Origin of the sequence: Gracilibacillus lacisalsi DSM 19029 (assembly GCF_000377765.1) — a bacterium.
In the GTDB taxonomy this organism is placed as follows: Bacteria; Bacillota; Bacilli; order Bacillales; family Amphibacillaceae; genus Gracilibacillus; species Gracilibacillus lacisalsi.
On sequence record NZ_KB898662.1, the window covers coordinates 461371 to 513256 of the forward strand.

51 protein-coding genes (1 of these 51 cut by a window edge) are annotated in these 51886 nt (G+C 39.1%); all 51 read right to left on the reverse strand.

Annotated features, from left to right (window positions below):
* Nucleotides 1-1634: the 5' portion of a glycosyltransferase gene (locus D569_RS22370; protein ID WP_018930752.1), read on the reverse strand. It extends 1006 nt beyond the left edge of the window; the window shows 1634 of its 2640 coding nt (coding positions 1-1634); it begins with the start codon at nt 1632-1634; the stop codon falls past the left edge of the window.
* Entirely contained in the window at nt 1615-4143 is a 2529-nt protein-coding gene (locus D569_RS0102155; RefSeq protein WP_018930753.1) for a glycosyltransferase, read from the reverse strand. Before D569_RS0102155 ends, D569_RS22370 begins: the two co-directional genes overlap by 20 nt.
* 22 nt (nt 4144-4165) lie before the next feature.
* Nucleotides 4166-5746 carry an ABC transporter ATP-binding protein gene (locus D569_RS0102160; protein WP_018930754.1) on the reverse strand — a complete coding sequence of 527 codons (1581 nt, stop codon included), beginning with the start codon at nt 5744-5746 and terminating at the stop codon, nt 4166-4168.
* Nucleotides 5747-5766: 20 nt separating this feature from the next.
* Nucleotides 5767-6561 carry an ABC transporter permease gene (locus D569_RS0102165; RefSeq protein WP_018930755.1) on the reverse strand — a complete coding sequence of 265 codons (795 nt, stop codon included), beginning with the start codon at nt 6559-6561 and terminating at the stop codon, nt 5767-5769.
* A 23-nt stretch (nt 6562-6584) separates the two neighbouring features.
* Complete coding sequence (locus D569_RS0102170) at nt 6585-7367, reverse strand: glycosyltransferase family 2 protein (RefSeq protein ID WP_018930756.1); 783 nt, start codon at nt 7365-7367, stop codon at nt 6585-6587.
* Nucleotides 7368-7377: 10 nt separating this feature from the next.
* The gene (locus D569_RS0102175) at nt 7378-8508 is read right to left on the reverse strand and encodes a glycosyltransferase (RefSeq protein WP_018930757.1); all 1131 of its coding nucleotides are present in this window, start codon (nt 8506-8508) and stop codon (nt 7378-7380) included.
* 95 nt (nt 8509-8603) lie between these two features.
* Entirely contained in the window at nt 8604-9713 is a 1110-nt protein-coding gene (locus tag D569_RS0102180; protein WP_018930758.1) for a glycosyltransferase, read from the reverse strand.
* A gap of 423 nt (nt 9714-10136) precedes the next feature.
* Entirely contained in the window at nt 10137-13220 is a 3084-nt protein-coding gene (locus D569_RS0102185) for an efflux RND transporter permease subunit (RefSeq protein WP_018930759.1), read from the reverse strand.
* A gap of 2 nt (nt 13221-13222) precedes the next feature.
* On the reverse strand, nt 13223-14083 hold the full coding sequence (locus D569_RS0102190; protein ID WP_018930760.1) for an efflux RND transporter periplasmic adaptor subunit: 861 nt from the start codon (nt 14081-14083) through the stop codon (nt 13223-13225).
* Nucleotides 14084-14104: 21 nt separating this feature from the next.
* Complete coding sequence (locus D569_RS0102195) at nt 14105-14947, reverse strand: TetR/AcrR family transcriptional regulator (RefSeq protein ID WP_018930761.1); 843 nt, start codon at nt 14945-14947, stop codon at nt 14105-14107.
* 226 nt (nt 14948-15173) lie between these two features.
* Complete coding sequence (locus D569_RS0102200) at nt 15174-15497, reverse strand: hypothetical protein (RefSeq protein WP_018930762.1); 324 nt, start codon at nt 15495-15497, stop codon at nt 15174-15176.
* Between the two features lie 175 nt (nt 15498-15672).
* Nucleotides 15673-16089, reverse strand: a complete 417-nt coding sequence (gene fabZ / locus D569_RS0102205; RefSeq protein ID WP_018930763.1) for a 3-hydroxyacyl-ACP dehydratase FabZ — start codon at nt 16087-16089, stop codon at nt 15673-15675.
* A gap of 541 nt (nt 16090-16630) precedes the next feature.
* Nucleotides 16631-16924 (reverse strand): DNA-directed RNA polymerase subunit beta, encoded by a 294-nt coding sequence (locus tag D569_RS0102210; RefSeq protein ID WP_018930764.1) that lies wholly within the window; start codon nt 16922-16924, stop codon nt 16631-16633.
* Between the two features lie 28 nt (nt 16925-16952).
* The gene (locus D569_RS0102215; RefSeq protein ID WP_018930765.1) at nt 16953-17783 is read right to left on the reverse strand and encodes a flagellar hook-basal body protein; all 831 of its coding nucleotides are present in this window, start codon (nt 17781-17783) and stop codon (nt 16953-16955) included.
* A gap of 18 nt (nt 17784-17801) precedes the next feature.
* A complete protein-coding gene (locus D569_RS0102220; protein ID WP_018930766.1) occupies nt 17802-18626 on the reverse strand; it encodes a flagellar hook-basal body protein in 825 nt (274 codons plus the stop codon).
* Between the two features lie 154 nt (nt 18627-18780).
* On the reverse strand, nt 18781-19779 hold the full coding sequence (mreB, locus tag D569_RS0102225; protein WP_018930767.1) for a rod shape-determining protein: 999 nt from the start codon (nt 19777-19779) through the stop codon (nt 18781-18783).
* 291 nt (nt 19780-20070) lie between these two features.
* Nucleotides 20071-20361 (reverse strand): sporulation transcriptional regulator SpoIIID, encoded by a 291-nt coding sequence (spoIIID, locus tag D569_RS0102230; RefSeq protein WP_018930768.1) that lies wholly within the window; start codon nt 20359-20361, stop codon nt 20071-20073.
* 311 nt (nt 20362-20672) lie between these two features.
* Nucleotides 20673-21710: an AimR family lysis-lysogeny pheromone receptor gene (locus D569_RS0102235; RefSeq protein ID WP_018930769.1), complete on the reverse strand. Its 1038-nt coding sequence runs from the start codon at nt 21708-21710 to the stop codon at nt 20673-20675.
* 199 nt (nt 21711-21909) lie between these two features.
* Entirely contained in the window at nt 21910-22800 is an 891-nt protein-coding gene (gene spoIIQ / locus D569_RS0102240) for a stage II sporulation protein SpoIIQ (protein ID WP_018930770.1), read from the reverse strand.
* A gap of 58 nt (nt 22801-22858) precedes the next feature.
* A complete protein-coding gene (spoIID, locus tag D569_RS0102245) occupies nt 22859-23917 on the reverse strand; it encodes a stage II sporulation protein D (protein ID WP_018930771.1) in 1059 nt (352 codons plus the stop codon).
* A 193-nt stretch (nt 23918-24110) separates the two neighbouring features.
* Nucleotides 24111-25415 carry a UDP-N-acetylglucosamine 1-carboxyvinyltransferase gene (gene murA / locus D569_RS0102250; RefSeq protein WP_018930772.1) on the reverse strand — a complete coding sequence of 435 codons (1305 nt, stop codon included), beginning with the start codon at nt 25413-25415 and terminating at the stop codon, nt 24111-24113.
* Between the two features lie 35 nt (nt 25416-25450).
* Nucleotides 25451-26170: a YwmB family TATA-box binding protein gene (locus D569_RS0102255; RefSeq protein WP_018930773.1), complete on the reverse strand. Its 720-nt coding sequence runs from the start codon at nt 26168-26170 to the stop codon at nt 25451-25453.
* 74 nt (nt 26171-26244) lie between these two features.
* Nucleotides 26245-26478, reverse strand: coding sequence for a DUF1146 family protein (locus D569_RS0102260; protein WP_018930774.1), 234 nt, complete (start codon nt 26476-26478; stop codon nt 26245-26247).
* Nucleotides 26479-26928: 450 nt separating this feature from the next.
* On the reverse strand, nt 26929-27327 hold the full coding sequence (locus D569_RS0102265) for a F0F1 ATP synthase subunit epsilon (RefSeq protein WP_018930775.1): 399 nt from the start codon (nt 27325-27327) through the stop codon (nt 26929-26931).
* A gap of 40 nt (nt 27328-27367) precedes the next feature.
* Nucleotides 27368-28771, reverse strand: coding sequence for a F0F1 ATP synthase subunit beta (gene atpD, locus D569_RS0102270; RefSeq protein ID WP_018930776.1), 1404 nt, complete (start codon nt 28769-28771; stop codon nt 27368-27370).
* 42 nt (nt 28772-28813) lie between these two features.
* Nucleotides 28814-29677: an ATP synthase F1 subunit gamma gene (gene atpG / locus D569_RS0102275; protein ID WP_018930777.1), complete on the reverse strand. Its 864-nt coding sequence runs from the start codon at nt 29675-29677 to the stop codon at nt 28814-28816.
* A 214-nt stretch (nt 29678-29891) separates the two neighbouring features.
* A complete protein-coding gene (gene atpA / locus D569_RS0102280; RefSeq protein WP_018930778.1) occupies nt 29892-31400 on the reverse strand; it encodes a F0F1 ATP synthase subunit alpha in 1509 nt (502 codons plus the stop codon).
* 21 nt (nt 31401-31421) lie between these two features.
* Nucleotides 31422-31964, reverse strand: coding sequence for a F0F1 ATP synthase subunit delta (locus D569_RS0102285; RefSeq protein WP_018930779.1), 543 nt, complete (start codon nt 31962-31964; stop codon nt 31422-31424).
* The gene (gene atpF / locus D569_RS0102290; protein WP_018930780.1) at nt 31961-32488 is read right to left on the reverse strand and encodes a F0F1 ATP synthase subunit B; all 528 of its coding nucleotides are present in this window, start codon (nt 32486-32488) and stop codon (nt 31961-31963) included. Before atpF ends, D569_RS0102285 begins: the two co-directional genes overlap by 4 nt.
* 167 nt (nt 32489-32655) lie before the next feature.
* Nucleotides 32656-32862 (reverse strand): F0F1 ATP synthase subunit C, encoded by a 207-nt coding sequence (atpE, locus tag D569_RS0102295; protein ID WP_018930781.1) that lies wholly within the window; start codon nt 32860-32862, stop codon nt 32656-32658.
* 48 nt (nt 32863-32910) lie between these two features.
* Entirely contained in the window at nt 32911-33633 is a 723-nt protein-coding gene (atpB, locus tag D569_RS0102300; protein ID WP_026287191.1) for a F0F1 ATP synthase subunit A, read from the reverse strand.
* Between the two features lie 5 nt (nt 33634-33638).
* Nucleotides 33639-34025, reverse strand: a complete 387-nt coding sequence (locus D569_RS0102305; protein WP_018930783.1) for an ATP synthase subunit I — start codon at nt 34023-34025, stop codon at nt 33639-33641.
* A 2-nt stretch (nt 34026-34027) separates the two neighbouring features.
* Nucleotides 34028-34249, reverse strand: a complete 222-nt coding sequence (locus D569_RS0102310) for an AtpZ/AtpI family protein (RefSeq protein ID WP_018930784.1) — start codon at nt 34247-34249, stop codon at nt 34028-34030.
* A 356-nt stretch (nt 34250-34605) separates the two neighbouring features.
* Entirely contained in the window at nt 34606-36693 is a 2088-nt protein-coding gene (locus D569_RS0102315) for a S8 family serine peptidase (RefSeq protein WP_018930785.1), read from the reverse strand.
* Between the two features lie 317 nt (nt 36694-37010).
* Complete coding sequence (upp, locus tag D569_RS0102320) at nt 37011-37640, reverse strand: uracil phosphoribosyltransferase (RefSeq protein ID WP_018930786.1); 630 nt, start codon at nt 37638-37640, stop codon at nt 37011-37013.
* Nucleotides 37641-37927: 287 nt separating this feature from the next.
* Nucleotides 37928-39163, reverse strand: coding sequence for a serine hydroxymethyltransferase (locus tag D569_RS0102325; RefSeq protein ID WP_018930787.1), 1236 nt, complete (start codon nt 39161-39163; stop codon nt 37928-37930).
* A gap of 174 nt (nt 39164-39337) precedes the next feature.
* Nucleotides 39338-39883, reverse strand: coding sequence for a TIGR01440 family protein (locus D569_RS0102330; protein WP_018930788.1), 546 nt, complete (start codon nt 39881-39883; stop codon nt 39338-39340).
* Between the two features lie 19 nt (nt 39884-39902).
* Nucleotides 39903-40343: a ribose 5-phosphate isomerase B gene (gene rpiB, locus D569_RS0102335; protein WP_018930789.1), complete on the reverse strand. Its 441-nt coding sequence runs from the start codon at nt 40341-40343 to the stop codon at nt 39903-39905.
* Nucleotides 40344-40378: 35 nt separating this feature from the next.
* Nucleotides 40379-41680 carry a methyl-accepting chemotaxis protein gene (locus tag D569_RS0102340; RefSeq protein WP_018930790.1) on the reverse strand — a complete coding sequence of 434 codons (1302 nt, stop codon included), beginning with the start codon at nt 41678-41680 and terminating at the stop codon, nt 40379-40381.
* A 28-nt stretch (nt 41681-41708) separates the two neighbouring features.
* Entirely contained in the window at nt 41709-42269 is a 561-nt protein-coding gene (locus D569_RS0102345) for a low molecular weight protein arginine phosphatase (RefSeq protein ID WP_018930791.1), read from the reverse strand.
* A 37-nt stretch (nt 42270-42306) separates the two neighbouring features.
* Nucleotides 42307-42708, reverse strand: coding sequence for a hypothetical protein (locus D569_RS0102350; RefSeq protein WP_018930792.1), 402 nt, complete (start codon nt 42706-42708; stop codon nt 42307-42309).
* Nucleotides 42709-42747: 39 nt separating this feature from the next.
* On the reverse strand, nt 42748-43296 hold the full coding sequence (locus D569_RS0102355; RefSeq protein ID WP_018930793.1) for a manganese efflux pump MntP: 549 nt from the start codon (nt 43294-43296) through the stop codon (nt 42748-42750).
* Nucleotides 43297-43382: 86 nt separating this feature from the next.
* Nucleotides 43383-44402: an L-threonylcarbamoyladenylate synthase gene (locus D569_RS0102360; RefSeq protein WP_018930794.1), complete on the reverse strand. Its 1020-nt coding sequence runs from the start codon at nt 44400-44402 to the stop codon at nt 43383-43385.
* Between the two features lie 199 nt (nt 44403-44601).
* A complete protein-coding gene (locus tag D569_RS0102365) occupies nt 44602-45036 on the reverse strand; it encodes a hypothetical protein (RefSeq protein ID WP_018930795.1) in 435 nt (144 codons plus the stop codon).
* 60 nt (nt 45037-45096) lie between these two features.
* Nucleotides 45097-45690: a stage II sporulation protein R gene (spoIIR, locus tag D569_RS0102370; protein WP_018930796.1), complete on the reverse strand. Its 594-nt coding sequence runs from the start codon at nt 45688-45690 to the stop codon at nt 45097-45099.
* Nucleotides 45691-45805: 115 nt separating this feature from the next.
* The gene (gene map, locus D569_RS0102375; protein ID WP_018930797.1) at nt 45806-46546 is read right to left on the reverse strand and encodes a type I methionyl aminopeptidase; all 741 of its coding nucleotides are present in this window, start codon (nt 46544-46546) and stop codon (nt 45806-45808) included.
* Between the two features lie 82 nt (nt 46547-46628).
* A complete protein-coding gene (gene prmC / locus D569_RS0102380; RefSeq protein WP_156822869.1) occupies nt 46629-47483 on the reverse strand; it encodes a peptide chain release factor N(5)-glutamine methyltransferase in 855 nt (284 codons plus the stop codon).
* A 1-nt stretch (nt 47484) separates the two neighbouring features.
* Entirely contained in the window at nt 47485-48555 is a 1071-nt protein-coding gene (gene prfA / locus D569_RS0102385) for a peptide chain release factor 1 (protein ID WP_018930799.1), read from the reverse strand.
* Nucleotides 48556-48625: 70 nt separating this feature from the next.
* On the reverse strand, nt 48626-49237 hold the full coding sequence (locus D569_RS0102390; protein WP_018930800.1) for a thymidine kinase: 612 nt from the start codon (nt 49235-49237) through the stop codon (nt 48626-48628).
* Nucleotides 49238-49428: 191 nt separating this feature from the next.
* A complete protein-coding gene (locus tag D569_RS0102395) occupies nt 49429-49674 on the reverse strand; it encodes a type B 50S ribosomal protein L31 (RefSeq protein ID WP_018930801.1) in 246 nt (81 codons plus the stop codon).
* Between the two features lie 134 nt (nt 49675-49808).
* A complete protein-coding gene (gene rho, locus D569_RS0102400) occupies nt 49809-51095 on the reverse strand; it encodes a transcription termination factor Rho (RefSeq protein ID WP_018930802.1) in 1287 nt (428 codons plus the stop codon).
* Nucleotides 51096-51886: the final 791 nt, after the last annotated feature.

The window sequence follows — 51886 nt, forward strand, 5'->3', positions numbered from 1 at the left end:
TCTTTCTGTGCTTTTATTTCTTCGATATTGGACATGTTGGTACCACCGAGTAGTCTGAATTCCGAGACAATGATCACATCAAAATGACGTCTGCCATGAGCTGATTTTTCTTCTCGGACTGGCCACATCGGTTCTGGTACTGCAAAAGGTCTTTCCGTCATCGGGAATGGGTAATATACATCTTCATGTGTTTGATGATAGGTTGTATAAGCATCCAAGTATTCTTTTCTCACGCCCATAAAGTATCCATGATAACCAAAAACACGGTTAGCAGTTAATGAACCACTTGATTGACGTTGAAAAGCACATGGCCCAGTTGGTAAATCGACTACAGCATCTTTCCCAAACACTTTGATGAGTCTTTTTTTGAACTCACCATCTGCACCAAATCGGACACTATCCCAATAGCCAATCTTCTCAAGGACTTCTTCTCTTCTAAACATTAATGAAGACATATTCGCAAATAAATATTCCCCTGGCTTACCACGTCTATGGAAATGTAAATCTTCTGTTACCCTTGCTTGTTGTGACGTATTCGCCATCACAGCCGGATTTTCTAACAGATGTTCGACTTGAATCTGAATCTTCGCAGGATGTGACCAATCGTCTGCATCATTAATCGTGACAAATGCTCCACTTGCTTGTTGCAGTGCTTTATTTCTTGCGATATATGCACCAGCATTCACATTGTTCTGCAACAACTTTATTCGGTGATCCTTATGGGCATACTGTTCCACTACTTCAGTCGTATTATCCGTACTGCAATCATCGACAACCAATATTTCAAGGTTTGTCCATGTTTGATTGGTCATAGCATCTAACGCTGTTTGAACCGTTTCAGCTGCATTGTAAACGGGGATAATTACGGTTACGACAGGCCCCTGTTCTTGTCGGTCTAATCGGTCCGTTACTTCGATTGCATCATACAATGTCCTACCCTCATTCTGTGTCACAGGTGTAAGCTGATGAAGGGCAAATGCTTTATTGATCCACTCTATTTTCTCGTCATTCGTTGTTTCGGCTGAAGCCATAGCTAAGCAAAGGTCTGCGTGATGTTGTTGTTTCATTTGTGCTAAAAGAAGCTGCTTTGCTTGATCATGCTCAGCCAAATGTACGAACAATTCTGCTTCTAAAATAGCTACTTTCCTTGACCAATCCGGTGATAGTGTATGCTGCTTTAACACGCTTAGATAGGAAAGAGCTTGAGTTGCTGCAGAAGTAGTATATTGATTTGCATACCATACAACAAGTTCTAGTGCTGCATTTTTCCTATCATATCGATTGTTTGTTTTCTCCACTATTTGCTTCCATTCCGTAATGACTGTGTCGTAAAAACCATATTCATATAAAGAGCGTTTTAATTTTTTGATTTTCTGTTTCGATTTTTTCTGCATTTGTTTTTTATCAAAGACTTGTTTGATCGTCTTTTTTCTCGTTGCAATTGCTTTAGCGTTTTTCGCCCAAGTAAAACCGGATCTAATCACTTTATTCTTATCAATACGGTTAAAGGTCGTTAACGTCTTATCGTATGTTAGCTTATTTTCAATATATCGTTGTTTTTCCTGTGCTAACTTCGCTTCTACTTCTTGTAGTTTTTGTTCGACATCGATTTGATTATGATCGTTTTGGGTCATGAAGATCTGGCTCCAATCTTGCAAAATGCATCTGATAACCAAATTGCTCTTCGACAAATTGCTGAGCTTTTGCGACTTGCCTATTGTATAATTCGTCGTCTTGCATTAATTGTTTTACTTTATTTTGCACTTGTGCTGGTTCCGCATAAATCGCTGCATCTTGAAATAGATTCTGGTAACTTGGTGGGATAATAACTGGTACACCAGCTGCCATCGCTTCAAAGATTACCCTACCGAATGCTTCAACCCAGCCTGGATGTGTATAATAAACAAATACATCTAATTCTTTGAGGAATGTTTGTGGTTCCACTTCCCCAAATTCATAAACCTTCCAATTAGCAGGAATTTGTCCAAGTACTTTCTTTGGTACTTGCGCTCCTCCTAACACATGTATTTCGAATTCATTAGATTCCGGATATATCGTTAATAGATCCTCTTTTGTATGTGGCCACTTCACATATTGTGCGCGTGAATGACGACCAATTTTAATAGGTCCTTGTTTAGCCGGTCGTTCTTGTCTTTTCCATTCCGCTACATTAATAATATTTAACCAGTCAGAAGAAGCAAGATTAATAGATGCTAAATCTTCTTTATGATGTGTTTCTAATGCCTCTCTAACAGACGGACCGATCGGATACCATGTTCCTTTATCACCGAAATACTCTTTCAACCTATTGACAGTAGTAGGAATATCGTATAACGCTTGTTCATCTATCGTATAATCTCGCTTCGGTGGTTGATTGACAATCACCTTGATTGATTTTGCCTCTACATCTGGTAAGTGCTTTTGCCAATCCTGTAAAACTGGTGGATGGCGAACAATTAATACATCACAGCTAACTTTTTCACCATACACTAACATTTGCACTTGTTTACCATCGATTTGTTCACGTACTTTTGGGTTAAGTGTTGTGACAGAGTTTAAATCATATCTGTACATCTGGACAAGACCAGTTGTTAAGCCTAATTCTTTTTGGGCCTTAATTTCCTCGATATTAGATGCATTAGTACCACCAAGCAATCTAAATTCTGATGCTATTATCACATCGAAATGTCTTCTTTTATTTTTCACACGTTCCGGTAGCATCGGCTCTGGAACTGGAAAAGGTCTTTGTTCCATAGGATATGGATAATATACATCTTCCGCATGCTCATGGTGATATAATTGTGATTCTAGGTAATCCTTCCTTGCTCCCATAAAATAGCCCGGGAATCCGAAGGCAGAGCTTGCGGTTAAAGATGTTTCTGTTTGTCTTTGGAAAGATAATGGCGCTGTTTTTAATTCTACAACACTTTTCTCACCGAACACATTCTTTACTCGACGAACAAATTCAGAGTCCCCGCCAAATCGTACGCTATCCCAGTAACCAATTGCTTTCATCACCGGTTCTCTCCGGAACATAAAGGATGACATATTAGAAAAAACATACTGTCCAAATTTCCCTCTGCGATAGAATGTCATATCTGTCGTTGCTCGTACTTGTTGCGAGAAATTAGCGATGGTAGACGTATGTTTGATTAAATGATTCACTTGTGTCGCAATCTTCTCTGGGTGTGACCAGTCGTCTGCATCATTGACGGTTACAAACTCCCCAGTAGCAAGTTGTAAAGCAGCGTTCCGTGACACATAGGCACCCGAATTCTGCGTGTTTTGCATAAGTTTAATACGGTTATCCTTCTTCAAATAGTTCTCAACCACTTCTAAGGTATGATCTGTACTACAGTCATCGACCACCATGATCTCAAGGTTTTGCCAAGACTGTGTTGTTAAAGCACGCAACGTTGTTAAGATCGTATCTTCCGCATTGTAGGTTGGTACAATGATCGTTACTTTCGGCTGATTGGTCTGATTGGTCCAGTTATCGTTAGCCAGTGTTGTGATCGAATCATATGTTGTAGCTGCTCTGTTTTCATTAAAGTTGATCGGTGTATTTTGATAACTTGCATAGATGGAATTGATCCATTTCAACTTCTCTTCATGGTCATCCGCTACGTTGGCTAATGCTAGATAAAGATCTTCATGTTGTTCCTGCTTCAGAGCTTTTAACAAAATATTTTTCGCCTGCTCTTTTTTCTCTAATGTTACTAATGCTTCTGCAGCCATGATCGCATACTTACGATTTAAAACACGATCCTTCTCACCATTGGAAAGCTCACGAATAATCATAAGGCTTTGTTTTGCATGTTCTTTATCATACTTATTGGCATGCCAAAGACTTAGCTCACGGCCAGATAATTTTTGTAAAAAACGGTCTTCGGTATGTTGATAAAGGTTAGATAGATCTTCTAACCCTTTGTCAGTAAAACCCATACTGTATAATTTATTTCTGATTCGATCCACTTTTTGTAATTGGGATCTTTTCTTGCCAGGTTTAATGACCTTTTTTAACAATGCTTTTTGTTTATCTGTTAGCAGACTGCTTAAAAACTCTTTTTGTTTAGTATTCATTTTTTTATAAAGAATCCAGTCTACTGTCGCAAAAACTTTATTTTTTACTTTTCTTATCATTTCTAACACACCCATACTTAGGTTATTGTTTCACTACTTGTTTCTTCTTTTTCTTTGCTTTCGCTTTAGCCTTCGGTTTACTTCGGTTTGTTGCTTCACGATATGCGGCTACGACTTCTTCTGAAGCGCCATCTTGTCTCACTTGACCTTTTTCAATCCAGATGGCTCTCGTACAAACCGTCTCAACAAATTTCATACTGTGTGACACGATAATAACTGCCTTTGCTTGTTCCATCATTTCTTGTATCTTCTCACTTGCTTTCTGTTTAAATGCGACATCACCTGTTGATAAAGCCTCATCAATAATAAAGATGTCTGGCTTTAGGATCGCGGCGATACTAAACCCTAACCTTGCTCTCATTCCACTGGAGTATTGTTTAATTGGCTTATAAATTTTATTTCCTAATTCCGAAAATTCAATGATGTCATCTACATGTTTGTCAACTACAGCTTTTGATAAACCTAATAGCATTCCATTTAAGTAAATATTATCTATGCCTGGTAACTGTTGATTAAATCCAGTACCATAGCTTAACAATGCAGTTGTTTCACCATTAACGACCACTTCACCTTCGTCAGGCTTCAATATCTTAGTTAACACTTTACACAACGTACTCTTCCCTGCACCGTTATGGCCGATAATACCGACTACTTCCCCTTCCGAAATAGTGAAATTTAATTTATTTAAAGCAATATGTTCATTTTTGCGTTTCTCATTAAATTTAATCGTTAAATCTTTCACAGATACGACTTCTTCGTTCTTAATGACTGATTCCGTTTTGGTTAGTTCAAGACGTTTTCGCGGTTTTCTTTGCACTTTTGGAATCGTTGCTTCATATTGCTTCAATATGTCCTCTGGCTCACCAATTGCCCGAATTTCACCTTGCTCAAGCCAGATTAATCTGTCACAATTTTTCTTCGCATAGCGGTGACTGTGGGTTACGATGATTACCATTTTTGCTTGACCTAACAGCTCACGGATTTTCGTAGCTGCTTTTTGTCCGAATGCTCGGTCCCCTGTATTCAAGGCTTCATCCAAGATTAAAATTTCTGGCTCCAAGTGTGCTGCTACACTGAAACCGAGTCTTGCTTTCATCCCGCTTGAATAGTTTTTCATTGGTCTATCAATGAACTCCCCAAGCTCAGAAAACGCATGGATTTCATCGAAAAACTCGTCTATTTTTGCTTTACTGATACCTAACATCATACCGTTTAAGTAAACATTTTCCCGTCCTGTTAATTCTTTATTAAACCCCATGCCTAAAGAGAAAAGAGCAGACACTTTGCCATTCACCTGTAAATTTCCTTCATCTGGATGTAGTATACCTGTTAAAGCTTTACATAATGTTGTTTTTCCCGAACCATTTGACCCAACAATTCCAAGCACTTCACCTTTATACCCTGTGAAATTAATATGGCGAAGCGGCCAAATTATCTTTGGAGCTTTTTTCTTCTTGTTTTTGTCCTTATTCGAGAGATACTTTATGGCTATTGATTTATAGTCATCTCTTGCATGAGAACTAAAGGCAACCCCTAAATCATCTGCTTGAATGACGACTTCTTTTTGATTTTGTAAGGCGTTCTCTTCATTTGTTGTAACCATGGTAAACAACCCTCTTTTTTTTATAATACTTTAATGATCTTATGTTCGTTTTTGTAATAGTGATATAACATAAATAATATCGCGATGATCGAAACTACTGTTATCACGAACAAGCCTAGGAATTGCGGTGTCTGTTGCTCCATTAAGATGGCACGGTAAGCATTTAATAATATTGCAACAGGGTTCAAATCCAAAATAAAAAGTAACTGTTCAGGTATTCTTTCACTGTCCGCTATTCTACTTCCTTCCCATATAATTGGTGAAGAATAAAAGAATATGCGCAGCACGTGTGATAAGACATTATCAATATCCCGTACAAATACCGTAATATATGATATGAATAAACTGATTGCACCTAAGAATATCAGCGTAATCAAAATAATCACAGGTAATAAAATAATTTGCCAGCCTGGTACATAGCCAAATACAGCTAAGAAGATAGCGATAACCACTAACCCAAAACAGAAGTTAAACAATTGGGTAACCGATAATGATAGTGGAAATATCGCTTTTGGTAAATACACTTGATTAATAATCGATGAATATTTAGTAATAGATTTCGCGGAAGAATTAACGGTAGTATTGATCCAACGCCACACCACTAAACCAATTACTAAATATACGGGATATCCTGGTCCGCCACGTCCTAACAGAATCACAACAAGGAAATAATAGACAACCACATTTAATAATGGATCTAATAACCACCAAAAATACCCTAAATAACTATTTCGGTTTTCTGCTTTCAAACTTGATTTCACAAGATATATAAGTAAATCTTTTCTTTTTAATATTTCCGATATATAATTCAACATTTGCTCTTAGACACCACCAATTTTTACCTCATATAATTTAAATATGCCTTCACCTTTAAAAATACGTAATGAGCGAAATACCACAAGCTCTTTAAAAAGCTCAGTTCTTCGACTTGCCTGTAAACGATCCAATTTTGTTTCGCCATTCTGACTTTGTTACTTGATATCGAATTACTTCTTACTCGATATGCTGCCAGTACTTCTTGTAAACCATAAGCTTTGTAACCACGCCTAGTGAGGTTAAGCCATAATGCATAATCTTGCCGGGAACGGATGTTAGCCATCCGAATGTCAGGAATCTTTTTTCGATCCAATATAACGGTTAAGCATCCGATCACACAGCTTTTCAACAGCTGCTGATATGTTGCAGCTTCTGGCATCTCGACATCTTTTTCTATTCTGTGTCCTTCATCATTGACTTGGACTCGTTTATATCCTGTATAGGTAAAAGCATAATCATGCTCCCTCATAAACGTTAATTGTCTTTCTAATTTTTCCGGCAACCATCTATCATCACTATCCAAAAAAGCGATATATCTGCCATATGCGTTTTCGATTGCTGTATTTCTAGCGACCGCTGCCCCTTGGTTTTTTTCAAGGGCAATCAGTCGAATTCTATCGTCTTCTTTCTGATATTCTTCAATAATCGAGATTGTCTGATCGGTTGAACCGTCATCCACAATTACCATTTCCCAATGCGGATAGGTTTGCTGTCGGACCGACTCTATCGTCTCTCGTATATACGTTTCTGAATTATAGGTTGGCGTAATTACAGAAACAAGATTGTAATCTTTTATTTCATTCATATTTTCCATCCTATTTATTTAATAATTGCTCATACCATGCCAAGAGCTTCTTCTCCTGAGATTCCCAGCTTAACTCCTGTAAGACCGCTTTTCTACCATTATACCCCATCGTCTCCGCTTCTAGTGGATGATTGTTTAAGTATTCTACAGCAGCGATCCATTCTTGCTTATTTTCCGGATCAACGGTAATACCACATTGATGCTGGTCGATAAATTCCTGCCATCTTGAAAAATTCGAGCAGATGATCGGCAATCCTGCACTCATATATTCAAAAAACTTCGTTAGTTCCTTCTTCAAATAATGATCGGTTGCGGGAAAAATCGCTAAACCAGCAATCCAATTTTCGTTTAAATAATAACTATCAATCTCTTCTCGCTCAACAAAACGGTCAATCCCGTCAAAGTGGAGGTAGTCTTGCTTGTCACCTGCATGTTCTTTCATTTTTTCTGCTAAGTTACTCGGGCATTTCCCAACTAAATAAACATGCTTGTCCATGATCTTTGGTATTTCAGCATGGTAAAATGCGCCTCTTTCCACCGATACATTTCCGGTGTATAACAATTTGTCGCTCACCTTGCTTCGATCAATTTCCTGATTGATTAATTTCTCATTCAAGATCGGATAATTGAGGATGCATGTCCCACGTTGATAACGATCATAGTAATATTTTTCTGCTAGACAAAGCTCCATTTTCTTTACTAGTAACCGTTCCATACCATTGTACAATTTACCAATTATTCGTTTGATCGGCTGAGGAAAATACTCTTTCTGCATAATACTTGTATAATAATCCTCATGTACATCATAGATGATTGTGTTATCTTTCTTTTTTAACAGCCAACCGACAAAGATTAATTCCGGATCATGAAAATGATAAATATCCGCCTTCATCCTTTTTGCTTGTTTATAGGCTTGGATTGGCCCAAAGAGCATTCGTTTCCAGCGATTGGCATACTTCTTAAGTGGAATGATGTCTACTTTATTTTGCTCATCCTGACTATCACTTTGTTCATCGATTGGAGCCATTAACGACACATCATATCCACTCTTTTGCAGTGATACACATTCTTTATGGTAAATTCTCGTATCATATGGGTGATGAACAGTCGTGATATGGACAATTTTACTTGATTGAGACAAATAGATAAACCTCCACTTCTATAAAGGCAAACTTAAGTTTTGCCTTCGTTTAACTGATACTTTTGAACAAATAATTCGATGTGAACAACCATTAATTATAGCACATCTAGAAAGATTTGTTCATATTGTCTTACGATCTTGTTAGAGTTAAAGAATGTCGCACGTTCATAGCCTTTCGCTGTGATTGTTTGCAATTCTTCTGGAGTTGCTTGTAAAACAGCGAGCATATTCTCTGCAAGCTGCTCTTGATCACCGACAGGACTTAACAACCCATATTTGCCGTTGTCCAATACCTCTGATGGACCAGAGCGACAGTTGGTTGATACAACAGCTGTTTTGGTCGCTAATGCTTCGGCAATTACATGACTAAATCCCTCATGCTTAGATGACAGTACAAATAAGTCGGCATGACGGAAATAAACATACGGATTTTGTTGAAACCCAAGAAAATGTACACGATCTTCTATGTTTAATTCGTTTGATAACTGTTTTAATTCATCATATAAATACCCTTCTCCAAGCATCACCAACTGACTAGCGCATTGTTCATTTACCTTTGCAAAAGCGCGTAGCATCGTGTGATGATCTTTTTGAGGGACTAATCGTCCAGCGGTAATGATCATCTTGTCATCTGTATCAAATAATGACTGATGATCGAAGTCTTCTTCTTGATTAGCCAGATCTGTAATATTGGCGACATCGACCGGGTTATAGATTACTTCAATCGATTTTCTCGGTACTTTATACCGTTCGACTAGATTGTCTTTTACCCCTTCTGAAAGGGAGATAATTTGATTCGCTAACCGATAAACAAGGCCAAATCCTAATAACTGAAGATTTTCTTTCCATGTACCACCTAGATTATCCGCTTCCCTAATCACATTTTTAGCTTTTGTCAAAGAGGCTAATTTTGCCAATATCGCAATCGTGTTTACTCTTGGAATCGTACTAAATACAATGTCTACTTGTTGTTCTCGAATTATTTTTGCTAATTTAAAAATCGATCTGCTCAAACGTTTCGTATCCAATTTAATAAAGGTTACATCATCTTTTAGTGCATGCTCATAAGACCCATCATAGTTTAGCGTGACTAAGATGGGGGAAAATTTATTTCTATCTAAGTTATTGATAATGTTTAATAAAGTTCTGGCAGCTCCACCGGCGCCCATTTGATAGATAAAGAACACGATGTTTACTTTTTTCATCTGTTTTCTTTCCTCCTGCTTACGATCAGGCTGCTTATATCTGTTCGTTAAAAATGTCTGTTTATGACTGTGCGAACCGAAAACTGCAAAATTTTACATTTTCATCACATATCTTTCTATTTTATACGATATTTAATAGAAACGAAAGAGTTATTAGCGAAATGTAACGCAATTGAAAAAGAGTAAAAGGCAGTACTATTTATTCGTAACTTAGTGGGTAGTTTTCTTCAAAGAGTTAATAATATCCTATTTCAGAGAACTTTCCCTAGGAAAAGAGCTATATCCACAGAACAGCTCCTCTTATCCCAGGAAGAGCACCCCTTGTTCCCTGGAAAGGGAAATATCCATGGTAGATCATATTTTAAAAAGAAAAATCTGAACACCATTCCCGTTCTATCCGGAAATGATTGTTCAGATTATTCGTTACGCTTCTTTCTTTTTCTTCCCTTTTCTCGTAAACCATCCTTTAATACGCTCTGATAGGTTATCAAAGTACGTATAAACGACTGGAATTAAGACTAGTGTAAAGACGCTGGATGTCAATAAACCGAAAATGACAGTTATGGCCATTGGCTGTTGCATTTCCGCACCTTCACCATATCCTAACGCTAATGGAACCATTGCTAGGATTGTCGTTAAGGTTGTCATTAAAATAGGACGCAACCTTGTTTTTCCGGCTTCGACAATGGCTTCGTGTCGATCCATTCCTCGATTCCTTAGAATATTAATATAATCGACTAGCACGATCGCATTGTTAACTACTATACCGGCGAGCATAATTACCCCGATAAAGGCGGTGATGGATAACGGTTGACCGGTAATGAACAGTCCACCAAACACCCCTATTGCTGTTGCAGGCATGGAGAACATAATGATTAATGGGTGCAGGAAGTTTTCAAATTGAATTGCCATAACGGCGTATACTAAGAAAATCGATAATACTAAAGCCAGACCTAAGTCAACAAAGGCTTCTGTCATATCTTCCGCCTGACCGCCGATCGAATAATCATAATCTTCTGGGAAGTGCATAGAATTTAATGCACTTTTAACATTTTGAGATACAGTACCTAAATCACTGTCGACAATACCAGATGAAATATTAACTTGTCGTTCCTGGTTCTGACGTGAAATGGTCGCGGCACTTTGTACTTGTTCGAAATCCGCAATCGTTGATAAAGGAATCGTCGTTCCTTCTTGATTTTGAACCAATAAATTTTCTAAATCATTAATCGTTGAACGTTGCTCTTCCGGATACATTAATTTGACATTCATTTCTTCTCCGGCTTCACGATACTGCATGATCGTCTGGCCAATAAAACCGACCTGTACTTGGCTCATTACTTCTTGATAGCTTAAACCATATTGCGCTGCAAGCTCACGATCAACTTGAATCGCAATTTCTGGTTGTGTATCAGATAGAGATGATGTTGGATTGTAGACACCTTCCACATCTTCTAGTACCATCAGCACCTGATCTGACAGTTCCTGTAACACTTCCGTTTCTGGTCCTGAAATTTGGATTTGGATCGGATCGCCTAATCCGGCACCAGAACTTGCTTCGCTAACAGTAATTTCCGCTCCAGCAATATCTTGTAACTGTTCATCTAATTGTTGTACAACGGATATTGTTGTTTGATCTCGTTCATCTGCAGGTACTAATTGTATTTGATAGGAAGCATCAGAACCACCAGTCATCAACGCTTCTTCCGAATTACCACTACCGACCGTTACATAACTGACATCAATGACATCATCGTAATCTGCCAATATGCCATTCACTTGTTCGGTGATCGCAAGACGTTTCTCCTCATTTGTACCTGTTGGTGTTTCTACTGTGATACCTAACTGGCCTTGATCACCTTCTGGAATAAAGGCAGTACCAATAAACGGCAGTAAAGAAACACTTCCAATGATGGCGACAATCGTAATCAAAATCGTTGTTTTTCTTAATTTCAAGGCTTTTTCGATCACTCGTTGGTAGCCATTCACTACTTTTTGTAAGAATCGATCGAACCAGTAACGACGACCATTATCCTCCATAGCTTTCGTTAAAAGTTTAGATGATAACATCGGGATGAGCGTAACCGCAACCGCTAGTGATGCAATTAATGCAAACGAAACCGTTAATGCTAATGGTGTAAATAATTCCGATGCCATCCCTTCAACGAAAACGATCGGTAAAAATACTACTAACGTTGTCGTTGTTGATGCAATTACGGCTGGTGCAAGCTCTGAAGCACCTTTTATCGCTGCATCTTTGATACCATATCCTTTTTGCCTGTAAGAGACAATATTTTCGAGAATAACGATGGAACTGTCGACCATCATCCCGATACCGAGTGCAAGACCACCCATCGTTAATACATTCAATGTTTCACCGGTGAAATATAACAGTACAAACGTGGAAACAATCGCAATTGGGATCGACACCCCGATAACGAGAGTTGCTCTAACACTTTTCAGGAATAGTAGCAATACTAATAACGCGAAAATCCCACCAAAAATCATATTTTGAATAACAGAATTGATCGATTGTTTAATAAAGTCTGACGTATCAACGACTACATCGAGACTTACACCTTCTGGCATCTCTTGATTCAAATCATCAATTGCAGCTAATACATTGTCTGATACTTCCACTGTGTTACCGTCTGATTGTTTGAGAATGCTTAACACAACGGCTGTCTCATTATTGACAAGGGTTGTACCATTTTTTTGTGTTGTATCATTGACATCTGCCACATCTTCGACTGTTATTTGTGCACCTTGTGGTGTCCGAATAATCGAATTGGCAATATCATCTACTGAATTAAATGTACCATCTACACGTAACTGTAAATCCTGCTCACCACGTTGAATCGATCCTGCTGAACCAGATTGATTAGCACCTTGCAACGCCTGCTGAATCGCTTGGGTTGATACACCATATTGCATCATCGCCGCCCGGTCTAATTCTAATTCTATAACTCTTTCTTCTCCACCTTCGATACTGACAGAAGCAACACCGCTTTGTCGTTCAAAATATGGTTGAATGGTGTCCTCTGCTACTGTTTGTAATGTGTTCGTATCACTGCCTGTTAAGCCAACCCACATAATTGGCATTTGATTTGGGTTAAAGCGCAGAACACTTGGATCATTAGCACCATCTGGCAGTGCCGCTTTTACTTGATCTACACTTTCCCGGACCTCCAGTAAGGCATTATCGAGATCCGTGCCATTTTCAAACATAATAATTACTAAGGAAGAGCCTGTTTGTGATTGTGATTGAATCGTGTTGACCCCTTCAATCGAGCTAAGGCCACCTTCAATCGGTTCTGATACTAGTTTTTCAACCTCTTGAGGTGCGGCATCTGGATAGTTGGTCGCAACCACTGCAATTGGTAAATCAATTTCTGGAAACAGGTCTATCGCTAAATTCCGAACTGATATTACACCCATTGCAATAATAGCGAGGACAATCATGATGACCCCGACTGGCCGTTTAACCGATGTATTGACTAGTTTCATGATTAATCCTCCTCTACTACACTAATTTTACTGCCATCTACAAGGGTTAATTGTCCACTTGTAATGATTTGGTCTCCTTCATTAAGCTCTGCTTGAATAGCTGTTAATTCGGACTGTGTTGCCTGAACATCTATTTCTACTTTTTTAGCTGTATCATCTTCTACAACATATACATACGTATCATCATTCTCTTCAACTAATGCTGCTGTTGGAATTAGTAATGAATTTTCAATGACGGTATCTTCTAACACGACAGTAGCAATGACACCTGCTTTGTAATGGGTTGTTTCATTATCGAATGACAAGTCAATTGGGAATAGTCCCGCTTCATTGGCAGCGTCTGCTACATATTCAATCTCTGCTTCAAGTGTTTCTTCTTCTGCACTTTGTAATAACAGGGTTACTTCCTTCCCTTTCTCAAATAAATCTAGTTGTACGTCAGGTACTTGTAATTGAACAGTTAACTGTTCCAAATCAATGATCGTTGCTAATGGATCTTGATTGGAAACCATCGAGCCTTCTTTTGCTTCCAACTGAGAGATAACCCCATCTGCCGGAGCTTCTACGGTGATGTTCCCTTGTGGACTAGAGATGATTGCAATGTCATCATCTTCTTCCACCTTGTCTCCATTTTCTACTTCTAGTTCGTCGATTTCACCCGCTACAGAAGGAATAACAGGGGTTGTTTGATTTGGCATCGTACGTCCATAGAAATTACGTTCCATGACTAGGTCACCTTTCGTTACTTCTCCTGTTTCGACTGGTGTTACGCGCTCTACTTGCTCTTCTTCCTCATCGCTGTTTTCCGAACACGCAACTAATGTGATGATAACAATCATCAGTAAAAATAATAAACGCTTCATCTTCTTGTCCCCTCTCAATATTTATAAATATGTTTTTAACGATTGAACAATTGGTTTAATCGTTGCATAAGATTCTAAATGCTCAATCATACTTTGAAAGATAATTTGTTTAGGTTCTTGCTTTTGCCATTCTTCTTCTAGTACATGTAATGCTTCTGCTATTTGCTGTCTTTCACCTCTTTCTAGGTCTGTGATTTGACTTTTTATTTGCTCGATGACAGCTTGAAATGACTGGTCACTCTTTTGCTTGAATCGTTTCAAATCCTGATATTGAAATACAGGAGGCGCAGAATTCGTTAAAATGCCTTGCACCAGAATATCGATATTTTTGGTGATATAACCCGCTAATTGGTCCGGATCGAAGGAAAGGTCATGAATCGCAATCCATTTAAAATAACCACTCATCACCCCATCGGTTAGGATGATGGCATCTACTATGTATGGCTTTATTTCTTCACCATAAATATTAATTAAGCGATCTTCCATCCAATCATAGCTCTGCTTATGTAGATTTAAAATCAATTCATCCTTCTTATCGCCAAGGTGGACATTTTCTCGAAAATGCATCATCAGGTATTCCTTGTGTTCTTTAAACAATTGAAGAAATGCGCTAACCTGCTTTGTGAATTGGTCAAAAGGTTTACCTGTTTCCTGGTGCATATTACTCAATTTTTGAAGAACTCTCTCTGTATAATATTTGTAAATTTCGACAAACAAATCATCCTTCGAATCAAAATGTAAGTAAAATGCTCCTTTGGAAACATCACTTTGATCAGCAATTTCTTGAATGGAAGTAGAGTGGAAGCCCTTTTCCGAGAAGAGTTTCAAACTCACTTCAATCATGCGCTTCTTTTTACTGTCCATGTCTTTGCAGCGCCTCACTTTCTCTAGTACGATTTCCCCTTTATAAATGTTTCATTTTTTTATTTTTGTGAATGACTGGTCAGTCAGTAGTATACTATACCAGTTATCAAGTTGAATATCAATGGATAAAGGTTCTGATAATTAATGGCAAAACAATAAACCCTGCTTCGCTTGAAACAGGGTTTTAGCTTATTACTTTAAGTTGACTGCTTTTGATGGTGATCAATTATTCCTGTGGATTATCTTCATCATCAATTGGACCTTCACCATTCTCAACAGCATCTTCCATGTTCTCTTCGGCTTCGTCTAAGTTCTCTTCCACATTTTCACCTATGTCTTCTCCGGTTCCACCATCAGCGCCACCGTTTGTACCACCATTGCCACCTTGTTCGCCACCATCTGGAGCTTCATCAGTTGGAGCTTGTTCTTCTTGTTGTGGCTGCTCTTCTTCAAGCGGTTGTTCTTCTTCATTTTCATTTGTCGCACAACCAGCTAATAGAGCCAGTGATAATAACAAAGCTGAAAGATACTTAACGTATTTTAATTCCATGTGATATCCTCCTTTAAGTCGTCTTCAATGGTAGGTTAACCAAATAATCTACAAAATATGCCATAAATTTTATTTATATTTTTGTAGGGATTTTTCGTTTTTGGATGGGAGGAGTTGATGCAAATAGAGGGTGCTAAGGACAAAAAAGAGAAGCTTTGCAAAGCCTCTCTTTTACTTATTTCACTGCAAATGTAATTTCCGCTTCACAAGCAAGTTCACCGTCTACTGTTGCAACGGCTTTACCTTTTCCGATCGGTCCTTTTATACGGATAATTTCGACTTCAAGACGGATTTGATCTCCTGGTTTCACTTGACGTTTGAAACGACACTTGTCAATTCCTGCAAGAAAACCGATTTTACCTTTGTTTTCTTCTTTGCTCAAAATCGCAACCGCCCCAACTTGTGCTAATGCTTCAACAATTAATACACCAGGCATAACAGGATAGTCCGGAAAGTGCCCCTGAAAAAATGGTTCATTAATCGTTACATTCTTTTTGCCGACAATCCGTTTATCATCTTGTTCAGTGATCGCATCCACTAACAAAAATGGATAACGGTGTGGGATCGTATCTTTAATTTGTTCAATATCCATATATGTATGACTCCTTTCTTTTCTCCACTAAAGTATATCAAAAAGAGCAGAAAAAATCATAGCTTGACTAGTGGCTTTCATTGAAGCTTCCGGGGATATCTTTATATTTCCTCGGAACAGAGCGCCTTTTCCACGGAAGAGAAGGGTTTTTCCTCGGAGCAAAGTTGCTCTTCCGGGGATAATGGTTCCGCTTCCGGGGATATTTACTTCTCTTCCCGGGATATCTCCATATTTCCACGGAACAGAGCGCCTTTTCCTCGGAAGGGAACGGTTTTTCCTCGGAGCAGCGTTGCTCTTCCGGGGATAATGGTTCCGCTTCCGGGGATATTTACTTCTCTTCCCGGGATATCTCTATATTTCCACGGAACAGAGCGCCTTTTCCTCGGAAGAGAAGGGTTTTTCCTCGGAGCAAAGTTGCTCTTCCGGGGATAATGGTTCCGCTTCCGGGGATATTTACTTCTCCTCCGGGGATATCTTCATTTTTTGATGCTTCTAAAGGAAATAAAAAACACGTGAAAATCACGTGTTTCAGTAAAAGTTATTATTCTTTAACGAAATCGATAATATGTTGCCAGGTTTCCCATTTTAATACATCTAACGGGCTGCCATCTCCAAGTATGCTAAAACCTACAATAAGACCGATCATTAAAGCAAATAAACTTAGCACGATAATAATCAACACCTTCGCCCAAATTGGTATGAGGCGACGGACGTATTTTTTCTCTTGTTGTTTTTTCTTATCAGCTCTTTTTTCCTTTTTCGTCTGTGTCTGAGCTTTTTTTTGTTCATCTGCTTTAGTTGTATTTTTATTTGTTGCTTTTGTTTCCTGTGACATACGGGATGACTCCTTATTAAAAACTACACTATCTCAACTGATTAATGAGGCCTCTCATTTGGTCATGCATTGAGATGGTTCGTGCATTAAATTGATATGCTCGTTGCGTTTCGATCATATCTGTTGTTTGTTTTGCTAGGTCTACATTGGAAGCTTCCAATGAGCCACTTTCCATTCTTACATCAGCTAATCCAACTCCGTTGATAATTTCCTCAAACGGATAATTTTCAAGCGACTGTTCAGATAGACGGAATAAACTGTCCCCTGCAGCTTCTAACAATCGCGGACGAACTGCTTCGACAATCTCCAATTGGCCTTCAACAGCTTGCACACCATTACGTGTTACATTGATCGTACCGTTTTCCTCAATTTTCAGATCGTCCATATTATTAGCTAAGACAATCGGTTCTCCACTAGCTCCAAGAACCGGATTTCCATCAGAAGTAACGAGCATCACTTGATCATCTTCCAATGGTGTTAAATAAAAGTTACCAGCTCGTGTGTAACGAACTTCTTCTTCACCATTTTCATTAACAGCTACCTGAAAGAGATGGTTATCTTCCAACAAAGCAACATCAAGGTTACGATCTGTTACTTGTAGGGATCCTTGGTCAAAATTAAAATTGGTATGACCTAGTTTTGCACCATTCCCAACACGTAATCCATCTGGTGTTAATCGTCCTTGTGGATTAGTGGGATCAGTCTCGGTGTTGATTTGCTGAGACAATAAAGAAGAAAAGTTGGCATCACGATTCTTATAGCCTGCTGTATTAACATTCGCAATATTATTCCCGATATTATCTAATCGTTTTTGTAATTGCCCCATCGCTACAGCAGCTTGGAAGGTCATTCTTGTCATTTACTTCTACCCCTTTTGTTATCCAAGTCTTGCAATTTCATTGACTGCCTTGTCTAAACTACGATCGTATTGTTGAACTACTTTTTGGTTTGCTTCAAAACTGCGGTATGCTTGCATCATATCTGTCATCGTTTGTGCGGCATCCACGTTTGAATTTTCTAAATGGTTCTGTTGGACATTGAATTGTAAGCCGTCCACACCTCTGGCATCTACTAATGCCGCACCATCTTCTGCAAGTTCAAATAAATCTTCTCCGTTTTTCACTAAATCATTAGGATTGGCACTATAAGCGATCCCAAGTGGCGCTTCGCCATCGTCTAGTTGGACCATACCTTCCGGTGTTACGGTAAATGCTAAATTGTCCGTATTGATTGGATTCCCTTCATCGTCTAAAACATAATAGCCATTAGACGTTGTTAAATTCCCTTCACCATCAACGGTGAAATTACCGTTTCTCGTATAACGGATATCTCCTTCACCATTTTGCACCGTGTAAAAGATAGATCCTTCTTCATCTGGTGTTTCACCTTGTACTAGTGCCATATCAGTAGAAACACCGGTTTCCTGAAGGCTTCCTTGTACGAAATCAGGTATCGTTTCATGTACATATACACCGGTGTTAATAGCCCCGATTTCAGTCATGGTCGGTACACTAGTACCCTGCGAATTGGGAATATCACGGTTTTCCATACGTTGGATTAATAACTCAGGAAATGCTCTTAATGGTGTTTGATCTTGTTTGTATCCAGGAGTTTGTGCGTTGGTCATATTATTGGATAGCACTTCCTGTCTTCGTTGCTGTGCCATCATTCCATTTGTAGCTGTGTAAAAACCTCTAAGCATGAGTCGAACTCCTCTCCTAATGACGCAAAAAGCTTGTTTATGTCTAGTTCCAGCAACTAGCGACTAGTGGACTTTTCTCAGCTCTGTACAATAAGTCCACTGCAGTTTCTTCGTCACTATCGCCTAGTCCAGGCGCATACGCTTTTCTTATGTATTAAACAATCGAACGTTCTAGTTTATCAATATTGTCTAACATAATGCCTGTACCTTTTGCCACACAATTCATTGGTTCTTCCGCTAATAGCACAGGTACCTTTAATTCTTCTGCCAGTAATTGATCTAAGCCATTTAGTAATGCACCACCACCGGTTAGAATAACACCTCTGTCAATAATATCTGCTGATAATTCTGGTGGTGTTTTTTCTAAAACGGTTTTTGCAGATTGTACAATTAATGAAATCGATTCTCTCAACGCTTCTTCTACTTCTTCGGAACGGATCGTAATCGTTCTTGGTAACCCTGTTACCATATCACGACCGCGAATATCGATTTCTTCTTTGCGAGCACCTGGAAATACAGTTGCGACATTCACTTTAATATCTTCTGCTGTTCTTTCACCTATTAATAATTTATATTTACGTTTTACATATTGAAGAATTTCACCATCGAATTTGTCCCCAGCCATTTTGATCGATTGAGCCGTTACGATATCTCCCATCGATAGTACAGCGATATCTGTTGTTCCACCACCAATATCTACGACCATGTTCCCGCTTGGTTGGAAAATATCCATACCTGCACCGATTGCTGCTACTTTTGGTTCTTCTTCTAAATAAACTTTTTTACCGCCGGATTTTTCCGCCGCTTCTTTGATTGCTTTTTGTTCTACCTTTGTAATGTTAGTTGGGCAGCAAATGAGCATTCTCGGCTTTGATAGAAATCCTTTGACATTAATTTTGTTAATAAAATATTTTAGCATGGATTCTGTCACATCAAAATCTGCGATGACTCCATCTTTAAGCGGACGAATCGCTTCGATATTGCCTGGTGTACGGCCAACCATACGGCGTGCTTCTTCCCCAACCTCTAATACTTTACCGGTATTGCGATCCATCGCAACAACGGACGGTTCATCCAGTACAATACCTTTTCCCTTCACATGAATAAGTACATTCGCAGTTCCTAAATCTATTCCAATATCTCTTGAAAACATGAACGATTATCCTCCCTATTTCATTACCTTACTTGAGATTTATGTCGATCAATTAATGATGTTTATGTAAGCTGCTAGTAGATGTCTTTTCTCTATTATGGTACATAATACCTCTAATTATATATAATATCATAAAATGCTCGATATCGTTAGATATTTCCATAAAAAATGTCGTTATTTTTATATTTTTATGGAATTTTTGCGAAAAATAGTTGATAGCAAGGAGTATCTGTTATTAGTATGGTGTTAATCTGAAGGTATATGTATGAATTAGAGAGGATATCATTTGGGTTATTTAGTTAATAGTTCTTCTGTTTCTGGTGGTACTTTTTTACCATTAAGCTGATATTTCATTTTGGTTGCTTCTCCACCTCGCAGGTGTCGAATTGCTTTATGGTGGCTTAGTATGTTTTTGACTTCGTTTGCCAGTTCGGGATGTATTTCGGGTAATCGTTCTGTCAGGTCTTTGTGTACTGTACTTTTGGAAACTCCAAATTCCTTGGCGATAACTCGAACCGTCTTCTTCGTTTCGACAATGTACCTTCCAATCCTTAATGTTCTCTCTTTGATGTAGTCATGCACATCACTCGCCTCCCCAAAGTTGTCAGTCCAAGGTGTGAACAGAGACAAGTCCTACTTATAAAATTATCCACAATACCGACGAATAGCATCCTCACCTTAGACAAATAAAAGATAATTTGTACCATCATATTAAACAGCACATCCCATTATGACAGTAAATTTTGCGTCAACATACGGGCGAGAGAGGATTGGAGTTTGAAAGAAAAAGAGTGATGGCTCTCGCCACCACTCTTTTTAACCGATATCACCGTAATCTGGATCACACTTTTTTACGAACTTTATAGACATTTCTCCCACTCCCCATATTTTCTTTATATTCCTAAACCTTCTGAAGCCTTAAGTGGCAACCTTGCGAAAAAGTGATCACTCCTTTTCTCCATAAAGTATTGATAAGAATATATGAAAAAATGTTGCTTCTTTGTTGCTAAGCCTAAGTAATATTGTGTAAACGGAGTTATCATGTCTAGCTGTTCTAACATACTAATTGCTAATTCACTGTTCCCTCTCGCGATCTCCAAGTGAGCCCTTTCGATAGGATCCTTGGTGGAAACTCCTTCCACTCTACCAAAATGGGCACAAATAAATGGATACGTATGGGAATCGATATATTCTAATGTATCTTGATCATCTAAGCAATTAGCAATGTACTTTGCTTCTTCGATATGATAAACACTAGATTCAAAATCTTCATATATATAACTGAGTGCTAAGTCTAGGTGGAGGCGTGCTTTTAGTTTGATATGATGAGGCATTTGTAACGCTTCATAGGCGTTCTTTCTTGCTAAGATTAGTTCATTTCTTTTCCAATAGTAGTGAAATAATAAGTTCTTCATTCTAATTTGGAAGAATGTTATAAATAGTGGATTATCTAGATGACGTAGATATTTCTGAATTTTATTTAGGTAGTAACCGATTCGTTCATAGTTATATACTTTCTTATCTATTTCAATATACAAAAAGTATTTTAGACATCTTAATTCAGGGTGTTGAACGGAAACCGATTTCGACTGAGTTCTTATTTCATGAACAGGTTTTCCATTTTTTAAATCTAGCATGAATTGATAAAGTATCGCTAGTGCTTGATTTAATGGATTCATACTTTCCTTGTTCACTTCTATAAAATATTGTAATTCGTGATAGCATTGGTTAATATCAAAATACTCTAGAGCTAACCGTTTATCTAAGTCAGAGTTGCTTTGATAGAGGAATTCCTTTGCTAATTCCAATTGTGCTGCTTCGTCACTATCTAGGCTGATCATGGTTAAAAATTGAGGAAATTGCAGTTGCTTCTCTGATTCAAAATAGTCGCGCATTGTCCCGATCCTGTTTTTTGTATTTGTTTGTACCATAATCTATCTCCTTTCACAGTTACTTATTATTTCATAATCGAGAAATTATGCAATAGGTTTTTTGATAGAATCGTTCGTCAAATAGTTATCGATATCGACACTATTTGATTATTTTTCATAGCTTGTAAGTAGAATATGTAAGAATAGCGTTGAAAAATGAAAAATCTCCCTACCTTTTTCACAGGTAAGGAGATTTCGCTTACGCATGTTCCATTGCGCTTGATGATTCTGTGTCATTTTCAGCATCTGTATTGTCTTCTGATTCTGTTGTGTTTTCATCTTCAGCTGAACTGTCATCTTCTGTCGGTGTTTCATTTTCCTCTGAGCTTTCTTCTTGCTTCTCTTCATCTTCTGTAGCTGGTTCCTTGTCTTCTTCTTCACCCTTGTCAGGTCCGACAATTTTATTAATTGGTTGATTAATAAAATGCTCTGGGTTGACTGGTGTTCCATCTTTTCTCACTTCAAAGTGAACGTGGACACCATTGTCTTGACCGAGTGTGTTCTGTCCAGCTGTTCCAATGGTTTCTCCTTGCTTGACTTCTTTACCCTCTTCAGCGAAAACTTCATCTAAACTAGCATAGTATGTGGAAACCCCATGCTCGTGCTCCATCTTCACCACATTACCTAATAATGGATCTTGCTTCACTTCTGTTACCGTACCAGACAATGATGCTGTCACATCAAATGCCTCATGGTCAGCAGTGGAGATAGCAATCCCATCACTTTGATAGAATTTGTTTTGGTGTGAAATGAGCGCCTGTTCTTGTTCTTCTGCATCTGCTCCATAATCATAAAATTTGGTCACGATTTCCACTTGCAAGTCTTCTGAAACTGGCATCTCTAGTACTTCCTGTTGTTGCATGACAGTAGTTGCGTCTTCTTCATCTTGTGCATCTTGATCGTCTCTTAGATCATCTAGTTGATTTTCCATGTCCTCTGCTAGGTCTGGACCTTGATTAGCAGCATTTTGGTACCATAGAACCCCTGTTAAAAGTAGAGCAGCTACCGCTAGATATACAGCAGGAAAAAACCATCTTTTCTTGAAGATACGTTTCCAACTATTTTTTGAAACGTTCTTGTTTTCCTCCATTATGCATCACCTCAGCAACCATTGTGATCATAAAGAGGAAATTTTATACATGTTTTTTTTATTTTTTTGCTAAAAGGGTTGGAGTTGCTTGTTCTAACGTGCTTACTTGTACCCCCTGATAGTAATGTTCGATGATTTCTTCATAGGATTTCCCTTCTTGTGCCATCCCATTTGCGCCATATTGGCTCATCCCTACGCCATGACCATTACCTTTCGTTGTAAAGACATAATGATCATCTTTTCTAGTAATTGTGAAATCACTAGATGGCAGCTGAAGATAGTCACGGATATCGCGTCCTGAGAAGGTCTTTCCACCAATTGTTGCTGTATCTACTCTTTTACTTTCTGTTCTTGTCAACTGAAAATCTTCTACCGAATCGGAAAGATTGATGTTTAATTTATCTTCCAATTCAGCTACCGTAAATATTTTCTGGTCAATAAATTTAGGGGATATTTCTTCATCCCAAGGACTTTCAACTGATCGTAAATACGGCAGTTGATCTGTCCAATAATCTTCGGAGTTTTCTGTATAGCCATTACTGGTCGAAAAGAACGATGCGGTAATTGGTTCATTACTATACGTAATAATCTGCCCTTGGGTAGCTGCGACAGCTTCGGTAATTTTGTCGATTTTCCAATGGTAGTCACTACCCCATACTTGTCTTAGTTCATCTGTATTTTTATAAACTTGATGTTCAATGGTGTCATTCACATCAGCGCCACCAGTAAGTTCCTTCCTATTTTCCTGCATCAGAAAGCGAACAATAAAGGTTCTTGCTGCTAATGCCTGTGCTTTTAATGCTTCGATTTCAAAATCTGCAGGCATTTCGGAGGCAACCACATGCGTCACATACTCTTCTAAAGGGACTTGTTCCACTTCATTTGATTCCGTTCGTAATACATGGACATCAAAAGGAGATTCTAATGAAATGTCTTTTTCCTCTGCTGAATTGCTGACTGTCTCTGTTTCTACAGATGCTTGAGTTGAATCATCCCCTGTGAAAGGTATAACAATAAGTGTTGGGATGATAAACATGAATGTGAGTAATGTGGAAATGATGATGATAGTTGGTAATTTCCAGTTAGTTGATGTTTGTTTGTTTTGCCACCTGGCCATGGCTAACCTCCTCTGTGTTTCTTATGTTTCTACTCTATCTTATTCACAAGATTAGGAGAATAGAACAATGAAAAACTTAAGAAGTGAAGTATAGAAAATAGGCTTGGACAATTATTGTCATGCTAACAGTTTGTAGATTGCTAATGTATAATAAAAAGAGGACTAGCTTCTATTAAAAGCTGTCCTCTTTTTATTATTGTACTTCTACTTGGTGTACTTCAGTTATAATAGTAGTTTCTCCTTGATTGACTCTTTCAATGTCAGCTCCCAAGTTAGCAAATTTCTCTGTAATATCCACATATCCTCTGTCGATATGGTGTAGAGAAGTTACACGAGTATACCCTTCTGCTACCAATCCTGCTAAAATTAAGGCTGCTCCAGCGCGTAAATCAGTCGCAGCGACTTCTGCCCCTTGAAGACTAACAGGCCCCTCTACGATGACGCTACGCCCTTCAATTTTTAATTTAGCATTCATTCTACGGAATTCCTCAACATGCATAAAACGGTTTTCAAAAACAGTTTCTGTAATCACACCAGTACCTGATGCCTGTAACATCAATGCCATCATTTGTGATTGCATATCTGTCGGAAATCCTGGATGTGGTAATGTTTTGATATCCGTAGCTTTTAGTCTCTTTGGTCCGATAACACGGATACCACTTTTCTCTTCAATGATTTTAACACCCATCTCTTCCATTTTGGATACAAGGGCACGAATATGCTCAATTTCAGCGTTTTCTATTAAAACATTACCACCTGTAATAGCTGCTGCTACCATAAATGTTCCTGCTTCGATACGGTCTGGAATAATCGTATGCTCTACTCCACGAAGCTTGTCGACACCTACAATTTTAATTGTCTCTGTGCCTGCACCTATAACATTAGCACCCATTTTGTTTAAATAATTGGCTAAATCTACTATTTCCGGTTCTTTTGCAGCATTTTCAATGGTTGTTTTCCCTTTTGCTAGTGCTGCTGCCATCATAATGTTTTCTGTTGCACCAACACTAGGCATATCTAAATAAATTTTAGCCCCTTTTAATCTATCTTTTGTAGAGACTTCGACAAAGCCATTGCCAACATGGACATCGGCCCCCATAGCTTCAAATCCTTTTAAATGCAGATCAATTGGTCGTGATCCAATTGCACAGCCACCTGGTAATGCAACCTTCGCATGACCATATCGTGCTAAAAGAGGTCCTAAAACTAGGACAGATGCACGCATTTTTCTTACATATTCAAAAGGCGCCTCCGTTAATAATGGTTTAGTTGCATCCACTGTTACGGTATTCCCTTGATAGTCAACTTCTGCATTCATATGCGTTAAAACTTGGTTTATTGTGTGTACATCTGCCAATGCAGGTACTTCGTGTATAATGCTTTTTCCTTCACTTGCGATTATGCTTGCGGCAATGACAGGCAGTACGGCATTCTTTGCTCCTTCAACTTTTACAGTACCATTTAACTGCCTACCACCACGTACGATGATATTTTCCAAGGCTCATTCTCCTCTGTAGACCATATTCATTATTATTAGTATTCATGTATTAGGATAGGTGTTCCTATAGTGATAGTTGTCCGATCTCCTATCCGCTCTCTTACTGCGATTTGCAAATTAATTTCTTCATCATTTAGCTGCAATTTATTATTCCATTTTGGTGTATAGCCAGTCCACGTATAAAAATCTGGCTCTTTTATTTCGTCGGTTATTGTCATATTCAGTCGCGTTTTTACAAAATTTATAAAACAAACAATATCTATAATACCATCTTTCCAGGCTTCAACACAAGAAAAATATTGTGCATTTTTTGTAAATAAGCCATTAGTAATTGTTTTTATTTTCTCTTTATAAACTTTTAGTACTTCCGGTGCTGTTTCAGTTGCTGTAATCGTATAGATGACCTGATATTGTTCCTCCTGTTCATTTGTGCGCACTAGTAAAATTGATTCGGTAATTCCATTGTTTTCTTGTCGGTCTGAACTAAATTTAAGCCGATTTTTATCTTGATCTTTTTCTTGTATATCAAGTTGATACCCGTTAATTTCAGAAATAAAACTTTCTATGTCCGCTATTTCCATTTCTTCTTTTATAGTAGTTTGCAAGTTTGATAGTTGAAGATCCTGCTCTTCCACTAATTCTATCAATTCGTCTATTTCCTTTTGATTTTCTATATTTGTTTTTGTCTCAGTAAGTAATTGATCAACAGAAAACATCATGCCAACAGTCGCTAATAATATAAAAAAATACTTCATTTCCCGCACTCCTTTTTTTATTAAAAGTATTGGCAGGAAATAAAGTATTCATACTCTTTTTTATTATTTTAAGCTTAAAAAAGGTAGATTAATTGTTGGGACCACTGTAAGAAGTCTAAGAAAAAGTTACTAACGGTTGAACCAATTGCTATCGTGATGAAGATAACCAATATCCTCGCTTCAAACACTTTATTCTTTCTAAATAATTCGTCGAAATTCAGAGCTTGAAGGACTTGCCATGTAATCACGATAAAAATGAGATGAGATAACATCCCGATCAAGCCTTCTTGCGCCAAACTTTGCATCATAATATATCCCTCGTTTACTTGTTTTTCTCTATTTTAACATATATATTAACGATTCGCCTTAATTGGATATCCTTCGATATTTCCCGGGAAATTTAGCTAAAATACTTTTTATTTAGGTATTAGGCTGGGTCTGCATTCCATTTTATACCATTTCCAGGATTGTATTGGGGCTAAAGGGTGGCTATAAAAATATGAGTACTTTATTTAGTAGATGTGAAAGTGTCGATCTGAGAAATGTGGTGAACTTTCGACAAGAGAATTGTTCTCCTCTTTTTCGTAAGAATGGGATGTGTGCACTACTTTTAGATTTATTTGCAACTTGGGGGATTTATTTGCAACTTGGGGGATTTATTTGCAACTTGGGGGATTTATTTGCAACTTGGGGGATTTATTTGCAACTTGAAAAGAGGCTGCGCTCAACCATTCGGTTGAGGCAGCCCCTTTTCCTTGTTATCTATTTTCTACGACGTCGATTCGGTTTAAGGCACGTTTAAGTGCTAATTCTGCCCTTCTGAAATCTATTTCATCTTGCTTAGCTTGTAAACGACGTTCTGCTCGTTCTTTCGCTGCACGAGCACGCTCGATATCAATATCGTCAGGTCGCTCTGCTGATTGTGCAAGAATTGTCACTTTATCAGGACGAACCTCAAGGAATCCTCCACTTACTGCAATTCGTTGTGGACTTTCCCCTTTTAAGCGCACTGCACTAATGGACAGTGGTGCAACGAGCGGAATGTGACCTGGTAAGATCCCGAGCTCTCCACTCTCAGCTTTACAGCTAACCATTTCAAATGAATCTTCCAGAACAGGGCCATCCGGAGTAACAACACTTACTGTTAGTGTATTCAACAGAACCCCTCCTTAGGCTGGAATAAAAGCTAAAGGCGAATTACGCCATTTGCTTTGCTTTTTCTACTACTTCTTCGATGCGACCGACTAAACGGAATGCATCTTCTGGAAGGTCATCATATTTACCATCAAGGATTTCGCGGAACCCTTGAACAGTTTCCTTAACTGGTACATATGAACCTGGTTGACCTGTAAATTGCTCTGCAACGTGGAAGTTTTGCGATAAGAAGAACTGGATACGACGCGCACGTGATACAGTAAGTTTATCTTCATCAGATAACTCATCCATACCTAAGATTGCGATAATATCTTGTAGTTCTTTATATTTTTGTAATGTTTGTTGAACTTCACGCGCAACATTGTAGTGCTCTTCCCCTACTACTTCAGGGTCAAGGGCACGAGATGTAGAGGCAAGTGGATCCACCGCTGGGTAAATACCTTGCTCTGATAATTTACGATCAAGGTTTGTTGTTGCATCTAAGTGAGCGAACGTTGTAGCTGGTGCCGGGTCTGTATAGTCATCGGCAGGTACATAGATCGCTTGGATAGATGTAACAGAACCTTTGTTAGTTGATGTAATACGCTCTTGTAATTGACCCATTTCTGTTGCAAGTGTTGGTTGGTAACCAACGGCAGATGGCATACGACCAAGAAGTGCCGAAACCTCTGAACCTGCTTGCGTAAAACGGAAAATGTTATCAATGAACAATAGCACGTCTGCACCTTTTTCATCACGGAAGTACTCCGCCATTGTAAGACCTGTTAGTGCTACACGCATACGTGCTCCTGGTGGCTCGTTCATTTGACCGAAGACCATCGCTGTTTTAGAAATTACGCCTGAGTCTTTCATTTCATAGTAAAGGTCGTTACCTTCACGTGTACGTTCCCCTACACCAGCGAATACGGAAATACCACCGTGTTCTTGTGCGATGTTATTGATCAGCTCTTGGATTAGTACGGTTTTACCAACACCCGCACCACCAAATAAACCGATCTTACCACCTTTAATATAAGGTGCTAATAAGTCTACTACTTTAATACCTGTTTCTAAAATTTCTGTTTCTGTTGCTAAGTCTTCAAATTGTGGAGATTCGCGGTGAATTGGATCACGACGAACATCTGCACCAATTTCTTCGTCCAGGTCAATTTTCTCACCTAAAACGTTGAAGACACGACCAAGTGTAACGTCACCAACTGGTACTGAGATCGGTGCGTTTAAGTCTGTTACTTCTGCTCCACGTTGAACACCTTCTGTAGATGACATCGCGATTGTACGTACAGAGTCATCGCCTAAGTGAAGGGCAACTTCTACTGTTAATTCTTGCGCTTCACCGTTCACATCATACTGTACTTTTAACGCGTTGTAAATTTCAGGGAGATGGCCGTCTTCGAATTTAACGTCGACAACCGGCCCCATAATCTGAATAACGTGTCCTTTTGCCATCGATTTCCCTCCTAACTCAAAATTTACTACCGTACGATTGTATTATTCTAATGCGGCTGCCCCACCAACAATTTCGGTGATTTCTTGTGTGATCGCGGCTTGTCTTGCACGGTTGTACTGTAATGACAAGTCATCAATAAGTTCATCCGCGTTATCTGTTGCACTTTTCATAGCAGTCATACGAGAAGCATGCTCACTCGCTTTACTGTCTAATAGTGCACCGAAGATCAAGCTCTCCGCATATTGTGGCAATAATACATCTAATATTTCTTGTTGATTTGGTTCATATTCATATGCGCTCTTTGTACCACTAGATTCTTCTTGTAGGTCTGTAAGTGGTAAAAGTTTTTTCGATGTTACTTTTTGTGAAATCGCACTGACGAAGTGATTATAGAAAATCACTAGTTCATCAATTTCTTCATCAATAAAAAGTTGCACCGTTTCAGACGTTAAGTCTTTTATATCAGCAAAATTAGGTTGATCTGAAAGACCAGTGATCTCCTTAAGAACTGGAATATCACGTTTTCTGAAGAAATCGCGGCCCATTCGTCCTACTGCGATAACGGCATATTCATCTTTGGATTGATGCTTCTCTTGAATCGTGCGATAAACTTCACGAAGTATTCCACTGTTAAAAGCTCCTGCTAGACCACGATCTGCCGTGATAACAAAATAGGCTGTCTTTTTTACCTCACGTGTCTGAAGCATTGGGTGCTCAGCATCCTGACCACTACCAGCAATGCTGTTAACCACTTCTTTAATCTTATCGCTGTATGGATCAAAAGCTTTGGCAAATTCCTCTGCTTTACTTAATTTAGATGCAGATACCATGTGCATGGCTTTCGTGATCTGTTTCGTCTTTTGTGTGGAATTAATCCGTGTTTTGATATCTCTAAGAGATGCCACGTTGTTTCACCGCCCTTTCCTAAAAGGTTGACGCTATTACTTATGAAAGAAAACTTTCGCTTTTCTGTCTAGCTTAGAGTGTCCAGAAACTAGTGACTTTCTTTCAGCTTCGTACGATAAGTCATCATCCGTTCCTTCGTCACGGTGATTCCTTTATCTCCTACACTTCAGTTCAAGTCATACGTTTCTAAACGGACACTTCGCTTTTCCTCTATTACTCAGAAACGACAAATGTTTTCTTGAATTCTTCTACTGCACCGCTCATGTCAGCATCATCTGCTAGAGTACCTGTTTCTTTAATGGTAGTAAGCAATTCTGGTTTGTTGCTGTCCAACCATGTTAAGAACTCATCTTCAAAACGAGTAATATCTTCAACAGGAATGTCATCTAGGAAACCTTTTGTTAATGCATAGATGATCATAACTTGTTTTTCTACTACTAACGGCTTGTGAAGACCTTGCTTCAGTACTTCTACTGTACGAGCACCACGGTTTAATTTTGCTTGTGTTGCCTTATCTAAGTCAGATCCGAACTGTGCGAATGATTCTAGCTCACGGAATGAAGCTAGGTCTAGACGCAATGTACCAGCAACCTTCTTCATCGCTTTAATCTGTGCAGAACCACCTACACGAGATACCGATAGACCTGCGTTGATCGCTGGACGTACACCAGAGAAGAAGAGGTCAGACTGTAAGAAAATTTGTCCGTCTGTAATTGAAATAACGTTCGTTGGAATGTAAGCGGAAATGTCCCCTGCTTGTGTCTCAACGAATGGAAGTGCTGTTAAAGAACCTCCACCTTTGTCGTCATTTAATTTTGCTGCACGCTCTAATAGACGAGAGTGTAAGTAGAATACATCCCCAGGGAATGCCTCACGTCCTGGCGGGCGGCGTAATAATAGGGAAAGCTCACGGTATGCGTTCGCTTGTTTTGTTAAATCATCGTAAACAACTAGAACGTGTTTACCGTTATACATGAACTCTTCACCCATAGATACCCCTGCATATGGTGCTAGGTATTGAAGTGGTGCAGGCTCACTTGCGCCGGCAGATACAACGATTGTGTAGTCAAGAGCTCCGTGTTTACGAAGTACTTCTACTGTTCCACGTACAGTAGAATCTTTTTGACCGATTGCTACATAGATACAGATCATATCTTCATTTTTTTGATTCAAGATTGTATCGATTGCTACCGTTGTTTTACCTGTTTGACGGTCCCCGATGATTAACTCACGTTGACCACGACCGATTGGTACTAGTGCATCAATCGCTTTGATACCAGTTTGCAATGGCTCATCAACTGATTTACGGTCCATTACTCCAGGTGCTGGAGATTCAATTGGGCGTGCTTTTGAAGTTTCAATAGGACCTTTCCCATCAACTGGTTGTCCTAATGGATTAACGACACGACCAATAAGTTCCTCCCCTACTGGCACTTCCATAATACGACCTGTACGACGAACTTCGTCACCTTCACGAATTTCCGTATAAGGCCCAAGGATTACGATCCCGACATTTGATTCTTCTAAGTTTTGTGCCATACCCATGACACCATTTGAAAATTCGACAAGCTCACCAGACATGACGTTATCAAGACCATGTGCACGTGCGATACCGTCACCGATTTCGATAACCGTACCAACATCACTTACTTCGATGTCTGAGTCATAGCTTTCAATTTGCTGCTTAATCAGCGCACTGATTTCTTCAGCTTTAATGCTCATGCCATTTCACCCCTATCGTCCTTAATTTGCTCTTCTTATTTGTCGTTCGAGACGATCCAATTTACCTTTGACAGAGCCGTCATATACTGTGTTGCCGACTTTAATCTTGACACCACCAATAACGGATGGATCGACATGGTTATTTATCTTCAACGTCTTTACATTTAGTTTCTTCGTGAACACATTTTCGATTTCTTCTTTTTCTGACTCTGATAATGCCCGAACCGAATAGACCGTTGCCTCCTTCACACCTTTTGCCTGATTAGCAAAAGTGATAAAGTGATCGACAATATCTGGAACAATTGATTCGTTATGGCGATCTACAAGTAACGAAAGTGTATGTAGTACATCCTTCGAAAAGCCTGCGAACGCTTCGTTAAGTAGCTGCTTTTTGTTTTCTGCTTCTACTTTTGGATGTTGTAAAAATTGAAGAAATGCTTGATTCGTTTGAAAAACTTCCTTGACTGTTGCGAGTTCCGTTTCCAGGAAATCAATGGTTTCCTTTTCAGCACCGATTTGAAAAAGAGCTTCTGCGTAACGCTTTGCTACATTCGTTTTACTCATTGCTCTTCTCCTACCTCTTTAATGTACTCACTGATCAACTGTTCTTGATCCTCTGCATTAATTTCTTTCTCGATCACTTTAGTAGCAATCTGTACAGATAATGTTGCCACTTGTGCCTGAAGTGCTTCAACTGCTTTTTCTTTCTCGCGTGCGATATCTTCTTCTGCAGACTTCTTAATACGAGCTGCTGCTTCGTTTGCTGCTTCAATAATCGCTCGCTCTTGCTCAGTTCCAGCTTTTTTCGCATCTTCAATAATTTGTTGTGCTTCTTGACGCGTCGCTTTTAATTGTTCGTTTGCTTCACGCGCGGCTTTTTCTGCTTCGGCACGGTTCTTTTCAGCTGTATCAATTTCATTGGCAATATGGTTTTCACGTTCTTCCATTTTGTTCATTAATGGACCCCACGCGAACTTCTTCAATAATGCAAGTAAAATTAAAAAGCTGACAATGGCAAACGCCATATCTCCACCTTGTAAACCGCCTATTGAAGCTTGAATGACGAGCCCACCTGCTAAAAGTTGCACAGTGTTCACTCCTTCCCACGATTAGTCATCTATTTCGTTCTAACATTACATTCTTTTTCATAGCTAATGTCGCCTTATTTCATTGGGCGCTCTTCGCTTTTCTTGTTACAAAGGAATGGCGAAGGTTGTCTTAGACGAACTTCGCCATTCTATCAGATTAAGTATAATTACATTACCATGAAGGCAATAACTACGGCGAAAATTGGAATCGCCTCTACTAACGCTACCCCGATAAACATTGTTGTTTGAAGTGCACCTCTTAATTCTGGTTGACGTGCAATCCCCTCTACTGTACGACTTACGATCATACCGTTACCTAAACCAGCACCAAGTGCCGCTAAACCAATTGCAATTGCAGCTGCTAAAGCTCCCATTGTTTGTTTCCTCCTTTAAAATGTATAGATAATTAAGATTGTTTTATTTTAATGGTCTGAACTCACTTTATGAGACATATAAACCATTGTTAACATAGTGAAAATAAATGCTTGAATAGCACCAATGAATAAACTAAAACCTTGCCATGCCATCATCGGAATGATGGATATAAGCGTGAATGGTAAGGCCGCCATGGCCATTTTGGTAATAAGTGATAATAAAATTTCCCCAGCAAAGATATTACCGAAGAGACGTAGACCTAGTGTTAAGGTGTTTGTAAACTCCTCAATAATTTTGAAAGGTAACAAAAACGGTACAGGGCGGACATAGTCTTTCATATATTCGCCGAAGCCTTTCGTTTTCACCCCGTAATAATGGGTTAAGATAATGACCAACGCTGATAATGATAATGTGAGCGTTGCATCAGAAGTAGGTGATTTCCACCATAGTGTATGACCCCATACCCCCATAGTAATTACACCAAGGATGTTACTAATAAAAATGTACACTAGTAGAGTTAAACCTAGTGGTAAGAATACTTTCCCTGTTTTCCAATCCATCGTATCCCCGATAATGCCTTTGACAAAATCGACAATCCACTCCATAAAGTTCTGGAAACCGGTTGGCTTCATCTGAAGATTTCTTGCTGCCAATGTACAAATAATAAATACGATAACAGAAGAAATAAACGTCATTAAAGTAGTGGACAGGTTAAAATCTAACCATGGAATGCCAAACAGATCATGAAACAGCGGTGATTCGTGATCCAATTCCTTCACCTCACTTCCTTTTGCTCGTCTGTATTTCTGAATAATGCAAAATCTATCATAATAACAACATAAGTTGTCATTAATCCCAAAATAACGGCCATCAAATGGAAATATTCTTCAAAGCGCATTGCGATGATAACCGCTAATGCTGCCGTGGCTAAGCGGGTAAATGTACCAATTCCTGCTGGTCGACCACCATGTGAGACAGCTTGTCCGAATCGGTCGATCTTCCGCTGCATAACCCACAAATTATAAAAGCTTAATGCTGTTCCCAGGAGGAGTCCGAGGAATATTCTTGTGAAAGGTGTAAACCCCCAGCCAAGAACAAAAAGTGCAAGAAGGTAGAACATCCATTTACGTTGACGGGTTATCATATTTTTGTATTGATCCATGGTTATTCGTCTCCCGTTTTATCTCGTACGTAATGAATGGTTCCATAAAAACCGGCTCCCAGACCCAAAAAAAGTCCGATCACTAAAAAAAGTGGTGATGTGGATAAATACTTGTCTATACTTCTGCCGATAAACAAGCCAACTAATGGTGCGCCAACGAGTTGTGATAAAATAGCACTATATACCGCCAGACCATGGTAAGGGCTTCTTTTTGGTGGTGACATTCTTTCACTCCTATGATACAAACGTATTACTTATGTATAAAGGAAGAAAATCTCACATATACATATGTTATTTTCTTCTGCAGTGATTTTCGTCACACCTCTGTAACCCTTATCATCCACACTAAATTAGCATACAATAGGGACCCCCTATTGTCAATCGATTTAACAGACAAAAACCAAAAATAAACGGACAAGTTTCCACACCTTTCGGCAGATCCCTTTCACTGCTAGTCACCAAGTACAATAAGTCCTTTTTTGAAAATATTGTGAAAATTCCTTCGAGTTTCGAAATAACTGATTTTATGCGGATTAAAGGGACTTTTATCCAGTCCCCTTGACCGCTTACATAAGAAAAATTATCCTGCTCCCCCTTCCCAAATTGTCTGATATTGGTAGGTTTGATTTTCGTTGGTTTCGATCGTTATATTTGCGATATATTGGGTTTGCAGTTGTTCTTGTTGTTCCACTTCTCCTTCAATCACACCGGGTTTTAAATCTGTACGTTCAACTAGGGTAGTAACATATGCGAATGTTTTTGCATCATACAGATCGATCGTCAACTTTTCCGCCTCTTCCACCAAATACAATTGATAATGATAACTATCTTCCAGCGGTGTTATCGTTAACTCCAAGCCCATTGCTTTAGGTATATCGTGTGCTTCTGTCAGGAACATATACGGAATGGGGGTTTCATTTACATATAGGTAACCTTGTTTAATACCTTCCGCCATTTGTCCTGGTCTAATCGTCGCTTTTACTTCTACAGTTCTCTTTTCTCCTGGCTTTAAAGTAAAGCTTTTCGGCAACCGAAAACGAATGTCGGTATCTTGCTCTGGTAATTCAAACGCATATTGCTTTTCATAATCTGAGATATTTTCCACGGTTAGCGTACTTACTTTTTGTTCACTGTTGTCCGTTATTTTGCCAAATTGCAGCAGGGATTGATCGACTAACGTATCTGTTTCCAGGGCTGCTTTTGGATCAATTTTGCCTGCCCCTTGTTCTGTAGGTTGGAAGTTTTGGAACGGATCGGCTGTCGTAAGTATCGCTGCTTTCAGTTGTGCTGGTGTCCAATCTGGATGGGCTTCTTTCAGCAATGCCATTACCCCTGCCACATGTGGTGCCGCCATACTTGTTCCACTTAATGCCTGATACCCTCCTGGCACTGTACTTAGAATACCGGCACCTGGAGCAACGATTTCTGGCTTTATCGCCCAATTAACAGTAACAGGGCCTCGTGAGCTAAAATCGGTAACAGTATCCTGTATCTCCTGATATTCTATGCTTAAATAGCCTGAATTGTCTTTTAGCCATTTGCCGTCTTCCTGACTAATTGCTGCGACTGGTATCGAAATATTCGGATCTACTGCACCTTCAAAGACCCCTTCTTCTTCATTATTGGCTATCAGCAAGGCTGCTGCTCCTTTTTCCTCTGCTTCTATAGCTAATTGGGCAAAAGGGATTTCCCCTCGATCCATGATCAAAATCGTATCATGTGTAATCTTTTCCTCTTGATTCGTTACTTCGAGGTCACGTGGAAAATCCCAATTAGGGGAGCCTTGCATTGGTATTATTTCAATTTTTTTGTCATGAAATCGATCGTACAAAAAAGGGCGCTTTAACTTAGGCGTTGATGCCCCGACGGAAATAACCTGATTCGCTGTTGCAGGTGAGCCGACCGTCCATAAATCAGGACCTGTATTACCATTAGCAATGACGACTGTGACCCCTTGCTCTGCAGCACGGTTTACCGCTACACTTGTCGGCCAATCGGGACCATTAATTGAATTACCTAAAGATAGGTTGATTATGTCCATTCCATCTTTGACTGCCCTTTCGATTGCCGCCATCACCTGTACCGATGTCCCAGTTCCACCTGGTCCAAGTGCTCGGTAGCCATATAGCTCCGCATCTGGTGCAACACCTTTCATCTGTCCATTCGCACCAATTATTCCAGAGACATGGGTACCATGCAGTGTGGGCATACCTTGCTCAGGGGTTGTTTCCATTGGGTCATCATCAAAATCAACCAGATCATAGCCACCTCGATAATTGGCCTGCAAGTCGGGATGTGTATAGTCTATTCCGGTATCTACAATTCCTATCTTGACACCTTTCCCAGTATAGGGGAGTGGCTCAGGTATTAAAAAAGGGACACTCTCATTGATGTTAGTCTCTGTTATTTGTGTTTGATATTCTTGAACCGAATAGGTTTGCTGAAAGTTTGTGCGCCTTTTAATTCTTTCGAGGTTACGCTGGTCCGTTTTGATTGCAACGCCATTGAAGATCGTATCGTAGACAGCAAGGATTTCTACATGGGGATGATATGTTTCTATTTGTTCAGCAAACTCATGTGGATTACCTTCCACTTCGATAATAAAGGAGGATTCATTTGAATCTATAGCTGCTGCGGTAAATAAGAGAAAAGATAAGATAAATGACACATGTAGCACTCCTTTTTGATGGATAGGAGTTAGTGTTTACGATTGGGAGGAAAGATATGTATAACGAGGAGCAAGATATTTTGACTTTGCGGACATTTGATGAGTTATTTTCAGATTTTAGCCTACTTTAAATGACTTATCGGACATCTATTCCGTTATTTAAAGAAATTCAGGCTAAACTGCATACTTTTTGTTGGAATAACGGAACAGATGTCCGCCGCTCCCCAACAAAACACTATTTTTACTAAAATAACGGAATGAATGTCCGCCCAACTAGAAAATAGCATACAAATCAATGCATGCTATTTCTTAAAACATTATTTTGTTCCGAACAAGCGGTCTCCTGCATCACCAAGGCCTGGGATAATATATCCTTTTTCATTCAACTTCTCATCAAGCGCTCCAAGGTAAATATCAACATCAGGGTGTTCTTTTTGAATGACTTCAACACCTTCTGGAGCTGCGAGTAAGCACATTAACTTAATGTTCGTTCCTCCACGTTTTTTCAAGGAATGAATGGCATCATTAGCAGATCCACCAGTTGCTAACATTGGATCTACGACGATTAATTCACGCTCTTCGATATCAGATGGGAGTTTAATATAGTATTCGACAGGTTTTAATGTTTCTGGATCACGATAAAGGCCAACATGTCCAACTTTAGCAGCAGGAATAAGGGATAGCATTCCATCCACCATACCTAAACCCGCTCTTAAAATAGGAATAATCCCCATTTTCTTACCGCTTAATACTTTGGTTGTAGCAGTAGTGACAGGCGTTTCAATAGTTTTCTCCTCCAGTGGGAGATCTCTCGTAATTTCAAAAGCCATTAATGTCGAAACTTCATCTACTAAAGCACGGAATTCCTTCGTCCCTGTATTTTTATCTCGTATGTACGTCAATTTGTGCTGAATTAACGGATGATCTAATACAAACACATTACTCATGAGGAAAACTCTCCTTTTTTCAAATTATTATCCCAAAAATCCACAATATTCATCCTTAAAATTGTACAGAAAAACAAACAAGCATGCAAGCATAACTGAGAAAAGCTTGAGAACATAGAAAGGGGTTATTCCTTTTTTAGTTATATCGGGCACTTTTTATATTTTATCGGGCACTTTTCCTTGGATATCGGGCACTTTTTGCCATTTATCGGGCGCTTTTTCTCGGATATCGGGCACTTTCACATAAAACGAAAAAAAGCCAGACTTAATAGTCTAGCTTTTTAGTATTATTGATATAATGGGAACTTTGCAGTCAAGGCTGATACGCGTTCGCGAGCTTCTTTTAGAGTTGCTTCGTCTTCCGGATTCTTCAACGTTAGCGCAATAATTTTTGCGACTTCTTCCATTTCCTCTTCTCCAAAGCCACGGGATGTTACTGCTGCTGTACCAACACGGACACCACTAGTTACAAATGGGCTTTCAGGGTCGAAAGGAATCGTGTTTTTATTTGTTGTGATACCTACTTCATCTAATGCTGCTTCTGCAACTTTACCAGTTAAGTTTAGACCGCGAACATCTAATAATAGCAGGTGGTTGTCAGTTCCGCCTGATACGGTGCGGATACCTTCTGATTCTAGCACTTCACCGAATTTCTTCGCATTTTTAATAATGTTTTGACCGTACTCTTTAAAGGAAGGTTGCAATGCTTCTTTGAAGGCTACTGCTTTTGCCGCGATTACGTGCATTAACGGACCACCTTGCATACCAGGGAATACCGTTTTATCAATTTTCTTAGCAAATTCTTCTTTACATAACACCATACCACCACGTGGACCGCGTAATGTTTTGTGCGTTGTTGTCGTTACGAAATGTGCGTGTGGTACTGGATCTGGATGTAAACCTGTTGCCACAAGTCCTGCGATGTGTGCCATGTCTACCATTAAATATGCTCCTACTTCGTCGGCAATTTCACTGAACTTCGCGAAATCAATTTGGCGAGGATAGGCACTTGCGCCGGCAACGATTAATTTCGGCTGTACTTCTTTTGCTTTTGCCAATACATCCTCATAATCAATTTGTTCGGATTCTTGATTCACCCCATAATCAACAAAATTGAACAGTTTACCACTAAAGTTAACTGGACTTCCGTGTGTTAAGTGTCCACCGTGACTTAAGTTCATACCGAGTACTGTGTCACCTGGCTCTAAAATAGTAAAATAAACCGCCATGTTTGCCTGTGCACCAGAGTGTGGCTGAACATTAACATGCTCTGCACCGAACAATTCTTTGGCACGATCGCGGGCTAAATCCTCTGCGACATCGACATGCTCACATCCACCATAGTAACGGCGGCCAGGGTATCCTTCTGCATACTTATTGGTTAATACCGAACCTTGTGCTTCCATTACTGCTTCTGAGACAAAGTTTTCTGAAGCAATCAATTCAATCTTATCGTTCTGGCGTTTTCTTTCATCTTCCATCGCTTGGAAAATTTCTGCATCAAAATTTTTTACGTGATCCATTTTTGCTCCCCCTAATAATTTTTGGTAGGTGTTTCGCATTATTCGTTATTTACATAATCTTATACTAAAATAACATCATTTTTCAAATAATTCTATACTTTTTCACGAATAAAAACAAGAAAATATGCACCCTTTATTCGTAAAAATAAAAAAGGTGCATATTTAGCTCGCTTATTATCCAGGATAAACTGCTCTTGGGCCACCAATTAATTTTGGTCTTGTTCGTGCATTCGTTGTTCTGGCATGACCTACGTAACGCTTCTCCATTCGAAGCGGGATTGCTACAGGTTTCAGTTGCATGCCAATCATCGTTTCGCCAATATCGATGCCAGCATCTGCTTGTATGGACTCGACTACCACCGCATCTTCTAAATGATCATATGCATATGCCGCCATCGAACCACCAGCTTTTCGTACTGGTCTTACGGACACTTGGTCAAGCTTACGTTCGCGCATGATTTTCTTTTCTAAGACGATTGCTCGGTTTAGGTGTTCACAGCATTGGAAACATAACTGAACACCTGTTTTTTCCTTTAAGCGAGTTAGTTCTCGAAAAATCATTGCTGCTACTTCCTCACTACCTGCTGTACCTATACGTTCCCCAGCGACTTCACTTGTCGAACAACCGACGACAAAAAGGTCACCTTCGGAAAGAAGCTCGAGTGAAATCCATTCATCCACAATTGCTTTGAGATCTAATCCCCATTGATCGAGTTTCATGGAATTTCCCCTCATTTCATTACTTATTCTCGTAATCTGATACTTTTCCAATTCGATTAGCGTGACGACCGCCTTGGAACTCTGTACCTAGCCATTCTTTGACAATTTCTCTTGCCAGGCCAGCCCCAATGACACGTTCTCCCATTGTGATCATGTTCGAATCGTTATGCTCTCGAGTTGCTTTGGCACTAAAAACGTCATGTACGAGTGCAGCACGAATGCCTTTTACTTTATTCGCTGCGATCGACATTCCGATTCCTGTCCCACAAATCAAAATACCACGATCAAATTCTCCACTTGCTACACGTTCAGCTGCCGGAATTCCGTAATCAGGGTAATCAACAGAATCTGCACAATTGCAGCCTATATCTTCATATTCAATATTTAATTCTTCTAATAGAGATGCAATTTCTTTAGATAAATGAATCCCGCCGTGATCAGATGCTAAAATGACTTTCATCGCATTTATTGCTCCTTTTTTTATAAAAGTGTTGTTTAGCTTAGCTTAAATTGCTCGATCTTTATTTTCAAGTTTTGTGCTTGTTGATCGAGTGAGATCGCCAACTCCTCTAAATTTTCGGCAAAACTTGCCTGCTCCTCAACAGTAGCTTGCATTTCTTGGGCACCAGCAGACGTTTCTTCCGCAATCGCAGCAACATTTTGAGACTTCGCTTGTGTCGCTTCGATTTCTTGTAACTGATTGTCTACGAGCTGTGATATTTCTCTGATAGCGGATGCTACCTGGTGGACCGAATCTGACATGTTATCGATAACTTGGTTCGTTTCTTCGCCTTTTTTCACTTCTCCACGTGTTTCATCAACCTGTGTCCGCATATTGCCTACTACCAATTCGACATCTTTTTGCATATCCTGAATCAAGTTAGAAATGGTTTGCACCGCGTCTGAACTTTGATCCGCTAATTTCCTCACTTCTTCAGCAACAACTGCAAACCCTTTTCCTTCTTCCCCTGCTCGAGATGCCTCAATCGATGCATTCAATGCCAAAAGGTTCGTTTGTTCACTAATGTCACCTACTAGCGAGATAACATTTTCGACTTCTTTCGCCTTTTGGGATAATCGATTTACGTCATGAAGTGCATGATCCTGATTATCTGCCAGCTGTCCAATACCGGAAACTAGTTGACTGATAACCTCTTTGGATTCATTTAACTGCTCAACCATTTCATTAGATTTATGCTGTGAATCTTCTGCCTTTTGATCTACTTGGGTTGCTAGACGTGTGGAATTTTCCACTGCTTCTGCTGTTTGCTGAATCGCATCAGAAGTTTCTTCGGCACCAGTCGAAATTTGACCTATCGTATCCTCTAAAACATCTGTCTGTTGTTTAGTTTTAGATGCCGCATCTTTCATTTTATGTACAGATTGGGATGTTTCTGACGCATGTTGTTCAATTTCCGTTAAAACTGTTTTTAAATGGTGGACCATTTTTTGAAACGCGATCGTTAATTCACTGATTTCATCGCCATTCGTTTTCGGTTGTTCAATCTCGACATTTAAATCTCCGTCTGCCACTTTTGCCGCGACATTTTTCAGTTTGTTAAGTGAGCGCGTAATAAATCCAGCTGCAAAGAACGCTAAAATCCCCGACCAGATAATCCCAAGTGTTAATGTCCCTAATACATACCATACCTCTGGGATATCAATAATCTCTCCTATTATATCTTTTAAAACATAAATAAATAACGCACTAGTAGAGTATGTAATGAGAGCTAATAAAGTTGTAAATATTACCAATCTTATTCTGAGACTTACCCCTTTTTTTGTTTTCCCTTCCATTTGACGTCCTCCTCAAAAACATGACTTTTTATCTATCTTTATTGTCTATCTTTTTGACTAATAGTTCAAGATAATTGTCCAATTCTTCATAAGTTTTTTGATAAGTCATGTAATTTCCGCCAAACGGATCGATTATATCAACGTTTTGAACTTGCTTTTCCAACTGATTAATTTGATCTAGTAAAGTTGAATTAATTTCGCTTCCTGTTAATTTTGCTTCCTCTAATTGCGCATAGGCTTCTTTTAGCTCATTCCAATTATTTTCATAGTTTGGATCAGCATACTCTTTTAAGGTAAAGATTTTCCCTGCATCTGCTGGATAGCTTTGTTTCAACATATCTCGGTGATTCTGCGTCATGGTAAGAACTAAATCAGCCCATTTTATCAAATCTTCTGTAACAGGTTGAGACTTATGGTCAGATGAGATCCCTTCCTGCTTCAATACCTCGCTTGTCCCTTCTGAAGCCGGCATCCCTTCACCTGCAAAGAGTCCGGCTGATTGAACGTTATGCTCTGTTTTATGTTGTAATATCGCTTGAGCCATCGGACTGCGACAAGTATTGCCTGTACAAACGAACAAAATATTCATGTATTGCTTGCCTCCATTATTGATACTACTCATTATTTTAGCGCCAGCGTAATTTAAATAATTTCCAAGGAGCTAGTGATGTTCTTCCTGGGATATCTCCTTCTCTTCCGGGGATACCTGCCCTTTTCCTTGGAAGAGACGACTTTTTCCTCGGAACAGCTTTTTCCTTCCGGGGATATTTCCTTCTCTTCCGGGGATATCTGCCCTTTTCCTTGGAAGAGACGACTTTTTCCCCGGAGCAGCTTTTCCCTTCCGAGGATATCTCCTTCTCTTCCGGGGATATCTGCCTTTTTCCTTGGAAGAGACGACTTTTTCCCCGGAGCAGCTTTTCCCTTCCGAGGATATCTCCTTCTCTTCCGGGGATATCTATCTTTTTCCTTGGAAGAGACGACTTTTTCCTCGGAGCAGCTTCTCTCTTCCGAGGATATTCTTTTCCCATCCTTGAAAAATCATAATCTCCTTTTATTATATCATATTATTAGAATAATACGTGCAGTCCAAAAGCAAAGAGAATAGCCCCCCCCACCAGTTCACTGTAAGTACCTAATAAATGATGCGTTCTTCTACCTATTAGTAATGCACACCAAGTTAATACTGTACTGAAAAGACCGAACATGATAATTGCAAACACTGTTGCCACTCCAGAAAGGCCAAGTGATAATCCAATTGAAAAGCTGTCCAAACTTACACTAAAGGCAAACATGATTAAGCCAAAGCCAACCGGTGCTAATATTTGTGTATCTTTTTGCCAAAAGGTTTGAAACATCATTTGGAATCCAATTGCACATAATAATAACCCTGCAGCTAGAATGGCAATTCCTTCTATTTTATTGGAAAGTATCGAACCTAACAACAAACCAATAAAAGGCATAATCATATGAAAAATACCGACCACAAGACCAATCAAAAATATTCTTTTCAGACGGATTTCTTGCATCCCCACCCCTAATCCGACTGAAAAGGCATCCATTCCCAAAGCAAATGCCATGCATATAATGGATATCACTTCCATGATTGATGTTACCATTCAAAAAAAGCCCCCCTTCGCACTAAAACAAAACAAGTGAGACATGCCCCAGTCCCCTTGTCCCATTCTTATGCGTGGGGGGATCATTATATGTTTTCGTTTTGTGTGTACCAGTGAGTGGCAGCTTTCGTCAGTCGATTCATGATAGCATCACCAATACCTTCTTGCGAGTAGGTTTCAGCTAAGATAATGTCTACGTCCGTGTCATTAAAATACCTTAATCCGTAGTACAGGTTGGCGGCTACTTGAGATAAGTCATCTCGACTGCCACAGTTATAACGGATAGTTGCTTGGAGCTGATCAACTAATGGCTTACTGGCGATGATCCCAACTTTTTTTCCTTCTTGTTGAAACTTATTAATATGCTTTTGGAAAAAGCGTTGATCGCCATCTATTAATACGAGCGGAGCGTCTGGCTCATAATGAGTATATTTCATCCCCGGTGATTTTGGCTGATTTTCTTTTAGAGAGCCTGTTAATTCCACTTGGCCAGCAACTTGCTCTATCTGCTGTTTAGTCACACCGCCAGGCCTTAAAATGACTGGTATATCACCTGTTGCATCGACAACAGTTGATTCTAAACCTACGCCTGTCGCACCACCATCAATAATTCCGGCAATTCTTCCGTATAAATCCTGGTAAACATGCTCAGCTGTCGTAGGACTCGGTTTCCCCGAAAGATTCGCACTTGGTGCAGCAAGTGGCAGGTTAGCCTCTTGAATTAGCGCCCTACCGATTGGATGGTCAGGAATCCTAATTCCCACTGTGTCCAATCCAGCTGTAACCGTATCTGCGACAGTTCCATTACTTTGTAAGATGATCGTAAAAGGGCCCGGCATAAAATGTTCGATTAACTGTTGGGCCATTGTGGATATCTCTGTAACATAATGTTGGATTTGACTTGGATCATGAACATGGACAATTAAAGGGTTATCAGATGGACGGCCTTTGGCTTTAAAAATCTTTGAGACCGCAACTTCACTCGTTGCATCCGCTCCTAATCCGTAAACTGTTTCAGTGGGAAATGCCACCACTTCTTGCTCATTTAATAATTGAGCGGCTTTTATTAATGACTGTTTGCTTGCATCCCATTTTTCTGTTTTCATGTTATCCCTCGATCTAGATAGATTCTATCCACTATTATGAAGTTATCAAAAAAATTGTGCAAGCACCTTTTGTTATCCACATCATTTTCCACAACAATTCTAAAAAATGTGCACAAATCAGCCATTTATACACATTTTTATAAACAGAGTATATTTATAAATGATAACTTCTTTCAGTTATACACAAGGTTTTACACATTTACATAGAATCTTGTGCATAACCGATGTTTTTATCCACATCTTCTAGGTTAGTTATCCACCACGATGCTTGTAATGATTCTTCTAAAACTTGATCTGTCAGGTTATATCCTAATTGTGTTAATAACTGCTCGAGAACAGCTGTTTTGCTGTGGATAATTAAGGACCTAGCCCCAAAACTTTGCGTTAACTTCTCTGCTGTTTGAATGATCGATACCGGTAGTAGAACAGGTGCATTTCTTTTCATGATTAAACTCCGTAACCAATACGTATGGCGATCAACTGGAATAAGGGAGAAAAAGGCTGCCGGTTCTTCTTGTTTATAAATAAAATATCCATATTGCTTCATCTCCATTTCATTGAATTGCGGCACCTTTTCATCGAAAAAAGCTTCAAATTCCTTTTGATCCAACTCCTTCGTCGGTATTAATTGCATCCTCTCACCTCTATCATTTCGTCTTTACTATTAATCTATGACAAAATGATAGATTTATGATTAATTAAACCATTTTAAGAAGAAAAAAGTGTATTCTACTTCCTCTTCTTCCTTTTCTTCTTCCTCTTGTTCTTCTGTTTCTTGATCCTCTTGATCAGCTTCGGCAGCCTCCACAGTTGTACCAAATGAAAAATCTAAAAAACATAATGGTGGAAAAACGACACACCACCAATTGGATCCTTCTGCTTCTCCTAAGGTGATCAGAATTGCTTCGTATTCACCGGCTGGGTAGAGATAATGATCATATAGTTTCGTCGGAAATTTAACATCTTTACGATATTCCACCGTATACGTTTCATCTGCTACGGTATCTTTCACGATTTGATCGATATCATCAATACGAGAGGAAATCAGTTGTCTCGCTTCGTCAATATCATCCATTTCTTCTACCCATTCTGTCACTTCTTCATTTACCGCATCCCTAACAGCGTGTTTTAGCTCCTGATCTTTCTCAGCATCGCTGTTTGCTAAAATCCTTAAACGGATAGCCTCATCAGGAATAACTTGATAGGATTGTTCATTACTCGTTACCTTTTGTGGAAAAAAACCTATAATTAAAAACATAAGTACACTAAATAAAATAAGCTTTCGCATTTTTTAATCCCCCTGTCATTAGCGTTTGCTAGTCACAGTGTGGACAACATCGAAAGCTTTTAAACTTTTAATCTATTAATTTTTCGATAAGGAGACTTTTATGGCATTAGCGCTATTACAATGTCGTAATAATCGGTCCTTCCTTCGTAAGAATAATCGTATGTTCGTATTGAGCAACAGAACTTTCGTCGGTTAGGAAGGTCCATCCATCTTCGGATTGGTAAACTTCTTCTTCCAATGTCGAAATAAAAGGTTCAAAGGCAATGACCATACCATCTTTTAAAATTTCGTCATCCCAGCGCGAGTAGTAATTGAAAATATGATCTGGTGCTTCATGAATGGAGCGCCCAACACCGTGTCCAGTAAGATTTTTGATGACGGTTAATCCGTGTTGTTTTGCTACATTGTGTACAGTTTTTCCGATCGCGCTTTTTTTCGAACCTGGTTTTGCTTTCTTTAGACCAGCGTCGAATGCTTCTTTAGCGACGTCACATATTTTTTGCAAATGATCCGCTCCATCCCCAACTACAAAAGAAATCCCGGTATCTGCGAAATAACCGTTTTTTGAACCTGAAACATCAATATTCACAAGGTCCCCTTCTTGAATGGTCCGATCTCCAGGAATCCCATGCGCTACTTCTTCATTGATGCTAATACACGTATATCCAGGGAAATCGTATTCTCCTTTTGGTGCAGATTGAGCTCCTGCTTTTTCAAACATCTCTCCGGCAATTTCGTCGAGTTCTTTTGTAGTCATTCCAGGTTTAGTGCAATCGACTAATTCATCTCGAATCGCTCCACAAATTCTACCAATTTCTTTTAATCCATTAAAATCCGCTTCAGTCTTTGCAATCATCGTATACCCTCACTTTTTCACGTAATTTTATGCATTTCGTTTTATCAACGAAACGGCTTTTTCTTTAGCAAGTTGTTCCTGCTTACAACATCGCTCGTACCATTCGGTCTTTGCCATTGATGTCTTGGAAGATGGTCACTTCACTATTAGGAAATTGCTGCTTAATCAGTTGGATAACTGCTTCAGCTTGTTGATGGCCAATTTCAAAAAAGATCATGCCTTGTTTATTTAATACTCGACCTGCTTGGTGGATAATTTGTTGATAAGCGGCTAAGCCATTTTGATCTGCAAACAACGCCAGCTCGGGATCAAAATTTTTCACAGTATCTGATAGGCTTTCCGCTTCTTCATAAGCGATATACGGTGGATTGGAGACGATAATGTCTACTTTTTTTCCTTGGTCGATCAATGGTTCTAAAAAGCTACCATGATAGAAATCAACCTTTGCACCATATTTTGCTGCATTTCTTTTTGCTACTTGTAATGCATCGTCAGAAAGATCTGTTGCTAGCATATCTATCTGCCTATTTTCCCATTCTTTTGCTAACGTGACAGCGATTACGCCACTGCCTGTTCCGATATCCACACAAGTAATATTGGTTTTATCCACAGCTTCTATTACCTGTTGAACAAGTTCTTCTGTTTCCGGTCTTGGGATGAGCACATGTTTATTAACATGAAACATACGACCATAAAATGCTTCGACACCTGTTAAATGTTGGACAGGGATTTTGGTTTCGGTATGTTGTTCGACCTTTTGCTGAAAATCGGCTAACTTATCTTCAGCAATCGAATCGCGTAAATGAATGATCAGGTCGGTTTTTGACCAATCCATTATGTGTAAAAGTAGAATTTCTGCCACTTTCGGTTCACAGTTATGTTTTTGTAAAAAAGAAGAAGCCCATTCCAGGGCCCCATGTACAGTTGATATTTGCATGTTATTCACCGATTTCTTCCATTTTCTTCGCTTGTTCTTCGATGATAAGTGCATCAATTACTTCTTCCAGCTTCCCTTCTAAGATTTGATCAAGCTTTTGAATGGTCAGACCGATACGGTGGTCTGTTACACGATTCTGTGGGAAGTTATATGTTCTAATCCGCTCTGAACGATCGCCAGAACCGACAGCAGATTTACGTGTTTGATCATATTCTGCTTGTGCTTCCTGTTGGAATTTATCATATATACGAGCACGTAAAACTTTCATCGCTTTTTCTTTATTTTTGATTTGTGATTTTTCGTCTTGAATCGATACAACTATTCCTGTTGGTTCGTGCGTTAAACGGACTGCAGACATCGTGGTATTTACCGATTGCCCACCAGGACCACTAGACGCAAAGGTATCAACGCGGATATCTTTTTCATGAATATCCACTTCCACTTCTTCTGCTTCCGGCATAACGACTACGGTTGCTGTTGAAGTGTGAATACGGCCACCTGATTCGGTTTCCGGTACACGTTGTACACGGTGGGCACCATTTTCAAACTTTAATTTCGAATAGGCGCCAGTTCCATTGATCATAAAGACAACTTCTTTAAATCCACCAACACCAGTCGTATTAGAGTCCATTATATCAATTTTCCAGCCTTGTGATTCCGCATAACGGGAATACATTCTGAATAAATCTCCGGCAAAAAGGGCTGCTTCATCCCCTCCGGCTGCACCGCGGACCTCCATGATAACGTTTTTGTCATCGTTAGGATCTTTCGGTAGTAATAAAATTTTCAGACGTTCTTCCAACTCTTCTTTTTGCTCAGAAAGCTCCGCAACTTCCATCTTTGCCATTTCACGCATTTCATCATCAAGATCGTCATCTAACATCTCTTTAGCATCATCTAGTTGTGTAGAGATATCTTTATATTCACGATAAGCTGAAATCACATCTTGAAGATCTGATTGTTCTTTCGAATACTCTCTTAATTTTTTCGAATCATTAATGACTTCAGGGTCACTTAATAATTCATTCAATTTATCATAACGTGCTTCTAACGATTCTAAGCGATCTAACACGTTCTTCACCTCTTTCTCCGATTAGCAAAACTTCACTATGATACAGTATATTACAAAATAACGAAGACCGTCAAAATCTACTATGTGCTTTTAATTTACTTTTCGGATGATTTGGAACGTCGTGATGATGTCTGCAACGCGGTTCATATGCTTCTTTAGCACCAACTAAAATAACAGGATCATCATAGGAAGCAGGACTGCCATTGATTAAACGTTGGGTTCTGCTTGCGGGTGAACCACAGACAGGGCATACTGCATTTAATTTGGTAACAAATTCACTGATCGCCAAAAGCTGTGGCATCGGTCCAAATGGTTCACCGCGGAAATCTGTATCTAATCCTGCAAGTACAACACGATGACCTCTATCAGCTAGTTCTGACACGATATGAATAATATCATCATCGAAAAATTGTACTTCATCGATTCCGATTAGATCGATATCATCAGTGATGTCTTCTAATATGTCAATTGCTCGTTTGACAGGTTTTGCTACTACCTCTGATCCATTATGGGAAACGACACAATCATCTTTATAACGATTGTCAATTAGTGGTTTATATACAGCAACAGAAAGGTTACCGTACGTTGCGCGTCGTACTCTGCGAATTAATTCTTCTGATTTGCCTGAAAACATGCTTCCGCATATTAGTTCAATCCAACCGGCATGCTTCATAATGTGCATGATAATGTTGCCCCTTCCAGCATTATTGTTTCTCTATATTTAAACATTTTACCATGTTTTTCGTATGAATATGTAGCTGATTACATTGTCCAGCCTCTAAACATCAAATAAAAAACAGGCAAATTTTGGTGCATTTGCCTGTTTCAAGGATTTGTATCCTATTATATCGTCGTACAGTGAAAAAATACCAATTAGCTAAGGTTGTATTTTTTCTTGAATCGGTCAACACGACCGCCGACTTTATCAGCTTTTTGCTTACCAGTATAGAACGGGTGAGAAGCTGAACTGATTTCTACACGGATTAATGGGTAAGTATTGCCATCTTCCCATTCAATTGTCTCTTCAGATGTTGTAGTAGATCCGCCTAGAAATTTGTAGTCAGAGCTTGTATCAAGAAATACAACTTTGTGGTATTCTGGATGAATATCTTTTTTCATGTCTGTCCACTCCTTTTGCCCTGAATCCTGAGGAAACAGAGTTAGATTCATGCTTGCTTGAGCATTTTTGTCATACAGAAAAATTATAACAACCTAAAGCACTGTTTGCAAGAGAATTTTAATATTTGCGTGAATTAACTAGATTTCTTCGTTCCTTTACGCTTCATTTCTTCTTCTAATACCGTTAAAAATTCCTCGTTGCTCTTTGTCGAGCGTAATTTACGTAAGAAACGTTCTAAGAAATCTGGGGAATCCTGCATACTTTTGCGAATTGCCCACATTTTTTCGAGATGATTTTTCGATACAAGTAGCTCTTCTTTTCTAGTACTAGATCGTAAAATATCAATTGCAGGGAAGATACGACGTTGTGCTAAATTACGATCTAAGTGTAGTTCCATATTGCCTGTACCTTTGAATTCTTCATAGATTACATCGTCCATACGTGAACCTGTCTCTACTAGGGCTGTTGCTAAAATCGTGAAGCTTCCACCATCCTCAATATTTCTTGCGGCACCGAAGAAGCGTTTTGGTCTATGGAAAGCAGCAGGGTCAATACCACCGGATAACGTTCTTCCACTTGGCGGGATCACAAGGTTATAAGCACGGGCAAGACGTGTAATACTATCCATAAGAACGACGACATCTTTTTTGTGCTCAACAAGTCGCATCGCACGTTCTAACACTAGTTCAGCTACTTTAATATGATTTTCCGGCACTTCGTCAAACGTGGAGCTGACTACATCGACATTTTCATCAACAGAACGCTCTATATCAGTTACTTCTTCGGGACGTTCGTCCACTAAAAGTATGATGAGTTTCGTGTTCGGATGATTTTTGGTAATACTGTTTGCGATTTGCTTAAGAAGCATCGTTTTACCTGCTTTAGGTGGAGCAACAATTAAACCACGTTGTCCGTAACCTACAGGTGTTAATAAATCCATGATTCTAGTTGAAATCAACTTTGTATCCGTTTCTAAATTCATTAAGCGATCTGGATATAGCGGTGTTAAAGCTGGGAAATGAACACGTTCCTTCGCTGCTTCCGGATCTTCACCATTTACGGCATCCACATGTAATAGTCCGTAATATCGTTCATTTTCTTTTGGCGGACGTACTTTACCAGATACTTTGTCACCATTTCGTAAGTCAAAACGACGAATTTGAGATGCCGAAATATAAATATCTTCTGCACTAGGTGAATAATTGATTGGACGGAGGAAGCCGAAGCCTTCTGTCGGGATGATTTCTAAAATACCATCCATAAATAAATAGCCGCTTTTTTCCGCTTGTGCTTTTAATATCGCAAATATTAGTTCTTTTTTTGTTAATTTTGCGTAATAAGATACTTTGAATTCTTTTGCTTTAGCATATAGTTCTTTTAATGTCATCTGTTCTAGTTCTGAAATTGTTACTTCACTCACAAAATCACCACACCTATTTTTTTATTATATATTCCATCTTCATGTAATTTTCGAGATTAACAGTTTGTAGATTTTAAACGTGGGGAACCTAATCAATCTGACAAATTGATCTATCGTTTGTTTATACATTTGTTTTATCTGTCAATGGTCAATCAATATATGGAAACTCAATGGGAGCACCGAGATCGCTTGAAATCTCAAGAAGAGTATGAGATGGAAGCACCTTCATCCAACCCGTATGTCGGATGATATTGGAAGAACTCAATTACTTGGAATAAATGAGTCAATGATATTCTTTCTATATAGTACATGGTTACAACTATATATTCAACTAATTTTTATGAAAAAGTGATTTTTTTGTAAAATTAATATGAATTTTTAAAGAATGGTTAGGTAAAACTTTATTTTATCCACTTTGACTAAACCGTCATGAATTGTTGATATATACTGCGAAGTAATGTGGTAATTAGATGTGCGGTCCACCTAAGAGATAATTTTGAAATATATCATGATGATAACTACCACTCCGGCTGCCCACTTCCCTCGTATGATATAGGCAACCTTAATTTTAAGGTATCCCCATGAAATTGTATAATGGGGGTAATCAGATGGAGGTATCGTTACTTCCCTTGAAGCTTAGTCTTCGTCGGAAAGTCTGATGCCTCCTTCTTTATAGAATGATTCGTATCAGCTGGATGACACAGACGTTGTCGAATATCGAACGAGGATGGATAGCTATAAAGATGCGGAGGATTCCTCTTTTCTGATTAATCTATCACACGGGTGGTGTT

What these genes read in the sequence shown, in the direction of transcription:
- D569_RS0102365 (WP_018930795.1), bottom strand. Translation starts at nt 45,036, where the DNA reads ATGCAATTAATACCGACGAAGGAGTTGGATCAAAAGGAATTTGAAGCT.
- D569_RS0102165 (WP_018930755.1), bottom strand. Translation starts at nt 6,561, where the DNA reads ATGTTGAATTATATATCGGAAATATTAAAAAGAAAAGATTTACTTATA.
- D569_RS0102360 (WP_018930794.1), bottom strand. Translation starts at nt 44,402, where the DNA reads ATGAAAACAGAAAAATGGGATGCAAGCAAACAGTCATTAATAAAAGCC.
- D569_RS0102355 (WP_018930793.1), bottom strand. Translation starts at nt 43,296, where the DNA reads ATGGTAACATCAATCATGGAAGTGATATCCATTATATGCATGGCATTT.
- D569_RS0102160 (WP_018930754.1), bottom strand. Translation starts at nt 5,746, where the DNA reads ATGGTTACAACAAATGAAGAGAACGCCTTACAAAATCAAAAAGAAGTC.
- spoIID (WP_018930771.1), bottom strand. Translation starts at nt 23,917, where the DNA reads ATGGCCAGGTGGCAAAACAAACAAACATCAACTAACTGGAAATTACCA.
- atpE (WP_018930781.1), bottom strand. Translation starts at nt 32,862, where the DNA reads ATGGGAGCTTTAGCAGCTGCAATTGCAATTGGTTTAGCGGCACTTGGT.
- D569_RS0102325 (WP_018930787.1), bottom strand. Translation starts at nt 39,163, where the DNA reads ATGGATCACGTAAAAAATTTTGATGCAGAAATTTTCCAAGCGATGGAA.
- D569_RS0102255 (WP_018930773.1), bottom strand. Translation starts at nt 26,170, where the DNA reads ATGAAGTATTTTTTTATATTATTAGCGACTGTTGGCATGATGTTTTCT.
- atpD (WP_018930776.1), bottom strand. Translation starts at nt 28,771, where the DNA reads ATGGCAAAAGGACACGTTATTCAGATTATGGGGCCGGTTGTCGACGTT.
- D569_RS0102195 (WP_018930761.1), bottom strand. Translation starts at nt 14,947, where the DNA reads ATGGACAGTAAAAAGAAGCGCATGATTGAAGTGAGTTTGAAACTCTTC.
- D569_RS0102215 (WP_018930765.1), bottom strand. Translation starts at nt 17,783, where the DNA reads ATGACAAGAATGACCTTCCAAGCTGCTGTAGCGATGGGGCAATTACAA.
- D569_RS0102155 (WP_018930753.1), bottom strand. Translation starts at nt 4,143, where the DNA reads ATGATAAGAAAAGTAAAAAATAAAGTTTTTGCGACAGTAGACTGGATT.
- D569_RS0102180 (WP_018930758.1), bottom strand. Translation starts at nt 9,713, where the DNA reads ATGAAAAAAGTAAACATCGTGTTCTTTATCTATCAAATGGGCGCCGGT.
- prmC (WP_156822869.1), bottom strand. Translation starts at nt 47,483, where the DNA reads ATGCAAATATCAACTGTACATGGGGCCCTGGAATGGGCTTCTTCTTTT.
- D569_RS0102285 (WP_018930779.1), bottom strand. Translation starts at nt 31,964, where the DNA reads ATGAGTAAAACGAATGTAGCAAAGCGTTACGCAGAAGCTCTTTTTCAA.
- D569_RS0102340 (WP_018930790.1), bottom strand. Translation starts at nt 41,680, where the DNA reads ATGGAAGGGAAAACAAAAAAAGGGGTAAGTCTCAGAATAAGATTGGTA.
- D569_RS0102190 (WP_018930760.1), bottom strand. Translation starts at nt 14,083, where the DNA reads ATGAAGCGTTTATTATTTTTACTGATGATTGTTATCATCACATTAGTT.
- D569_RS0102260 (WP_018930774.1), bottom strand. Translation starts at nt 26,478, where the DNA reads ATGATGCAAAGTTTGGCGCAAGAAGGCTTGATCGGGATGTTATCTCAT.
- mreB (WP_018930767.1), bottom strand. Translation starts at nt 19,779, where the DNA reads ATGTTTTCAAGAGATATTGGAATAGATTTAGGAACTGCGAATGTACTT.
- map (WP_018930797.1), bottom strand. Translation starts at nt 46,546, where the DNA reads ATGATTGCAAAGACTGAAGCGGATTTTAATGGATTAAAAGAAATTGGT.
- fabZ (WP_018930763.1), bottom strand. Translation starts at nt 16,089, where the DNA reads ATGGATATTGAACAAATTAAAGATACGATCCCACACCGTTATCCATTT.
- D569_RS0102310 (WP_018930784.1), bottom strand. Translation starts at nt 34,249, where the DNA reads ATGTCACCACCAAAAAGAAGCCCTTACCATGGTCTGGCGGTATATAGT.
- D569_RS0102390 (WP_018930800.1), bottom strand. Translation starts at nt 49,237, where the DNA reads ATGCACATTATGAAGCATGCCGGTTGGATTGAACTAATATGCGGAAGC.
- atpA (WP_018930778.1), bottom strand. Translation starts at nt 31,400, where the DNA reads ATGAGCATTAAAGCTGAAGAAATCAGTGCGCTGATTAAGCAGCAAATT.
- D569_RS0102330 (WP_018930788.1), bottom strand. Translation starts at nt 39,883, where the DNA reads ATGAAACTCGATCAATGGGGATTAGATCTCAAAGCAATTGTGGATGAA.
- D569_RS0102210 (WP_018930764.1), bottom strand. Translation starts at nt 16,924, where the DNA reads ATGTCACAGGAAACAAAAGCAACAAATAAAAATACAACTAAAGCAGAT.
- D569_RS0102305 (WP_018930783.1), bottom strand. Translation starts at nt 34,025, where the DNA reads ATGGATCAATACAAAAATATGATAACCCGTCAACGTAAATGGATGTTC.
- D569_RS0102235 (WP_018930769.1), bottom strand. Translation starts at nt 21,710, where the DNA reads ATGGTACAAACAAATACAAAAAACAGGATCGGGACAATGCGCGACTAT.
- D569_RS0102395 (WP_018930801.1), bottom strand. Translation starts at nt 49,674, where the DNA reads ATGAAAAAAGATATTCATCCAGAATACCACAAAGTTGTATTTCTTGAT.
- D569_RS0102170 (WP_018930756.1), bottom strand. Translation starts at nt 7,367, where the DNA reads ATGAATGAAATAAAAGATTACAATCTTGTTTCTGTAATTACGCCAACC.
- D569_RS0102220 (WP_018930766.1), bottom strand. Translation starts at nt 18,626, where the DNA reads ATGCTTAGAGGTTTTTACACAGCTACAAATGGAATGATGGCACAGCAA.
- rpiB (WP_018930789.1), bottom strand. Translation starts at nt 40,343, where the DNA reads ATGAAAGTCATTTTAGCATCTGATCACGGCGGGATTCATTTATCTAAA.
- D569_RS0102200 (WP_018930762.1), bottom strand. Translation starts at nt 15,497, where the DNA reads ATGGAATTAAAATACGTTAAGTATCTTTCAGCTTTGTTATTATCACTG.
- D569_RS0102345 (WP_018930791.1), bottom strand. Translation starts at nt 42,269, where the DNA reads ATGAATATTTTGTTCGTTTGTACAGGCAATACTTGTCGCAGTCCGATG.
- spoIIR (WP_018930796.1), bottom strand. Translation starts at nt 45,690, where the DNA reads ATGCGAAAGCTTATTTTATTTAGTGTACTTATGTTTTTAATTATAGGT.
- D569_RS0102185 (WP_018930759.1), bottom strand. Translation starts at nt 13,220, where the DNA reads ATGAAACTAGTCAATACATCGGTTAAACGGCCAGTCGGGGTCATCATG.
- D569_RS0102350 (WP_018930792.1), bottom strand. Translation starts at nt 42,708, where the DNA reads ATGGGAAAAGAATATCCTCGGAAGAGAGAAGCTGCTCCGAGGAAAAAG.
- upp (WP_018930786.1), bottom strand. Translation starts at nt 37,640, where the DNA reads ATGAGTAATGTGTTTGTATTAGATCATCCGTTAATTCAGCACAAATTG.
- spoIIQ (WP_018930770.1), bottom strand. Translation starts at nt 22,800, where the DNA reads ATGGAGGAAAACAAGAACGTTTCAAAAAATAGTTGGAAACGTATCTTC.